Source organism: Aerococcus mictus (assembly GCF_003286595.3).
Taxonomy (GTDB): domain Bacteria; phylum Bacillota; class Bacilli; order Lactobacillales; family Aerococcaceae; genus Aerococcus; species Aerococcus mictus.
This window is the reverse complement of record NZ_CP132985.1, coordinates 459,637-517,307: the sequence shown is the minus strand read 5'-3', so window position 1 is coordinate 517,307 and position 57,671 is coordinate 459,637. Positions and strand designations below refer to the sequence as shown.

Annotated in this window: 53 protein-coding genes and 1 tRNA gene (2 of these 54 only partly in view); 17 read left to right on the top strand and 37 right to left on the bottom strand. The window is 42.5% G+C overall.

Annotation, left to right across the window (positions count from 1 at the left end; translation table 11 throughout):
* The 3 genes from DBT49_RS02485 to DBT49_RS02475 form a co-directional block, all read left to right on the top strand.
* A protein-coding gene (locus tag DBT49_RS02485) for an alpha/beta hydrolase (RefSeq protein WP_070558573.1) crosses the window boundary here: on the top strand, nt 1-347 show its 3' end. Its footprint begins 481 nt before the window's first position; 347 of the gene's 828 nt are visible here — the last part of the coding sequence; the start codon falls outside the window, past its left edge; it ends in the stop codon at nt 345-347.
* A 105-nt stretch (nt 348-452) separates the two neighbouring features.
* Nucleotides 453-776, top strand: a complete 324-nt coding sequence (locus DBT49_RS02480) for an iron-sulfur cluster biosynthesis family protein (RefSeq protein WP_070558575.1) — start codon at nt 453-455, stop codon at nt 774-776.
* Between the two features lie 128 nt (nt 777-904).
* A complete protein-coding gene (locus tag DBT49_RS02475) occupies nt 905-2,224 on the top strand; it encodes a hydroxymethylglutaryl-CoA reductase, degradative (protein WP_371653017.1) in 1,320 nt (439 codons plus the stop codon).
* 370 nt (nt 2,225-2,594) lie between these two features.
* Here the strand turns inward: DBT49_RS02475 and DBT49_RS02470 are convergent, their stop codons facing one another.
* The 5 genes from DBT49_RS02470 to opp3b form a co-directional block, all read right to left on the bottom strand.
* Nucleotides 2,595-3,758 carry a hydroxymethylglutaryl-CoA synthase gene (locus DBT49_RS02470; protein ID WP_111872385.1) on the bottom strand — a complete coding sequence of 388 codons (1,164 nt, stop codon included), beginning with the start codon at nt 3,756-3,758 and terminating at the stop codon, nt 2,595-2,597.
* A gap of 750 nt (nt 3,759-4,508) precedes the next feature.
* Complete coding sequence (locus tag DBT49_RS02465; RefSeq protein ID WP_013670088.1) at nt 4,509-5,438, bottom strand: ABC transporter ATP-binding protein; 930 nt, start codon at nt 5,436-5,438, stop codon at nt 4,509-4,511.
* Nucleotides 5,431-6,552 (bottom strand): ABC transporter ATP-binding protein, encoded by a 1,122-nt coding sequence (locus DBT49_RS02460; RefSeq protein ID WP_060777826.1) that lies wholly within the window; start codon nt 6,550-6,552, stop codon nt 5,431-5,433. Before DBT49_RS02460 ends, DBT49_RS02465 begins: the two co-directional genes overlap by 8 nt.
* A gap of 11 nt (nt 6,553-6,563) precedes the next feature.
* On the bottom strand, nt 6,564-7,601 hold the full coding sequence (opp3C, locus tag DBT49_RS02455; RefSeq protein ID WP_013669512.1) for an oligopeptide ABC transporter permease: 1,038 nt from the start codon (nt 7,599-7,601) through the stop codon (nt 6,564-6,566).
* Between the two features lie 2 nt (nt 7,602-7,603).
* Nucleotides 7,604-8,548, bottom strand: coding sequence for an oligopeptide ABC transporter permease (opp3b, locus tag DBT49_RS02450; RefSeq protein WP_013669345.1), 945 nt, complete (start codon nt 8,546-8,548; stop codon nt 7,604-7,606).
* 73 nt (nt 8,549-8,621) lie between these two features.
* On the opposite strand from opp3b, the gene DBT49_RS02445 reads away from it, so the two are divergent.
* A complete protein-coding gene (locus DBT49_RS02445; RefSeq protein ID WP_101560476.1) occupies nt 8,622-9,002 on the top strand; it encodes a DUF3899 domain-containing protein in 381 nt (126 codons plus the stop codon).
* Between the two features lie 217 nt (nt 9,003-9,219).
* Here the strand turns inward: DBT49_RS02445 and DBT49_RS02440 are convergent, their stop codons facing one another.
* The 4 genes from DBT49_RS02440 to DBT49_RS02425 form a co-directional block, all read right to left on the bottom strand.
* On the bottom strand, nt 9,220-10,848 hold the full coding sequence (locus DBT49_RS02440) for a peptide ABC transporter substrate-binding protein (protein WP_070558583.1): 1,629 nt from the start codon (nt 10,846-10,848) through the stop codon (nt 9,220-9,222).
* Nucleotides 10,849-11,057: 209 nt separating this feature from the next.
* Nucleotides 11,058-12,686, bottom strand: coding sequence for a peptide ABC transporter substrate-binding protein (locus tag DBT49_RS02435; protein ID WP_064292975.1), 1,629 nt, complete (start codon nt 12,684-12,686; stop codon nt 11,058-11,060).
* Between the two features lie 254 nt (nt 12,687-12,940).
* On the bottom strand, nt 12,941-14,572 hold the full coding sequence (locus tag DBT49_RS02430; RefSeq protein WP_070558585.1) for a peptide ABC transporter substrate-binding protein: 1,632 nt from the start codon (nt 14,570-14,572) through the stop codon (nt 12,941-12,943).
* Between the two features lie 272 nt (nt 14,573-14,844).
* Nucleotides 14,845-16,215: a Sapep family Mn(2+)-dependent dipeptidase gene (locus DBT49_RS02425; RefSeq protein ID WP_111872384.1), complete on the bottom strand. Its 1,371-nt coding sequence runs from the start codon at nt 16,213-16,215 to the stop codon at nt 14,845-14,847.
* A 209-nt stretch (nt 16,216-16,424) separates the two neighbouring features.
* Here DBT49_RS02425 and DBT49_RS02420 point away from each other — a divergent pair, with 209 nt between their 5' ends.
* Entirely contained in the window at nt 16,425-17,537 is a 1,113-nt protein-coding gene (locus DBT49_RS02420; protein ID WP_070558589.1) for a M24 family metallopeptidase, read from the top strand.
* Between the two features lie 193 nt (nt 17,538-17,730).
* On the opposite strand, the gene DBT49_RS02415 is transcribed toward DBT49_RS02420, so the two are convergent.
* Complete coding sequence (locus DBT49_RS02415; RefSeq protein WP_064292979.1) at nt 17,731-18,078, bottom strand: hypothetical protein; 348 nt, start codon at nt 18,076-18,078, stop codon at nt 17,731-17,733.
* A gap of 207 nt (nt 18,079-18,285) precedes the next feature.
* Here DBT49_RS02415 and metK point away from each other — a divergent pair, with 207 nt between their 5' ends.
* Nucleotides 18,286-19,497 carry a methionine adenosyltransferase gene (gene metK, locus DBT49_RS02410; RefSeq protein WP_070558590.1) on the top strand — a complete coding sequence of 404 codons (1,212 nt, stop codon included), beginning with the start codon at nt 18,286-18,288 and terminating at the stop codon, nt 19,495-19,497.
* Between the two features lie 94 nt (nt 19,498-19,591).
* On the opposite strand, the gene DBT49_RS02405 is transcribed toward metK, so the two are convergent.
* Nucleotides 19,592-20,059, bottom strand: coding sequence for a low molecular weight protein-tyrosine-phosphatase (locus DBT49_RS02405; RefSeq protein WP_070558592.1), 468 nt, complete (start codon nt 20,057-20,059; stop codon nt 19,592-19,594).
* A gap of 95 nt (nt 20,060-20,154) precedes the next feature.
* Between DBT49_RS02405 and alr the strand changes: the two genes are divergently transcribed.
* The 3 genes from alr (at nt 20,155) to DBT49_RS02390 (ending at nt 23,250) form a co-directional block, all read left to right on the top strand.
* Nucleotides 20,155-21,312, top strand: a complete 1,158-nt coding sequence (gene alr, locus DBT49_RS02400) for an alanine racemase (protein ID WP_111872383.1) — start codon at nt 20,155-20,157, stop codon at nt 21,310-21,312.
* Between the two features lie 95 nt (nt 21,313-21,407).
* Complete coding sequence (dapA, locus tag DBT49_RS02395; protein WP_070558596.1) at nt 21,408-22,295, top strand: 4-hydroxy-tetrahydrodipicolinate synthase; 888 nt, start codon at nt 21,408-21,410, stop codon at nt 22,293-22,295.
* Nucleotides 22,296-22,419: 124 nt separating this feature from the next.
* Complete coding sequence (locus DBT49_RS02390; RefSeq protein WP_070558598.1) at nt 22,420-23,250, top strand: helix-turn-helix domain-containing protein; 831 nt, start codon at nt 22,420-22,422, stop codon at nt 23,248-23,250.
* A gap of 136 nt (nt 23,251-23,386) precedes the next feature.
* Here DBT49_RS02390 and DBT49_RS02385 read toward each other — a convergent pair whose 3' ends face one another.
* Nucleotides 23,387-24,445, bottom strand: a complete 1,059-nt coding sequence (locus tag DBT49_RS02385) for a tetratricopeptide repeat protein (protein WP_070558600.1) — start codon at nt 24,443-24,445, stop codon at nt 23,387-23,389.
* Between the two features lie 105 nt (nt 24,446-24,550).
* On the bottom strand, nt 24,551-25,099 hold the full coding sequence (locus DBT49_RS02380) for a hypothetical protein (RefSeq protein ID WP_064292986.1): 549 nt from the start codon (nt 25,097-25,099) through the stop codon (nt 24,551-24,553).
* Nucleotides 25,100-25,331: 232 nt separating this feature from the next.
* On the opposite strand from DBT49_RS02380, the gene DBT49_RS02375 reads away from it, so the two are divergent.
* The gene (locus DBT49_RS02375; RefSeq protein WP_070558601.1) at nt 25,332-26,510 is read left to right on the top strand and encodes a haloacid dehalogenase-like hydrolase; all 1,179 of its coding nucleotides are present in this window, start codon (nt 25,332-25,334) and stop codon (nt 26,508-26,510) included.
* A gap of 168 nt (nt 26,511-26,678) precedes the next feature.
* On the opposite strand, the gene DBT49_RS02370 is transcribed toward DBT49_RS02375, so the two are convergent.
* Nucleotides 26,679-27,620 (bottom strand): M15 family metallopeptidase, encoded by a 942-nt coding sequence (locus DBT49_RS02370; RefSeq protein WP_070558603.1) that lies wholly within the window; start codon nt 27,618-27,620, stop codon nt 26,679-26,681.
* 120 nt (nt 27,621-27,740) lie between these two features.
* On the opposite strand from DBT49_RS02370, the gene proB reads away from it, so the two are divergent.
* Nucleotides 27,741-28,553, top strand: a complete 813-nt coding sequence (proB, locus tag DBT49_RS02365) for a glutamate 5-kinase (protein WP_083300409.1) — start codon at nt 27,741-27,743, stop codon at nt 28,551-28,553.
* A 24-nt stretch (nt 28,554-28,577) separates the two neighbouring features.
* Nucleotides 28,578-29,834, top strand: coding sequence for a glutamate-5-semialdehyde dehydrogenase (locus tag DBT49_RS02360; RefSeq protein WP_070558604.1), 1,257 nt, complete (start codon nt 28,578-28,580; stop codon nt 29,832-29,834).
* Nucleotides 29,835-30,326: 492 nt separating this feature from the next.
* Here the strand turns inward: DBT49_RS02360 and DBT49_RS02355 are convergent, their stop codons facing one another.
* The 12 genes from DBT49_RS02355 to map all read right to left on the bottom strand — a co-directional run bounded on the left by DBT49_RS02355 (nt 30,327) and on the right by map (nt 39,931).
* Nucleotides 30,327-30,794, bottom strand: coding sequence for a hypothetical protein (locus tag DBT49_RS02355; RefSeq protein ID WP_064292252.1), 468 nt, complete (start codon nt 30,792-30,794; stop codon nt 30,327-30,329).
* A gap of 1 nt (nt 30,795) precedes the next feature.
* Nucleotides 30,796-30,957 (bottom strand): hypothetical protein, encoded by a 162-nt coding sequence (locus DBT49_RS02350; RefSeq protein WP_168163172.1) that lies wholly within the window; start codon nt 30,955-30,957, stop codon nt 30,796-30,798.
* A gap of 29 nt (nt 30,958-30,986) precedes the next feature.
* A complete protein-coding gene (locus tag DBT49_RS02345; protein WP_013669688.1) occupies nt 30,987-31,742 on the bottom strand; it encodes a CpsD/CapB family tyrosine-protein kinase in 756 nt (251 codons plus the stop codon).
* A gap of 18 nt (nt 31,743-31,760) precedes the next feature.
* Nucleotides 31,761-32,489: a YveK family protein gene (locus DBT49_RS02340; RefSeq protein WP_083300410.1), complete on the bottom strand. Its 729-nt coding sequence runs from the start codon at nt 32,487-32,489 to the stop codon at nt 31,761-31,763.
* Nucleotides 32,490-32,570: 81 nt separating this feature from the next.
* Entirely contained in the window at nt 32,571-33,320 is a 750-nt protein-coding gene (locus DBT49_RS02335) for a CpsB/CapC family capsule biosynthesis tyrosine phosphatase (protein ID WP_070558607.1), read from the bottom strand.
* Nucleotides 33,321-33,334: 14 nt separating this feature from the next.
* Entirely contained in the window at nt 33,335-33,796 is a 462-nt protein-coding gene (locus DBT49_RS02330; protein WP_070558608.1) for an NUDIX hydrolase, read from the bottom strand.
* Between the two features lie 173 nt (nt 33,797-33,969).
* Complete coding sequence (locus DBT49_RS02325) at nt 33,970-34,854, bottom strand: DegV family protein (RefSeq protein WP_070558609.1); 885 nt, start codon at nt 34,852-34,854, stop codon at nt 33,970-33,972.
* Nucleotides 34,855-34,887: 33 nt separating this feature from the next.
* Nucleotides 34,888-35,769 (bottom strand): DegV family protein, encoded by an 882-nt coding sequence (locus DBT49_RS02320; RefSeq protein ID WP_070558610.1) that lies wholly within the window; start codon nt 35,767-35,769, stop codon nt 34,888-34,890.
* 184 nt (nt 35,770-35,953) lie between these two features.
* Nucleotides 35,954-36,922: a GMP reductase gene (locus tag DBT49_RS02315; protein ID WP_070558611.1), complete on the bottom strand. Its 969-nt coding sequence runs from the start codon at nt 36,920-36,922 to the stop codon at nt 35,954-35,956.
* A 169-nt stretch (nt 36,923-37,091) separates the two neighbouring features.
* A complete protein-coding gene (coaD, locus tag DBT49_RS02310; protein WP_070558612.1) occupies nt 37,092-37,595 on the bottom strand; it encodes a pantetheine-phosphate adenylyltransferase in 504 nt (167 codons plus the stop codon).
* A gap of 43 nt (nt 37,596-37,638) precedes the next feature.
* Complete coding sequence (locus DBT49_RS02305) at nt 37,639-39,096, bottom strand: LCP family glycopolymer transferase (protein WP_070558613.1); 1,458 nt, start codon at nt 39,094-39,096, stop codon at nt 37,639-37,641.
* Between the two features lie 19 nt (nt 39,097-39,115).
* Nucleotides 39,116-39,931, bottom strand: coding sequence for a type I methionyl aminopeptidase (gene map, locus DBT49_RS02300; RefSeq protein WP_070558614.1), 816 nt, complete (start codon nt 39,929-39,931; stop codon nt 39,116-39,118).
* 266 nt (nt 39,932-40,197) lie between these two features.
* Here map and DBT49_RS02295 point away from each other — a divergent pair, with 266 nt between their 5' ends.
* From DBT49_RS02295 to DBT49_RS02275, 5 genes are all read left to right on the top strand, one after another.
* Nucleotides 40,198-40,905 carry a GntR family transcriptional regulator gene (locus DBT49_RS02295; protein ID WP_111872382.1) on the top strand — a complete coding sequence of 236 codons (708 nt, stop codon included), beginning with the start codon at nt 40,198-40,200 and terminating at the stop codon, nt 40,903-40,905.
* A gap of 141 nt (nt 40,906-41,046) precedes the next feature.
* Entirely contained in the window at nt 41,047-41,496 is a 450-nt protein-coding gene (locus DBT49_RS02290; protein ID WP_070558616.1) for a flavodoxin, read from the top strand.
* A gap of 60 nt (nt 41,497-41,556) precedes the next feature.
* Nucleotides 41,557-41,844: a hypothetical protein gene (locus tag DBT49_RS02285; RefSeq protein WP_064292240.1), complete on the top strand. Its 288-nt coding sequence runs from the start codon at nt 41,557-41,559 to the stop codon at nt 41,842-41,844.
* A 120-nt stretch (nt 41,845-41,964) separates the two neighbouring features.
* Nucleotides 41,965-43,629 carry an ABC transporter substrate-binding protein gene (locus DBT49_RS02280; protein WP_070558617.1) on the top strand — a complete coding sequence of 555 codons (1,665 nt, stop codon included), beginning with the start codon at nt 41,965-41,967 and terminating at the stop codon, nt 43,627-43,629.
* A gap of 171 nt (nt 43,630-43,800) precedes the next feature.
* A complete protein-coding gene (locus DBT49_RS02275; protein ID WP_070558618.1) occupies nt 43,801-45,153 on the top strand; it encodes a polysaccharide deacetylase family protein in 1,353 nt (450 codons plus the stop codon).
* 94 nt (nt 45,154-45,247) lie between these two features.
* Here DBT49_RS02275 and DBT49_RS02270 read toward each other — a convergent pair whose 3' ends face one another.
* From DBT49_RS02270 to DBT49_RS02220, 11 genes are all read right to left on the bottom strand, one after another.
* Nucleotides 45,248-46,333, bottom strand: coding sequence for a bifunctional glycosyltransferase family 2/GtrA family protein (locus DBT49_RS02270; RefSeq protein WP_070558619.1), 1,086 nt, complete (start codon nt 46,331-46,333; stop codon nt 45,248-45,250).
* Between the two features lie 62 nt (nt 46,334-46,395).
* Nucleotides 46,396-46,468 (bottom strand) — tRNA-Arg (locus tag DBT49_RS02265).
* A 37-nt stretch (nt 46,469-46,505) separates the two neighbouring features.
* The gene (locus DBT49_RS02260) at nt 46,506-47,465 is read right to left on the bottom strand and encodes a glycosyltransferase family 2 protein (RefSeq protein WP_070558620.1); all 960 of its coding nucleotides are present in this window, start codon (nt 47,463-47,465) and stop codon (nt 46,506-46,508) included.
* A gap of 7 nt (nt 47,466-47,472) precedes the next feature.
* Nucleotides 47,473-48,288 carry a glycosyltransferase gene (locus DBT49_RS02255; RefSeq protein WP_083300412.1) on the bottom strand — a complete coding sequence of 272 codons (816 nt, stop codon included), beginning with the start codon at nt 48,286-48,288 and terminating at the stop codon, nt 47,473-47,475.
* Between the two features lie 15 nt (nt 48,289-48,303).
* Nucleotides 48,304-49,260: a glycosyltransferase family 2 protein gene (locus DBT49_RS02250; protein ID WP_070558621.1), complete on the bottom strand. Its 957-nt coding sequence runs from the start codon at nt 49,258-49,260 to the stop codon at nt 48,304-48,306.
* Nucleotides 49,261-49,377: 117 nt separating this feature from the next.
* Nucleotides 49,378-51,141 (bottom strand): hypothetical protein, encoded by a 1,764-nt coding sequence (locus DBT49_RS02245; protein WP_111846119.1) that lies wholly within the window; start codon nt 51,139-51,141, stop codon nt 49,378-49,380.
* Nucleotides 51,142-51,214: 73 nt separating this feature from the next.
* The gene (locus DBT49_RS02240) at nt 51,215-52,279 is read right to left on the bottom strand and encodes an N-acetylneuraminate synthase family protein (protein WP_070558623.1); all 1,065 of its coding nucleotides are present in this window, start codon (nt 52,277-52,279) and stop codon (nt 51,215-51,217) included.
* 10 nt (nt 52,280-52,289) lie between these two features.
* Nucleotides 52,290-53,924, bottom strand: coding sequence for a cytidylyltransferase domain-containing protein (locus tag DBT49_RS02235; protein WP_070558624.1), 1,635 nt, complete (start codon nt 53,922-53,924; stop codon nt 52,290-52,292).
* A gap of 99 nt (nt 53,925-54,023) precedes the next feature.
* Nucleotides 54,024-55,781, bottom strand: coding sequence for an ArnT family glycosyltransferase (locus DBT49_RS02230; RefSeq protein ID WP_070558625.1), 1,758 nt, complete (start codon nt 55,779-55,781; stop codon nt 54,024-54,026).
* A 97-nt stretch (nt 55,782-55,878) separates the two neighbouring features.
* Nucleotides 55,879-57,207, bottom strand: a complete 1,329-nt coding sequence (locus DBT49_RS02225) for a polysaccharide deacetylase family protein (RefSeq protein WP_070558626.1) — start codon at nt 57,205-57,207, stop codon at nt 55,879-55,881.
* 89 nt (nt 57,208-57,296) lie between these two features.
* Nucleotides 57,297-57,671: the 3' portion of an O-antigen ligase family protein gene (locus DBT49_RS02220; protein ID WP_070558627.1), read on the bottom strand. 1,176 nt of this gene lie beyond the right edge of the window; the window shows 375 of its 1,551 coding nt (coding positions 1,177-1,551); its start codon lies off the right edge, out of view; the stop codon is at nt 57,297-57,299.

The window sequence follows — 57,671 nt, the reverse complement described above, 5'->3', positions numbered from 1 at the left end:
TTAAGTATGCCGATCAGATTGGCCGCTTGGGGATTTTTTCCCTAGCCCAATGGATAGCCCAAGAACCCTTTGACCGCTATCTCAAGTCGCAAAGCTTAGACCCCGAGCAAAAAATCTACCTCCAAGTCGGCACCAAAGAAGGCGACGATACTGACCGTCTCTTTCTCCCAGGCAATATGGCCCAAGCCTATATCGATGCTTCCCTCCACTACCAGGCCTTGCTGATAGCAGGAGGTATCCCGGTAGAAAATATTGACTTCAACATCTATGTGGATGAAGAGCATAATGAATTTTACTGGGCCAAACATCTCCCCGACTGCCTCCGCTTTCTCAGTAGCGGCTGGTGAAGGTATGAAAACGTTTTAAAAATTATTTTTAGGCTTTTCCAACTAAACTGCTCACAAATTCTGATATAATCATCCTTATAAGAGTTGTTGTGAGGAGGATATGCCATGAAGTTATTTTTCACCCAGAAAGCCATACAACAGTTACAAAGCTTAGATCGTTTCCATAATATTTGCCTAACCACTTCCGATGAAACCGGTCATACCAGCCACAGAGCCTATCGTAGTCTAGTCTTACAGACCAATGCACCGAGTTTTGAAAGCTTTGATGAGGTCCTTGAAACCCATATTGGTCAAATCCATGTCACAACACAAGCTCTCAGCATGTTAGGCAATGATAACCGGATCGATTTTGATGAATTCCGGCAAGTTTTTGTCCTCTTAACTGACGATCAAATGGTCGATGATAATATCTATTGTATCGATCATTAATAGTGACCGGCTATTGATTAATAAAGCAATGACCCATAAACTAGAAGTTGGAAGCAATCGCCAACTTCTTTTTTTATGGAAAAGTACGAAAATTCCCCCTCACTGATAAACAAAGCAATTAGGAGGTTATCATGACTCAAGTGAATTTACAGGGCTTCTACCGTCTCCCCTTAGAGGAACGTCTGGCCCGCTTAAATGAGCTCCACTATATTAGTGATGCAGAAAAAGATTATCTCAAAAATAACCAGGGCCTAGCCTTAGACCTGGCTGATAACATGGTTGAGAATCTCATCGGAACCTACTCCCTCCCCCTAGGACTGGCAATGAACTTTGTCATCAATCAAAAAGACTACTTGATCCCCATGGCGATCGAAGAACCGAGTGTCATTGCAGCAGCTAGTTACGCCGCTAAAATGGCTAAGGCAGGTGGTGGCTTCCATAGTGAGGTCCTAGACCGACAAATGACTGGGCAAATGGTCTTCTTAGGCTTAGACCAAGCCAGTCAAGCTGACATCTGGACAACTTACATCAAAGACCACCAAGAAGAACTCATCCAGGTCGCCAACCAGGCCCATCCCAGCCTCAGCCGACGGGGCGGTGGGGTACGCCAATTAGAAACGGCCTACTATCCCAGTGAAAGCGAGCCTTTTTTTGTGGTCTATATGACGGTAGACACCCAAGAAGCCATGGGCGCCAATATGATGAATACCATGCTGGAAGCCTTAGCCAGTCACATTGAAGCACTTAGTCAAAAGGATGAGTCACTACCCCGTCTAGAAAAATTAATGGCCATTTTAAGCAACTTAGCTACCCAATGTCTGGCTAAAGCGACTTGTCAAATCCCTATTGAAGCTCTGGCTAAGCCTGGTCAAGATCCCAAAGTAGTGGCTAAGCGGATTAGTCAAGCCAGCCAACTGGCCCAAGTCGATCCTTATCGGGCCACAACCCACAATAAAGGGATTATGAATGGGGTTGATGCTCTGGTCCTCGCTAGCGGTAACGACTGGCGGGCGGTGGAGGCAGCCTGTCACGCCTATGCTAGCCAATCCGGACAATACCGGGGCCTGGCCAAATGGGACTACCTTGAAGACCAAGGCCTATTAGCTGGAGAGATCACCCTCCCCCTTCCCTTAGGAAGTGTCGGTGGATCAATCAAAATTCACCCTGCCGCTAAACTCGTCCACCACTTACTCGACCAGCCCAGTGCTAACGACTTAATGAAGATTGTCGCTGCCCTCGGCCTAGCTCAAAACCTAGCCGCATTGAGGGCTTTGGTCATTGAGGGTATCCAAGCGGGGCACATGTCACTTCAAGCCCGGTCCTTGGCCATCGCTGTGGGCGCCCAGGGCGATGAAGTGGACCAAGTCAGTCAAGCCTTACAAAAGGCAAAGCACATGGACCGGCAAAACGCCAAGGCGATCTTAGATGGCCTCCGTCAATCACTTTAATCAAGAGTAATTTTTCCATTAGAAAAGGGCCTGGGACAAAACACCCAGGCCCTTTTTCAAATACGAACTCTATAATCAAAACGTGTTCCAGTCACAGGACGAACGTCCGCTTCAAAAACTGCCGACACACAGTTTCCTGTGCTTATGACAGTTTTCTCCAGCGGTTTCGTCCTTTGACGTGACTGTCACACTCTCTTCAAACGTGTTCCAGTCACAGAACGAACATCCGCTTCAGAAAAAAGCGTCAAATTCTCTTTGAGAATTTTGACGCCTTTTTCTTCCAGTTGCTACAGTTGTTCGAATCGTCAGCGAGTGACAGATATAGTATGCCTAGCGATCTTGCCTCCTGATGCGCTTGTCGCATTCTCCCTTATTTACCGTAAATGCGTTTATGGTCTTTGAGGCCGAGTAGACGGTAGTCGTCCTGGTCCTCGTGGGCTGGAATGCTTTGCTGACTACCGTCACTAAGGAGGTCTTCTTGAAAGAGGGCTTCATATTCAGGAATGGAAAGCTTTTGCCGCTCAGCAAATTGTTGGCGGTGTTTATCTCCTTCCAAGTAGTCTTGGTAATTAGCTTCTAGGTTCATGGAGAAGAATTCGGCCATCGCTCCCGAACCGTAACTATACAGGCCAATGAGGTCGCCTGCTTGTAAAGAAGTATCGTTTTCCAATAAACTAATCAAACTGAGGTACAGGGATCCTGTGTAAATATTCCCTACCCGACGATTATAGGCCCGACTGGCTTCAAAGGATTCCTCCCACTCCCCTAGTGGTTCATCCTTAGCCTTTTGGGTGAGGTGTTTTAAACCTTTTAAGCCTAATTTGGTGTAAGGAAGGTGGAAGCAGAAAGCAGCAAAGTCATCCAGCTGGTGGCCGGAAAGTGCCTGGTGGTCAGCCCAAACTTGGTCTAGGGCATTAAGGTATTGGTCATTGGAATAATGTCCATCCACATGGGCCAAGCGCGAGTAATTAGGCCGCCAGAAATCCATGACATCAATGGTATAATAGGTAGCATCGTCATTGACACTAAGGATCCGGGGATTGGCAGTAATTAATAAGGCCACTGCCCCAGAGCCTTGGGTGGCTTCCCCTGCAGTGTTTAAGCCGTAGCGGGCAATATCACTAGTGAGAACCAGGGCCTTGGCTTGAGGGCGTTTAGTGATATGGTTGACGGCAGTTTGTAGGGCAAAGGTCCCCCCATAACATGCTTCTTTCACTTCGATACAACGGGCTTTGGGATTGATGCCTAATAAGTGGTGGATATAGATGGCCCCAGCCTTGGATTGGTCAATCCCTGATTCAGTGGCTAGAATCACTAAATCGATAGCCTCCTTGTCTTGGTCGGTCAGAATGCCTGCCGCAGCATTAGCAGCCATAGAAACTGTATCTTGAGACAAAGGGGCAAAGGCTTGCTGGTCTTGGCCTAAACCCAGCAGATACTTATTGGGGTCCGTTTGGCGTGCCTCAGCCAAGTCCCGCATTTCAATATATTGCTTTGGAATATAGAAATTATACTTATCAATACCAATTTTCATACTAGCAGTCCCTCGATTTAATTTATTGTTTTTAGTGTTATTCTTTCAGAAACTTTATTCTATCATAGTTTTAAAGGATATTTATTTTTGAGCGCTTTTTTAAGAAAAAACGAAACTTTTCCCTTTTGAGACAATAGACCGACTCTGATTATTCATTAAAGTCAGATCTACTTTATGGTATAATTAAGAAAAGTTTGACCTGGGTCATAAAGGAGGAGAAATAATGGCAGTTACTAAAGCACAAAAAGCCCGCAACCGTAAAATTCTCTGGTACATTATCTTAATTGCTGGACTTCTATTCCAAAGCTACCTACAACGTCACCAAGAAGACTAAAATAGTCATCGCTAAAACTTCGCCATAAACATGACGGAGTTTTTTTGTTCAGAAGCCTTAGAAAAAATCTCCACAAAAAAGCTGCAGAAGCCTTTGCCTCTGCAGCTTTTTAAATGAATATTTAATCAAAACCTGCTCCAGTCACAGGACGAACGTCCACTTCACACAGGGTGTGAGACTTGATGCCTAGGCTTGGATGATTGGAGCAAGTCAGAATAAAAGCGAAGCATTCGCTTGTTTCTGACTTGTGAAATCACTCCAAGTCTGCCAAGTCGAACCCGACTAAAAACTGGTAACGCCCAGCCTTGCTGAGCTTATCCCAGTTTTTTCCAGTTGCTATAGCTGTTCGAAGCGGAGCGAGTTACAAATATAGTATGCGTAGCGGTTTCGTCCTTTGTTGTGACTGTCACACTCTATTATTTGTAGTTAGCTTTATATTGTTCAGCTTCTTCAGGGCTACAGTAAACGTAGTGACCTGGGACGATTTCATGCATGCTTTCATTGCCAGTGAAGTCGGCATGGTCGTATGGGATCCGTTTCCGGTTACGTTCATGGATAGGGTCCGGTTGCGGCACCGCTGATAATAAACTCTTGGTATAAGGGTGTAAGGCATGGTAGTAGAGTTCATCAGAATCTGCTAACTCAACTAACTTTCCTCGGTACATAACCCCTATCCGGTTAGAGATATATTTCACCATAGACAAATCGTGGGCAATAAAGAGATAGGTTAAGTTAAACTCTTTTTGCAGGCGTTGCATCAAGTTAACCACTTGGGCCTGGATGGAAACGTCCAAGGCTGAAATGGGTTCGTCAGCAATAATCATCTTCGGGTTAACCGCTAAGGCGCGGGCAATCCCAATCCGTTGCCGTTGCCCCCCAGAAAACTCGTGAGGATAACGGGAAGCATGATCAGCTTTCAAACCAACCACTTCAAGTAATTGCTTGACTCTTTCCTTGGCTTCCGCTTCACTATTACAGATCTTATGAATTTCCAGACCTTCAGCAATGATGTCTTCAACCTTCATCCGCGGATTCAAGGAAGCATAGGGATCTTGGAAGATCATTTGAATGTCTTTTCTAAAGGCTAATTCATCTTGGCGCTTCTTAATGGCCGCAATATCCTTGCCTTCAAAGAGAATCTCCCCGTCAGTTGGTTGGTATAAGCGCATGATGGCCCGTCCAGTTGTCGTCTTACCGGAACCCGATTCGCCAACCAGACCAAATGTTTCCCCTTCATAAATGTCGAAGGAAATATCATCGACACCACGCACTTCATTCTTTTGTCCAACATTAAAATATTGTTTTAAGTGATGAACTTCTAAGAGAGGTTTTTCTTGCTTAGTCATGGGCGACCTCCTTTTGTGCGGCTTGTTTATGGGCTTGGTCAAGTACGCCTGTGCTGGTACCATTTTCTTCAACTAGTCCCTCTGCCACTAATTGTTGATAGGTTTCAAAGCGAGAACTGATTTCTTCAGGAACCGTCACTGCTGGGCAATCGGGATGAAGTAACCAAGTAGCCGCAAAGTGGGTATTAGAAACTTGGAACATTGGCGGTTGTTCTTCATAGTCGATAGCCATAGCGTAGTCACTCCGCAAGGCAAAGGCGTCTCCCTTAGGTGGGTCTAATAAGTCCGGCGGGGTCCCAGGGATTGAAAGTAGCTTACCCTCCGTATCTAGGGTTGGCATGGAGGTAATTAAACCCCAAGTATAAGGATGTTGAGGATTATAGAAAATCTCATCAACCGTTCCATATTCCACAATCTTACCAGCATACATCACCGCTACCCGGTCAGCCACATTCGCCACCACACCCAAGTCGTGGGTAATAAAGATAATTGAGGTGCTTGAAGTGGTTTGGAGCTCCTTCATCAATTCTAAGATTTGGGCTTGAATAGTCACATCTAGAGCGGTGGTTGGTTCATCAGCGATTAGAATTTCAGGACGACAAGCTAGGGCAATAGCAATAACAATTCTTTGCCGTTGACCCCCAGAGAATTGGTGGGGATAATCGCGCATCCGGTCCTTGGCATTAGGAATTCCCACTTGCTCTAAGAGTTCCAAGGCCCGCTTGTTAGCTTCTTCCTTAGACGCATTTTGGTGGAGGCGGATCGGTTCGGCCACTTGGTCACCAATCCGCATAACTGGGTTTAGGGAAGTCATCGGATCTTGGAAGATCATGGCAATGTCTTCTCCCCGAATGGCTTGCATTTCTTTGTCGGTCTTTTCGAGTAAGTTTTCATTTCTGAAATTGACCTCACCGCCATTAACTACGGCATTGTTGGCTAAAAGACGCATCACCGTTCGAACGGTCACGGATTTTCCAGAGCCTGATTCACCAACAATGGCTAGGGTTTCGCCTTTTTTCAATTCAAAACTTACCCCGCGAATGGCTTGGACTTGACCAGCAAAGGTATCGAAACCAATTTCTAGATCTTTTACTTCTAGTACATTTTCACTCATTTGCTCGCCTCCTAATCCGTTGTTTTTGGATCAAGTGCATCTCTTAATCCGTTTGCTAGCATATTAAATGAAATCATAACGATACAGAGGACACCCGCTGGATACCACATCAAGTGAGGTAGGAAGCGGAAGGTCTTATAACCATCGTTAATCAGTGTCCCTAAGGATGCTTGAGGAGCTGGAATTCCTAAACCAATAAAGCTCAAGAAAGCTTCAAAGAAGATGGCTGAAGGAATGGAGAAGATGGTTTGAATAATAACCACCCCAGCAATATTAGGCAGAATATGCTTGAGGGCAATCTTGAAAGGAGATTCTCCTAGACTCCGTGCCGCTAAAACATATTCACTGGTTTTAATTTTCAGGGTTTCTGCCCGAACTAAACGCGCCATGGTAATCCACTCGGTCAAGGCTAGGGAAATAATAATGGATGAGATCCCTGGACGTAAGACGAGTAATAAGAGGATAACTACCACTAAGTTAGGCACCCCAGACATTACTTCAAGAATACGTTGCATCAAGTTGTCGACCTTGCCGCCCATCCAACCGGAAACAATCCCGTAAGGCACCCCAATTAAGAGGTTCAAGAGTGCGGCAACCACCCCGATAAAGAGGGAAACGCGAGTACCATAGAGAATCCGCGATAACAAGTCACGTCCTAAAGCGTCCGTTCCTAGGTAGAAGTATTGACCTTCAGGAACCCCAGCCTTGGCATAAGCGTCAACCGCTGCGCCAGCCACTTTTGTTTTACCATCGAACCAGGACAAGGCTTCCAATCCAGGAATCTTAGGAGGTAGGTTGGCAAATTGAGCATTTTGGGCGGCATAGTCATAAGGAGCTAAAACCGGAGCTAATAAAGCAATGATAGCCACAATAATTAGGATAACCAAAGAAACAACAGCTGCTTTATTCTTCTTTAAGCGCCGCCAAGCGTCTTGAATAAAACTCAAGGATGGTGCTGAGATGGTTTCAGCGGATAAGTAATCCTCATGGTTAACCGGGCGGAAGCTTTCTTTACTCATTTTAGGGTAAGCTTTGGTATTTTCAGCCATTCTTAACGCCCTCCTTCAGTACTTACACGAATACGTGGGTCAATAATTCCGTATAAGATGTCGACAATTAATAAGATAACTACCAAGGCGGTAGAGTAGAACATGGTCACACCCATAATGGTTGGGTAGTCATTGGTGGTAATGGATTTAACAAATTGTTCCCCAATTCCTGGGATAGCAAAGATATTCTCCACGACCATAGAACCCGTCATCAAGGCCACAGACAGAGGGCCAAGGATGGTTACTAGGGGAATCAAGGCATTCCGTACCCCATGTTTAAAGGCCACCTTGGTTTGACTAAGCCCCTTAGCCCGAGCTAATTCGATATAGTCAGAATTCAAGACATCCACCATCTCGGTACGCACAAAACGCGCTGAATTGGCCAAAGGCGAAATCGAGAGAGCAATGGTCGGTAAGACCGAGGACCACAGCCCACTATCCCAAAGAGCAATTGGGAACCAGCCCAGTTTAACAGCGAAAATCAGCTGTAAGAGGACGGCGAAAACAAAGTTAGGTATCGATTGCCCTAGGATCGAGAGAAAGGTTAGTCCGGAATCAATCCAAGTATTCCGGTACATGGCTGAAATAACCCCAAAAATAGTCCCAATCACGGTCCCTACCAGTAAGGCTTGGGCCCCTAATTGGATGGAAGGCCAGATCCGGGCGCCTAATAATTCAGACACTGGGGTGTTATTGAATTGGAATGATACCCCAAAGTCGCCCTTCAGCATTCCTAAAATATAGCGAATATATTGCACAAATACTGGGTCGTTTAAGCCATAACGTTCATTCATAATATAAATCTGCTCAGGAGAAAGCTTATCTTCATTAGTATAAGGCGTTCCCGGTAAGAGCTTCATTAAGAAAAATGTGATCGTTGCAATTAGAAATAAGGTCAAAACCATAAAGAATATTCTTCTTAATAGAAACTTGCCATATGATTTCATAAATTGCGCCACCTCCTAATTTATGGTAAATTTAATAACATTGAAAATCACAATATAAGGAATGATATCAACTATGAAAAAAAATAAAGGCCTTCTTTTGGTCAGTATATTAACTGTCCTGCCACTCCTTCAATTACTGATTGAGTCCAGCTATCCCTGGGCCAGACGCTTAAGTGACAGTTACTTTATACTTTCCGCTTGTTTTTTGATTCCCTCCCTTGCTGGTTGGATATTAAAAGCCGGTACCTTTGATACGTTTCAATCCATGTGGAAGAAATATGGGCCGAGGCTGTGGAAGGCAGCTCCCGATCCATCTCCAGTCAGCACAGAAGATTCTGACAAAGAAGACTATCTGTCGACTCACATCGGACCTTGGTACCGCAAAGGTCTAGCCATAGGAAGTTTTTTCCTAGTTTTATCACTTGTATTCCTATTACTATACTACTTATTTTAGAGAATTGCATCTACTTTTTATGGCTTAAAAGTAGCGTTTTATCTGTTTGAGTGTATAGAAATCTTATCATAGTATTCCTTACGTGATATATTCTAACAAAGACAAAAGAGGCTTGCTAGAGCCTCTTTTTAATTTTGCCTCATTCACCCTTCAATTTTATAGATCAAGCTTGATTCGTTGAAGGATATCTATGCTTCATTATTTAAATTCAGATTTCTTATTCAAAGTAAGCGGTTCTGAAGTCATATTCGAGGTTGACTGGGCGGAAAGTAATGCCCTTAAGATTTGGATTACGTAATTGGGTTTCTACTTCTTGATAGAGAACTAAGACTGCTTTGTCATCAGAGAGAATCTTTTGAGCTTCTTTAAAGTCTTCCCAACGTGTCTTAGGGTCATTAGCATCTTGGTTGCCTGCTCTTTCTACGACCTTATCATATTCAGGATTCTTATAGTGCCCTTGATTGTAGAAATTATCAGATTTGAAAAGGTCATAGAAGTTGCTTGCATCCGCATAGTCAGCTCCCCAACCGGTGATAACAAGATCAAAATTCCCTTCTGCCACTTGACTCATTCGGTTCTTCTTAGGAACGTTAGTAATTTCTACCTTAACTCCTGGCATATTTTCTTCAATTTGCCCTTGGATATATTGGGATTCCTTCTTAGATTTCTCATCATCATCAGCCAGTAAGCGGATAGTCACTTGGTCTTGACCGAGTTCAGACTTGGCCTTTTCCCAATATTCTTTGGCCTTGTCTTTATCGGCAAATTTCTCATTACCGTATTCACTGACGAAGTCTTCCCCGGTTTCAGGGTTAGCGACAAAGTTTTCTGGCACAAAGGTTGAAAGCCCTTTAGAACCGTCCCCAATAATCTTTTGGGTCAATTCATCATTATCGATCGCATAGTCAACAGCTTGACGGAAGTTACGGTTAGCTAAGACCTTGTTCTCATAGTTAAGTTGTAAGTAACGGGTCCGAGCTTTCTCTTGTTGAACAGCATTAGGATGGTCAGCAAATTGTTTAACGGTTTCACCGGTCAAGAGGGAATTGTCGACTTTCTTAGAATCAAAGAGATTGACGTTCGTTGAGACTTCTTTCATCACTTGGACGTCAATATTATCTACTTTGACTTGGTCCTTGTTATAGTAGTCTGGATTCTTTTCCAGTTTCCATTCTAAGCCCGATCCGTCCCATTCCACCATCTTGTAAGGGCCGCTAGCAATCGAGTTTTCGGCTGAGCTACCATAACGGTCACCCTTTTCTTCCACAAATTTTTGGTTAGTTGGGAAGAAAGGCACAAAGGATAAGAGATGTTCCAAATATGGTGTCGGTTTGGACAAGTTAATTTCAATGGTATGGTCATCCAAGGCTTTAACGCCAATTTCTTCAGGGGCCTTCTTGCCATCAGCAATTTCTGGACCATTGACAAAGTTCTCTAAGAGATAGGAGTAAGCCGCCCCTGTTTTAGGGTCAGCCAGGCGACGAATGGCATAGACAAAGTCATGGGCAGTCACAGGGTCCCCGTTCGACCACTTGGCATCGTCACGCATCTTAACGGTATAAGTCAAACCGTCTTCTGATTTTTCTGGCATTTCCTTGGCTAAGGCTGGTTGGACTTCATTCTTTTCATTTTCCCAATAGAGCCCTTCCTGGACTAAGCCAATATAATTTGCCGCGTTAATATCCATTACAGTCCCAGAATCGAGTGTCGATAGTTCGGTGTTAACAGCATAGTTAATGGTCGAATTTTTTCCACTCTTGTTTCCTGCACTTTCTTGTCCACTGCATGCTGCCAAGAAAAGACTAGCAGCCGTGGCAAGGAGCAAAGCACTACGTTTTACTTTCATATTTATCTCCCCTTAAAAATTTATTTATCTAATAAAATACCCTATTAGAGATAAATTGTCAAACTATTTTGAATATTTTTTAAATGAATAAATACAGCTGTTTTTGAAAACTTCCTTTTATAAGAAGTAATCCCCCTTTATAAGCAGAAAAACAAAAAAGACGCCCAACTCGAAAGTAGCGGCGCCTTTTAAAGTCAGCCATTTAGCTGTTATTCATTGGCAGAATTATCAATAGTCGCTGTACGGATGTCAAATTCATTTCCGACAGGACGGTAAGTGATGCCTTGAACACGTGGGTTCCGGAGTTCAGCATCTTGTTTTTGTGATAAAACAATCGTAGCTTCATCAGCGGCTAAGAGACGTTGTGCTTCAATGAAGTCATTGTAACGCGCTTGAGGGTCATTAGCATCTTCATTGGCCGCTTTTTCTAATAATTGGTCATAGGCTGGATTAGAATAGTTGCCATGGTTATTGGAGTGACCAGTCGTGAATAGGTCAAGGAAGTTCGAGGCATCAGCATAGTCAGCCAACCAGCCAGAAATAGCCATATCAAAGTCACCAGCATTTTGTTGGGCAATCCGGTTCTTACCTGGCACAGTGATTAAGTCAACTTTTAAGCCAGGGAGGTTATTTTGGATTTGACCTTGGAGGTATTCCCCCACTTGCTTAGAGCCTTCGTCATCAGAAGAGAGTAAACGAATGCTGTAAGAGTCTTGTGGCAGTTCTTTTTGAACTTTTTCCCAGAGTTCTTTGGCCTTTTCAGGGTCATATTTTGGTTCAATGCCAGCGTCCTTGGTGAAATCTTCTCCCGTTTCAGGGTTGTGGACCAAGTCATTAGGCACTAAGGTACTTAGTGGGACTGAGCCGTCTGCTTTAATTTGTTCAGCGTATTCCTTATTATCGATCGCATAGTTTAAAGCTTCACGGAAGTCTTTATTAGCTAATAATGGATTTTCTTGGTTCAACTCGATGTAGTAAGTTGAAGCAGTTGGACGGTATTCAAGGTGTGGGTGGTCACTATATTGACGGACTAATTCACCACGTAAGAGCGCATTATCCACTTCCCCATTTTCAAAGAGGTTCACGGTAGTGGAGTCTTCTTTAATGACTTGGACTTCAGCACCGTCCACTTTCACTTGGTCAGCATTGTAGTAGTCGTCATTCTTGACTAATTTCCAAGTTAAGCCGGTACCATCCCAGTCTTCCACCTTGAAAGGCCCATTGGCTAGGACATTATCGGAGTTGGTTCCGTAGTCATCACCTTTTTCTTCCACATATTTTTGGTTAAGTGGCGAGAAGGTGGTGAAGGCTAATAGATGTTCCATGTATGGGGTTGGGCGAGATAATTTGATTTCAATGGTGTAATCGTCTAAAGCTTTTACACCTAAGTCTTCTACTGGGCGGTCGCCTTTTAACACTTCTTCCGCATTTTCGAAATTCTCCACTAGGTAAGCATAGGTAGCCCCAGTTTCTGGATTGGCTAAGCGTTGGACAGCATAGACAAAGTCGTGAGCGGTGACAGGGTCTCCATTGGACCATTTAGCGTCATCGCGCATCTTAACGGTGTAAGTTAAGCCATCTTCAGACTTTTCTGGCATTTCCTTGGCTAAAGCCGGATGCACTTCGTTATTTTCATCTTCCCAATATAAAGGATCTTGCATGTGACCAATGTAGTTAGCACTTTGCACATCCTCTACCCGGGTAGAGTCTAGGGTAGTCATTTCCTGTAATTCAGTCCGACGAATAACATTCTGGTTTTGGCTTTGGCCCTGCCCACAGCCACTAAGTACTAAGGCTGCAGAAGCTAAGACCGTCACAGCGAGTTTCTTAAACTTCATAATAATATTTTTCCTCCCCTAAAATAAATATAATTCGTATGGGATAATATACCCTAAACTGTCAGAAAAATCAATCATTTTCACTAATTTTTAGCACAAAAAGATACATTGTGAACGTTTTCTGCAAGCTGACATATTTTTCACTAATTTTCATATATAAAATCAGTAAAAACAAAAAACAGGGGCAGCCCCCCCCTGTTTCTAATGCGTCAGGGAAACTACTCCTGCTTAGTGATGTACTTATTTAGTTGAGATTATTTTTCAGCGGCTGAATTATCAATTGTCGCGGTACGGTAGTCAAACTCATTACCAACGGAACGGTAGGTCGCCCCTTTGACACGTGGGTTACGTAATTCAGCGGTTACCCCTTGGTTAAGGACAATGATTCCTTCATCTTCGGCCAGAATCTTTTGCGCTTCTAAGAAGTCATTGTAACGGGCTTGCGGATCATTGGCATCTTGGTCAGAGGCTCTGTTTAATAATTCATCATATTTAGGATTCGAATACTTGCCGTCATTATTTGGATTGTCAGTCTTCCAGCAATCTAAGAAGTTAGAAGCATCGGCATAGTCTCCCAACCAACCAGCGAGAACCAGGTCGAAGTCCCCTGATCTTTGTGCAGCAATCCGGTTCTTACCAGGGACAGTAATTAAGTCTACTTTGAGGCCAGGTAATTTATTTTCTAATTGTCCTTGGAAGTATTCACCCACACGCTTGGAGCCTTCATCGTCAGAAGATAAGATACGTAGGCGGTAGGAATCTTGTGGAACAGCAGCTTTAGCCTTTTCCCAGAGTTCTTGGGCCTTGTTAACATCAACTTTTGGCTCGATATTGGCATCATCCACTAAGTCAGCCCCAGTTTCTGGGTTCTTGACTAGGCCCTTAGGCACAAAGGTTGAAATTGGGGTTGAACCGGTCGCTAGGATTTGTTCGGTATATTCTTTATTATCCAAGGCGTAGTCAAGCGCAAGACGGAAGTCCTTATTAGCCAGCAATGGATTCTTGTGATTAACACCAATGTAAGAAATTGAGGCCTTAGGTTTGAAGTTCAGGTTAGGATTATCCTTGTATTGACGGACTAACTCTCCACTCAGAATGGTATTGTCGACTTCACCATTCTCAAATAGGTTCACCCGGGTAGAGATTTCCTTGATGACTTGAACATCGGCGCCATCGATTTTAACCTTGTCCGCATTATAGTAGTCTGGGTTTTTGACTAATTTCCAGTTAAGTCCAGTACCATCCCAGTCTTCCACCTTGAAAGGACCACTAGCGAGGACGTTTTCAGAATTACTCCCGTAAGCGTCACCCTTTTCTTCCACAAATTTCTTGTTTAATGGTGAGAAATTAGTGAAGGCAAGTAAGTGGTCCATATATGGGACTGGCTTAGCTAACTTAATTTCTACAGTATGGTCATCCAAGGCCTTAACCCCTAAGTCTTCTACGGGGCGGTCGCCCTTGAGAACGCCCTCAGCATTTTCGAAGTTCTCTACTAAGTAAGCATAAGAAGCACCAGTTTTTGGGTTGGCTAGGCGTTGAACGGCATAAACAAAGTCATTGGCAGTGACTGGATCCCCGTTAGACCATTTGGCGTCATCGCGCATTTTAATGGTGTAAGTTAAACCATCTTCAGACTTCTCAGGCATTTCTTTAGCTAAGGCTGGTGTGACCTTATTATTTTCGTCTTCCCAGTACAAGGGGTCTTGCATGTGACCAATATAGGCAGAGCTCCCTGTATCTTCAACCGTGGTCGAGTCTAGGGTGGAGATTTCCTGAGCCTCGGTGAGGTGAACGATCTTCTCATTAGCCTTACTATTTTGACTACAGCCCGCTAAAGCAAGAGCTGAAAGGGACAATAAACTTATAACTAATTTTCTTACCTTCATTTTCTTTACCTCCTCAAAGTAAGTTATCCAAAAATATACGCCTCGAGGAGGAAAAAAGCAATAACTTATAAAAGATTATTTAAAGTTTTTATAAATAAAAAGTTAAGGAAAGTGCCTGACAAGTATGACAAATAGCGAAATTCCAAGAAAAAAAAGCGACAAAATTCATTCTAGAATTCGTCGCCTTTTTTATATAAACATCACTATTGACTAGGGAAGCCTCTCATATTCAAAAAGTTATAAACCTAGTCACTAAGCCCTCAATTCTCTGCTTACAAGTCGTCCATCTGTCCTAATTCAATAATGACTTGGGTGTAGAGTCGGAGCAAATCTTCTAGATTACTTAAGTCTATCCACTCATTGGCTTGGTGGGCGACTGTGGGGTCATCAGCCATAGCAGCACCAAAGCCTACACAATTAGGAATATATTTACTGTAGGTTACCCCACCACTGACAGTGGGTTCTTGGTCTTCTGAAGGGAAGACTTCTTCAAATTGCTTGAGCAGAGCCTGGATGGCTGGTCGCTTAGCATCCACCAAGGTCCAAGGAACATCAAAAGTGGTCTCAAAGTGAGCCTCTGGGAAGTGTCCCTTAACCCGGTCATAGAGCTGGTCACTGGTCCAGACATCAGGGTAACGGATATCGACTTCCATCTGGTAAGCCCCCTTACCGTCAAGGACTAGGGTTCCTAGGTTAAAGGTTAAGGCCCCCATTTTTTCTGTTGATGAGTTAATGCATAAACCAGAGCCATCACTGGCCCCTACGCGATCAAGAAGCTGGCTAGCGTAGTTGTCGCCATAGGCATTAGCCGCAATATCTAAGGCCCGGACAATGGCATTGGCCCCTAATTCAGGTACCGAAGAATGAGCCGCCTTACCCTTGACCTGGATAACGACCATTTCGCTGTCGCTAACCACCTTGACTGGCCAGTCTTTGGCTTGGCAATAGGCTTCGGCCGCCTCAGGGTTATTGGCCTTGAGGGCGATTTGGCAGGAAGAAGCCACTACATTAGCGCCTTCCCCACCCTTGATGCTATGGACCAAGGAATCTGCCGGCCACTGCCCACTAATAGTCCAGGTGAGCGCTCCTTTTTCCCCAATGGAGAGTGGAAAATTCCCATCAGGGGTAAAGGCAAAGCTAGGCTCAGAGGCCTGTTGACGGAAGTATTTCATATCATCCATATTGCATTCTTCATCGGTCCCGTAAAGCCATACTAATTGATTTTTGAGGGGAATTTGGTAGTCACGGATAATCTTTAAGGCATAGTAAACCAGCATATCAGCCCGTTTCATGTCATCGCTGCCCCGGCCATAAAGGCGGTTATCCACGATTTTACCGGAGAAGGGGTCATCCTCCCAACCAGCAGCCACATCCACCACATCCAAGTGACAGGCAATTTCAACCCGCTGACCTTGACCATTATTTTTAGGCTCAATGCTTAGGACATGACCCTGGTAATTTTTTGTCTCGAAACCATCTGATTGAGCCTTCTCTTCTAACCATTCCACAGCTTGAGCAACAGCGGGGCCATAGGGGGCCCCTTCACTGGCCTGATCCAAGTTTCTGACCGAAGGAATTTGGACCAAGTTTTGAATATCTTTTATCAGTGCGTCAACATATTGTTTATAGTCTATTTTTACCATGAATTCTCACTTCCTAATTAGCGTCAAGTCAGGCCTTGTGAAACGCTTACTTTTATTTCCAGTTTAGCACATCTTACTGACTTTGAATACCTGTAAAGACCAGTCAAATTTATGCTATAATAAGCCAAATAGTCTGACAAATGAGAACCTTTTTAGGCTTCAAAGTCTATGATTAAGGGCTCATTGTCAAGCAAAAAAGGAGGAAGAAAATGACTAATCATAGCTACCAACGTTTAGACATTTTACAAGACAATCTCAAATCTCAAGGCATTAGTCGCTTAGTAATTAGTGACCCCTATGCCATTTCTTATTACTACAATATTGAATTCGATCCCAATGAAAGAATCTGGTTAATGATCGCCCAAGCTGACCAAGAGCCGGTTTTAATTGCCAATGAACTCTTTGTCTTTGAAGAACCCGATAAGGGCCAAGTGGTTTGGATTAAAGACGGTGATAGTATCGTTGAAGCCTTTGAAAAAACTAAGGTGTTTGAGAACCTGGCAAATGGTGCAAGTGTTGGTGTCGATAAACATCTGATTGCAGGCTGGTTACTGCCCTTGATGGAGGCCTATCCAAGCTTTAACTGGTTACTGACCAGTGATATCGTTGACCAACAACGGGCCATCAAATCGGAAGAGGAAATGGCAGCCATGCGGGAAGTCTCTGCCATCACCGACCGGGCCATGAAGCGGGTAATTGAAGAAGTGATTCCTTATGGCTATAGTGAGATTGAGGCTTGCGAACAGTTGAAGAAAATCTTTGTCGAAGAAGGAGCTAACCAAGGCCTAAGCTTTGAACCGATCATTGCCTATGGGCCTAATGGAGCCGACCCCCACCATGTGCCTGACCACTCTAAACCAGAGCTGGGGGACTCTGTGGTGATTGACATCGGCTGCCGCCATAACTATTACTGTTCTGATATGACCCGGACGGTTTATTATGGCCAACCCACTAAAGAAGCGCTAAAAATCCACCAAATTGTTGAAGAGGCCCAAGCTCGGGGATTTAAGGCGGCCCAAGTAGGACAAGCCTTGGCTGAAGTGGACCTAGCGGGACGAAACCACATCGACCAAGCCGGATACGGCCCTTACTTTACCCACCGAATTGGCCACTTTATCGGCCGGGAATGTCATGAGAAGGGGGACGTCTCCCAAGTCAACCAAACCCCTATCCAAGCCGGAAATATCTTCTCAGTAGAACCAGGTATCTACCTAACCGGCAATACCGCAGTTAGAATCGAAGACCTAGTCATCGCTCATGAAGAAGGTCCTGAAGCCATCAACCACTATCCTCGTGAAGCACAAATCCTTGAACCAAAATAAAAGGATGTGAGGAAGGACCAGGGAGGGAGATTCCTTGGAGGAAAAGATGAAAAGATCAGCTTGCTGATCGTTCAACTTTTCTGAAAGAACATCCCCCTCACCCTTCCGAACTCAACTAAAAGGCAAAAGGAGGCTGGAACCTTGATTCCAGTCTCCTTTTTGCTTGGCATTATATTTAAATGTTATTAGCTTACTAGATAAAGGTAACCACCTGGCGGAAAAAGTTGACCAAAATGGGCATTACTAGGACCGCCACAATTATCGCTAAAATAGCCAGGAGTAAAACAATGAAACGGGAAGCTCCCTTGTTAGGTGACGACCATTGCCATTGGCGACGTTTTTGCTTTTCAAAGAAGATTTCATTAGTATCTTGGTCATGAAGTTCTTGGTCATCAAATGATAAGTCACGAAAATCATCACTATTGAATTCGGTGGTTGCTTGGTTGTACAAAGGATCATTAACTTCACTTTTGCCCTTTGCTTGGTTTTGTTTTTCTTTTTCATAAGCTTTTTTTGCTTGTCTGTAATCCCGGCGTTTCATCCACACACCACCCTTAAATAAAAGCTGTGACTTTAAACATTAGTATAGATTAGTTTACCTTTAATTTCTTGGAAATTCAACACAGGCCCTATCAAGGCAGACAGAAAAAATCTCTACTTGACTCTATGCTTGAAATCACTTTCTTAGATACAAATTGACCCTTGTATGCTATGATACTAGAGAAATCAAGAGAACTAGGAGGTTCCTATGTCAAAAGAAAAAAGATTATTTACTAGTGAAAGTGTCACAGAAGGACATCCTGACAAGGTAGCCGACCAAATTAGTGATGCTATTCTGGACGCCGCTATTGCTCAAGACCCCAACAGTCGGGTAGCATGTGAAACCATCGTAAATACTGGCTTAGTTTTTATTTTTGGAGAGATCTCTACTAAAGCCGTCCTTAATTATCAAAAAATTGTTCGTGATACCGTGACCAAAATTGGTTACCGGCGAGGTAAGTTCGGCTTTGACGCTGAGAATTTATCAGTGATGGTAGCCATTGACCAACAATCTCCTGATATCGCCCAAGGGGTTGACATTTCCCTAGAAGCCCGGAAAGAAGACGATAGTTTGGCCGCTGAGGAAGCTATTGAGTCCTTAGGTGCTGGTGACCAAGGGTTGATGTTTGGTTACGCCTGTGATGAAACCGAAGAATATATGCCTCTGGCCATCACCCTAGCCCACCGTTTGACTGAACGTTTGGCCTATGCCCGTCACAGTGGCTTACTGCCTTACTTACGTCCAGACGGCAAAACCCAGGTAACGGTTGAATTGGATGATGCAGGCAGACCCTTCCGCGTGGATACCATCGTGCTTTCTACCCAACATGCCGAAGAAATCACCCAAAAACAAATCCACCAAGATGTTAAGGAATACATCATTAAACCAGTGATCCCAGCTTCCCTATTAGATCAAAATACCAAATACTACATCAATCCGACTGGCCGCTTCGTTATTGGCGGTCCTAAGGGCGATTCCGGCTTAACTGGCCGCAAGATTATTGTGGATACCTACGGTGGTGCAGCCCGACATGGTGGTGGAGCCTTTTCCGGAAAGGATGCCACCAAGGTAGACCGGTCAGCCTCTTATATGGCCCGCTACATTGCTAAAAACATTGTTGCTGCCGGTTTAGCCAAGGCTTGTGAAGTCCAACTCGCCTACGCCATTGGAGTAAGCGAACCGGTATCTATCGCTGTCGATACTTTTGAAACCGGGACTGTTTCTGAAGACCGCTTATTAGAAGCTATTCGCGAAATCTTCCCACTATCACCTTCTGGTATTATCAATAGCTTAGATTTGCGCCGGCCCATCTACCAACCAACCGCTACCTACGGCCACTTTGGTCGTCCTAGCGATAAGGGCTACTTCCCTTGGGAGAAGACTGACCGGGTCCAAGCCCTATTAAAAGCTGTCCAATAAAATACATTGAATACTTATGCCAAAATAAAAAGGCTCCTGCTCGATCACTCGAGGGGGAGCCTTTTTATCGCTCTAAAACATATTCTCAAAATGGTTAATTTAATTGCTGGGGGTAATTCTCCTTGAGATAGTCACAGAGCCCTTGGATACCTTGACTGACTTTCTCGAAAGTTAATTCAAATTCACCGGTATACCAGGGGTCATCAATAATGCCACCTTGGTCGGTGAAATCCATGAGGCGGAAGACTTTTTGGGGGTCAGCGCCTAGACCTTTGATATCGGCAATATTTTGGTCATCCATCCCGATTAATAAATCTGCCTCTTGAATGATATCTTCAGTTAAGGGGGAGGAAATCAAGTCCTCCCATGGAATCCCTTCCCGCTCCAAGATTTGACGGCTGCCTGGGTGGACACCATTACCTATTTCCCAGTCAGAAATAGCTGCTGATTCCACCTGAACCTCTCTTTCCCAATGGTTCTTTTTGACTGCTTCACGCATCAAGGCCTCTGCCATGGGTGAGCGACAAATATTACCCAAACATACAAAACAAATTCTAATCATATAGCCTCCCTCTACGCCTCGACAAATCTAATGCTCCTGACCCGATTTATGCTAAAATATAGCTACGATGAAAAGTCCTTGAAAGGAGAATTTTTATGATTTGTGGCGAACATCGCCCTACTCGGGTTGTTGTTTCAATTCCAAATATTGTTGATAACTACCTACTATTTAAACATGCCTTTAGCCCTAAAGCCAAGACATATGCAGTCATTAAAGCAGATGCCTATGGTCACGGCTCTATTCCTATTGCTAAAGCCCTCACTGAAGCCGGGGCAGAGGGCTTCTGTGTCGCTGTCACTGATGAAGCTCTGGCCCTTAGAGAAGCCGGTATCCAGGCTCCTATCCTCATTTTAGGGATTACCGAGGTTGAAGACGCTTGGCTTCATGCCCAACACGATATCAGTCTGACCATCTCGTCTTTGGATTGGTTAAAAGCAGCTTACGCCCAACGCCCAACAGACCAAGAATTTCCCCCTTTAAAACTGCATTTAAAGGTGGATTCAGGAATGGGTCGGATTGGTTTACGGGATAGTCAGTCGGGCCAGGAAATTATCGACTATATCAGTGACCACCAAGAAGCTTTTGAATTAGACGGAATTTTTACCCACTATGCAACGGCTGATAGCGATCAAGTCAAGGATCAAGACTATGTTGCTAAGCAATCCCAACGTTTTGAAGACTTTATCCAGGCCTTAGATTTTTCTCACCTTAATAAGAAACCTCTCATTCACCGGTCCAATACGGCTCTGGCCCTCTGGTACCCAGAAAAAACCATGGACATCGTTCGCCTAGGGATTGGTTTATATGGGGAAAGCCCCGCCGGCCCCGATTTTGCCCTTCCAGATGATATGCCGCTAAAACCGGCCTTTACCCTGGAAAGTGAATTAGTCTATGTCAAAAAATTACATGCTGGCGAATCGATTAGCTATGGAGCGACCTATACCACTGAATCGGATCAATGGATTGGGACCCTTCCGATTGGCTATGCTGACGGGCTACCAAGGTCTTCCTCTGGCTTTGAAGTCTTGATCGCTGGTTACAAGTGCCCAATTGTGGGGCGGGTATGTATGGACCAATGCATGGTCGCTCTCCCTAAAGAACTCCCCCTCCACGAAAAAGTCACCTTGATTGGTAGCGATGACCAAGGCAACCACATTTCGGCCTGGGACCTGGCCTTATATAACCATACCATTGCCTATGAAATTACTTGTGGCATTAGCGAACGGGTTCCGCGTACCTATATCTACTCATAAAGACAATTGACAAAGGCCTGCTAGCGTGCTAAATTAATTGTTAATAATATTCCACACAATTCAATATTTATAATTATTAAACGGAGGGGTTAGATATGTCAATTTATACTGGTTCAGGCGTTGCTTTGGTGACACCCTATGAGGATACGGCAGAAAAAAAGGTTAATTTTGATGTATTCAAAGAATTAATCGACTTTCAAATTGACGCTGGTACTGACGCCCTCATTATCGACGGCACAACTGGTGAAGCTTCCACTCAAACCGACGAAGAACAAGTTGAAGTCATTAAGTTTGCGGTAGATTATGTTAATGGACGCGTTCCTGTCATTGCCGGTGCGGGCTCCAATGATACCCGCCACGGCGTCCAATTAACCAAAGATTGTGAAGCAGTCGGTGCGGATGCTATTCTTTCCGTCACCCCCTACTACTTAAAAACCAGCCAACAAGGCCTCATTGAACACTACCACGCCATCGCTGGGGCTGTGGATATTCCTGTGATCCTCTATGACGTACCAGGAAGAACGGGAATGACTATTCAACCAGAAAGCCTCAAAGAATTAGCTAAGGTGGATAATATTGTGGCCTTAAAAGATGCTACCGGTAACTTTAACCATTCTGTCGATAACTTACATGCTGTCGGTCAATCCATCGATTTCTATTCAGGCAATGATGATACTATCGTGCCATTAATGAGTTTAGGGGCAAAAGGGGTTATTTCTGTTTTAGCCAATATTGCGCCAAAAGCAGTCAACCAAATGACCCATGCGGCACTAAAGAGTGACTTCAAGACTGCAAGAAAGATTCAAGCCGACTACAAACCACTGATTGACTTACTCTTTGCTGAACCTAACCCTATTCCAATCAAGGCAGCGGTAGCCTTACTTGGTTTTAATGTGGGGCCTACCCGCCTACCTTTAACGGCTCCGGATAGTGAATTAGTCGAAAAAATTAAAGCTGAAATGCATTCCCTAGGCATCATTTAATGCCTTCAAATTATACGAAAGGGCTGAGGCAAAAGTCTCAGCCCTTTTATTATCGATTTACTTGACTCGGTATTTATATTAAAATACTTTATTAATAATAGAACACAAAAAGGAGTCTCTCTTTATGTCACTCTTATCAGTTCCCTACCGGATCAAAGTCACCGCTTTAAAAAAAGACAATTTGCTGACCTATAATCGTTCCCTTTATCACCGTCAGGAGATGCTCTTTAGCCAAAAAGCTTTAGACCTCCAAACGCCCAACCAAAGCCTAACTCTCCAAAGCCAGCAGGTCGTTTCCCTCCCTGCCAATATCCGGGTCAACTTTAAGACTGATAAGATCGACAAGGACCAGGAACATCTGGGCTTTCTTCTGGCTATTGGTGACCCCTACTTGGAAGCGGTCAGCGATAGCTTTATCGCTACTCCTGAAATTAATCAACTCTTTGCTAAAATGCAGATTTTAAGTGTTGACCGTCATGATTGGAAATACCTCAACCAGGTACTTACTGAAATGAATCAAACCCAATCCTATGCCAAGACCCAGCTCCAACAAAAGCGACTTTTTGCCTTAACCTGTCAATTACTGGTGGACTGCTGTCACTTATTTGAGCAAAAACACCTCCACCCCCATATTCGTGACCAACGCTATGAATTAGCCACCGCCATTGCGCAATTTATTGACAGTCACCTGGCTGAAGACTTGCCCTTATCGCTCATTTCCAAGCGCTTTGCTTATAGTAGCTCCACCCTCAATCGTTTATTTGAAGAATTTTACCATTCCACCCTCCACCAATACATCATCAACAAACGATTAGAACGGGCCCAGGACTTAATTAGCCAAGGTGAATCGATCCAAAACACCTGGCAAAAGGTGGGTTTTAATGACTATTCTTCCTTCTACCGCGCATTCAAAAAACACTACCACTACCCACCCCACGATCTTCGTAAACATTAAGAAACTAGGCTTCAATGCCTCTCTCTTAAGTCAAAAGAAAAGTGCTTCAGGCCAGTCGATCTTCCCTATAGGGAAATCAGACTAGTCTGAAGCACTTTTTATTCTCTATCAATTGATGTTCACTGGCTACATGGGACTATTCACAGTCCTGGTTACCTTTCAAACGGTAATCCAGTTCCCGAATCATCTTCACAATATAGTCTTCAGGTGAGTCAACCAAGTCCATGTAGAGGCCATAATAAACATAGGCGGTTTCATAGGAATGTAGGGCCATGGCCCGACTGGCTGCGGCCTTGAGTCCATTCAACATTTCTGCATTCGGATAGTTGTTAATACGGTAATCTTTCTTAAATTTTTGAAGGGCTTCACCTTCAAGGGCCGGCTCCAAGTAGCCCATTTCCTCTTCGATAACCGCCAAACGTTCTTGGGCCCGGGAGTTATCCGACCAAGCTAAACTCAGGTAGTATAACTGAGTCGCAGTTTTTAGGTCATCTTTTTTCTCATAGAAATAAGCCAGATAGGCATAACCCCGGGAGAAGTCTTCCCGTCTTACGGCGTAACGAAAACCATTCAAAATCGTCGCAAAGCTCATCCCGTATTGTTCCATCAATTGGTAAACCCCTGCCAGATTAAAAATAGTTTTAGCATTATAGGGGTTCCAAAGCAGGGCTTGCTTGTAGGCTTCAGCGGCCTCCTGCCATTCATTGGCAGCCATCAGCACTTCAGCGTAGGAATTATAGATTTTGGAATAATCGCGTTTGGTTGGACGCAATTCGAGTGTTTGAGGTTCATACCAAGTGAAAATAAATAAGTCGATCCAGTCATTAATCGAATAATATTTTACATTAGGTTTAGGCTTATACTCAATAAAGTCAGCTTCCATGGCATTGATAAAGAGATTCATTTCAAACTGGGCATCAGTGGCCTTCCCTTCATCAATTAATTCCTTCATATGTTGGATGAAATCATCATCAGAACGATCTGTCAAATCTGTCCATAAACGTAAAATTGGTTCCTCTTCTTCAGGATAAGCATCTAGAAGGACTTTCTCAATTCGCTGACGTAATTCCTCATCCTCTTGTAAATCACGGAAATGATCCTTGACCTTGCTAACAATATAGGTCATATCGTCTTTAAAGTTTCCCGTAAAGTTTTTACTTAAATCATTTAACAGACTTTGCTGTTGTTCGTCCATACTAATCTCCTCAATTTTTCCCATTTTCAGCGTTTATCACTGTTTTATTTCCTTATTGTCGGTTCTGTCATGCTCTAGCTTAGAATTTAATGTGGTCATTATTCCCTATTCATCGTCATGGGGATAACGTCCCTCTAAATGTTCAATCATTTCTTCATAAGGGCGTACTTTAACAAAAGAATCCGGTGTAAAACGGGGTTGATAATCCTTAGGGAAGTCGTCAAACTCAGCCGTGTTAAAAAGATAAGCATTGAGTTGTTCATCGTTTAGGGTGCGAAAGTAAGCCATCGGAATCATTTCATCGGTTAACCGGCCATTGCTCAAACGTTTAATATAATGAGAAATATTATTTAAATCATTATAATAGGCAAAATATAATTCACTCTGTCGCCGGTTAACTGGTGTAGAGGCGAATTCAACTAAGATTTTGAGTAGGGCTTGCTTTTCTAAAGGATTTCTGGCATCAAAACCACCATAGCTGGTTCTTAACATGTAAGGTTTATCAATATAGATCTCAGCTAATTTAAATTCATCATCATAGATTTTGAGCACACGTTCCGTTTCTGGTTCATCATTATGCTTCTTATTGACGACATAATAATTTTCGATAAAACCTAGTTCATTGAGTTTCGTATATAGTTCATCAATTCGCATGATAGAGCCCCCTTCAAAGTCGATTACTTTAATTATAACATAGCTGACTGCAAAGCTATGTCGAAATAATCGATCATGCTTAGTCTTTACCCTTTCTTCAGTCAAGTTTACAGATTTATTATACCATTAATCTTTTTCCCTTAAAGCTAGGTTCCCTTGCCTAACTAGTGTATGATAGGCTTAAGCAAAGGGACCTTGTGTCCTAACTTTTCACCTTGAAAGGAGACTCCTCATGCCTCACCTTGCCTCCCAAAATTGGGAACCTCAGCTCTACCAAAGACTTGACCAGTTGATTAAAAATCATCAACAGCAAAGGGATACTCCCCTAGCTCAAAAAAACTATGTTGTTTTTGACTTTGACCATACCAGCATCTTTAACGATATTGAAGACCACACCATGGTCTACACCGCTGCCCACTTAGCCTATCAATTAACCCCTACTGAAATGGAGAACTGCTTAAAGCAAAATAAAGCGGCTCTCGACCAAGCTATAAGTGACCAAGCACCTCAAATCAGCTTTCAAGAGCTCATCGATGATATTATCGCTGACTACCAAAAGCTCTATCCCCAACGAGACAACTATCAGAGAAGCCAAAAATCTCTAGAAGACCGGCTTGAGGCTGATCCCTTACTCTTCAATTTTTTCTGTAAGATACGAACCTTTTACTTGGCTTATAACCAGCGCTTCCCTAAGCAAGCAGGCGCTTCCTGTCCAAGTTTTCTCTATCAAAACTTCACTGAAGCCGACTTTGTCGACCTCGGTAAAAAAGCCCTGGCTTATGGCTTAAGGGCTCCAATTAAAGACTTCACTTGGACCTACTCCTTGTCAGGAGACCCAAGACAGTGTCTTAGCACCCACTTTAGCCAGGGGCTGCGCATTCCCAATGAATTGATTAAGCTCTACCAGAGCTTGCATACGGCTGGGATCGCCACTTATATTGTGAGCGCTAGTCCCCAAAGTCTGGTGGAAACGGCTGTCAAATATTTCTACCCGATTGACCCGCCCGAGATTATCGGCATGTCCTATAAACAGGATGAGGCCGGCAGCTACCAAGCCCAATTAGAAAGTCATGCACCGATTACTAAGGCAGCAGGTAAGGTCCAAGCCATTCAAGAGCTCATCCAACCCAGACACCAAGATAGAGAACCTTTGGCGGTCTTTGGCGATAGTATGGGGGACTATCAGATGTTTCAAGCCTTCTCTCCCTCCACCACCCGGGTACTCTTCAACCGTTTATTAAATGATAAGACCCAAGATTTTGTCAGCCAGGCCCAAAAAGAATACGCCAAGCCTAAGCAGGTGTATTTTATCCAGGGCCGGGACAATAATACGGGAGCTTTGCGCCCTTCCCAAGAAACCATCCCCTTTGGTCAAGACCAGGCCTATCTCAGCCAAGCTATTAATCAGTGAGAGTGTGACAGTCACACAAAGGACGAAATCGCTGGAGAAAATTGAGATAAGCTCAGTGAAACTGAGCGTTATCAGTTTTTGAAGCGGACGTTCGTCCTGTGACTGGAACACGTTTTGATTAGATTGTTCGTATTTTGAAAAGAGTCTGAGAGTTTTGTCCCAGACTCCTTAATCAGTAGGCAAGGATGGATCCACTTGGTAAGTGAGTTTTTGCCCCTGACGAGCGGCTAATAAGACTAAATATTCTTCTAAAGTGAGCTGGTAACGCTTAATATATTGGGCAGTGGGAACCCCTACATAGCGGTAATGCCATGGCTCAAAATTATAACCCGTGACAGCTTCCTTGTCTTCTAAGTAGCGGAGGATAAAGCCATAGTCTTGAGCATGGTCCCTAAGCCATTGGGCTGAAGCCTCTTTAGCATAGTCCGTTTCCAGCCCCCGCTTAGCTTGAACCCAATCGGTCCCCAAGAGGTCTAGGGCTAAACCAGTGCTGTGTTCTGAGGCATGGGTTGGGGCCACGTAGGCATCAGTTTTAGCCTTAGCTTCCTCTAAACTTGCGCCCCCTGCCTGATACATCTGAATCATGCTTTGCCGGTTCTTTTCCTGGCTATCGACATCCCGATAAGCGGAAACGATAGTCAAGGGATAGCCGGCTTTTTGAGCGGCTTCCATTAAATGATTGAGAGGGTCTTCGATACGCTCATCATAAAGCTGACCATTGGAGGCAGTGGCGGTCTGAATATCCACTGGTTCAGTCAAGGGAAAAAGCGGATTAACCACTTTTAGCCGCCAATCACCTGGCTGGTCTTCGGTCGGAATAGCTTGGATAAGCTCTGTGAGTGAGTATTGGGGATGGTGGGCTTGGACATCTGCTAGGGTCACACCCTGCATACGTTGGTCTTTTAAATCAGCCACTCCTATCTCTTTCTCAGTTAATTTTTGATTCAATTGGGCCAATTCATCGTCTGGACTAACTTTTTCCTCCTGCTGGGCTTCGTTGGTGGCTTTGAAACTGGGATAATAAATATCTACTCCAAGTAGGATGATTGCATAAAGTAAAATAAGTCCCAAAATATAGGCTTTAGGGTGATTTTTTAACCAATCTTTCATTTTTTACCCTCCCTTTTTAATTATGCCTAGTATACCACCATGCCGGCTAAATATTAGCGGCTAATTGTAGGAAATTATGCTACAATTATTGGCAATGAGTTAAGAAAGTAGGTAAAGATCTTGCATCGTGATTCTCTTAAAGACGCCAAGCGAATTGTTATCAAAGTGGGTACCAATTCCCTGATGACGTCGACCAACAATATCCGCTACCAACGCATTGACCGCCTAGCTTATGTGATCTCTTCCCTTGCCCAAAGTGGAAAAGAAGTCATCTTAGTCTCTTCGGGAGCCATGGGTGTGGGCTGTGCCCAACTGAATCTCCCCAAGCGCCCCAAAAATATTCCCGACCAACAAGCCGTTGCCGCGGTCGGTCAAGTGGCTCTAATGAATACCTACGCCCGCTTTTTCTCTTATTATCATAAATCAGTCGCCCAAATCCTCATGACTAGAGACGTGATTGATTTCCATGATTCTCTAGCCAATTTGAAAAATAATTTTGCCAGTTTACTCAAACACCAAATTATCCCTATCGTTAATGAAAATGACGCCATTGCCGTCGATGAAATGGACCATAAAGTACGTTTTGGAGATAATGATAACCTCTCTGCCTTGGTGGCCTCCATTGTTGAAGCTGACCTGCTTATCTTATTAACCGACGTGGACGGCTTTTATGATGCTAATCCGAACAGTGACCCCCAAGCCCAACGCTTCTCCATCATCCATGAAGTCAACGATGACTATCTGGCCATGGCAGGTGATAAGGGCTCGACCTTCTCTACAGGCGGTATGCATAGTAAGCTGAAGGCAGCTGCTAAAACCCTAAAAGAAGGTCGTCGCTTAGTCATTATGTCTTCCGAAGAGCCTAGCCAAATCTTTGACCTCTTAGCAGGGGCTGATATTGGCACTGCCTTTATTCCTAAAAACGAATCATAACATTTATCCAAGGAGTGAAAAATCATGATTAATTCAGCTGATTTAGTGCAAATGGGCCAAGATGCCAAAGTGGCAGCCCGTCAACTCAGCAATTTACCCCGGACTAAAAAAGACCAAGCCCTTATCCAAATGGCCCAAACCCTAAGAAATGCCTCAGAAAATATTCTCTCAACCAACCAGGCAGAGTGCCAAAAAGCCCAAGAACAAGGACTGAAAGCTGCTTTTGTGGAACGGATGACCTTAAATCCAGACCGCATTGAAGCTATGGCCCAAGGTCTAGAAAAAGTCGCCCAATTAGACGACCCCATTAACCATGTCGATGACATGTGGGTCAATGAAAATGGCCTAAGGATCGGTAAACGCCGGGTGCCTCTAGGGGTCATCGGTATTATTTATGAATCCCGTCCCAATGTCAGTTCGGATGCCGCTGGACTTTGCTTTAAAACAGGGAATGCCGTGATTCTGCGTGGGGGTAAGGAAACCATTCAAACCAACCAAGCCATCGTCCATGCCTTACAAGAAGGCCTTGAAGCCGTCGACTTACCTAAAGCTGCCATCCAGTTTATCGACAACCCCAGCCATGACTTAGCAGGGGAAATGATGACCATGAATGATTCCATCGATTGCCTAATCCCCCGCGGAAGTAAGAATCTCATCCAAAGAGTTGTCCAAACGGCCACGATTCCAACCATTGAAACCGGAGTAGGAAACTGTCATCTCTATATCCATGAAGCCTGCGATTTTGATATGGCTTTAAACATCCTAATCAACGGGAAAACCCAAAGAGTTTCTGTCTGCAATGCCCTAGAAACTCTCCTGGTCGACCAAGCTATTGCCAAAGATTTTCTCCCCCTAGCTGGTCAGGCACTGAAGGACCACCAGGTTAAAATCCATGGTGACCAAGTCACCGCTGACTATATCGATGGCGTTATTCCAGCCACTGCAGCCGACTATGACGAGGAATACTTGGACTATGAAATTGCCATTAAGGTAGTTAAGGGTTACCAAGAGGCCGTTGACCATATTGCTGAACACTCTAGTCACCATTCCGAAGCCATTGTAACCAATGATTATGCCATCGCTAACCGCTTTATGGATGACGTGGACTCGGCCTGTGTCTACGTTAATGCGTCGACCCGCTTTACCGATGGTGAGGTCTTTGGCTTTGGCGGCGAAATTGGAATTTCCACCCAAAAACTCCACGCCCGCGGCCCCATGGGCTTGGAAGCACTCACCTCCTATAAATACACCATCTTCGGCCAAGGCCAAATCAGAGAATAACAGAGTGCGAAGAGTGCACTAAAGATCGATAACACTGGAACTAAAGCGCAAAAATTCTTAAAAAGAATTTCTTGCACTTTAGTGAAGTGGAGATCGATCTGCACTCGGAGCAGGTTTGGTAAGGATTTGAGGAAGGATCAGGGAGGGAGATTCCTTGGAGGAAAAGATGATAAGGCCAGCAAAGCTGGTCGTTCAACTTTTCTGAAAGGACATCCCCTCACCCTTCCGAACTCGACTAAAAGGATGTGAGGACGCCGTCAAAGACTTGAATCACTGGAAGAAAATACCATAAGCACAGGGAACTGTGCGTTGGAATTTTCTGAAGTGACTTCAAGGCTGGCGTCTGAACTCGACTAAAGAGTGCGACAGTCACATCAAAGGACGAAAGCTATCCAGCGTTGAAAAAATTATACAAACAAAAACGGAGTTGCCCACAATCTGGCTACTCCGTTTTTTCTATTATTTATAATTTTCTCCAACTTAAATCCTAGCTTAGGCATTGACTACTGTAACATTGCTTACCGATAGTTCAATGTCATCAAGAAGATAGCTCGCCTTGGTTGGTTGCCCTTGCATAGGGATGTCGTCGACTACCATAATGGCATAGTTAGGCGCCCAACTCCCTAGAAAATCACTTGGAATTTCCCAGTCCACTGGCTCGAACTGGAGGTCAAAGTCATCAATTTTAAATTCTAAATGCGCATTCATTTCCGTAATGGTCTTGCCGGTTAAATTAATCATGACAAAGGCCGTACGAGCGGTATGGTTCCGTAAATTAGGTTGGGCCTCAATAGCGAACATATTTATTTGCCCATCCATAAAGTATTCTTGATAGTTATTGATAAATTCTTGGATTGTTTTTAACACTTGGCTGACATCATTCTTGGCATATTGGGTATTCAAGCGTTTTAATTCTTCGTTCTGCGCATAAGTCAAAGCAGCATGTATCGGTTTAGCCACGTTATCTACCTCCATTGATTAAATTTTTCTTACTAGATTCTTCGCCTTTACTATAGTCCATTTTTTCTTGGTCACTTAGGCAGGGAGCCTTAACTTGGGAATGACGCCAGTCCCAAAGCTGCAGTCCAGCTAAGCTCAGTAAAGTTAAAGCTAATTTATTCATCTTATCGATCTCTCCCAATTGAATAAGAGCTAGGACTGTAAATCCTCACTATCAATATCTTCATCACGGTAACCATAGCCATAGTAGGCATTCATTCCTTGGCCATCTGCTCCATTATAGATGGCCCCAATCACATTAGCATCAACGCTTTCCAAGAGGCGCTTGGATTTTTGAATATCTTGATAACTAGCCACACCCTCCCGTAAGACGAAGACACTGGCATCTGTTCGGCTGGCAATAATTTGGGCATCAGTCACTGGTAAGAGTGGGGGAGCATCAATAATAACCAAGTCAAAGACAGCCGTCACGTCCTCCAATAAGTCACTCATCCGTTGAGAACTCAAGAGCTCGGCCGGGTTAGGCGGGATAGGACCAGCTGGTATCACATAGGTGTTCACTTCAGCCACATATTGGGCGACATCCATGTAATCGACATCGCGGTCAGTAAGATAAGTGGTCAACCCCTTGCGGCTATGGATATCGAAGGTTTTATGCACTGTAGGCTTACGTAAATCGCAATCAATCATCAAAACGCGTACCCCATCCAAATGCGCCATGGTCGTCGCCACATTGGCTGCAATGGTGGATTTTCCTTCCCAGGGGCCTGATGAGGTAAACATTAGCGTCTTCAAATGATAAGCATCAATAGCAAATTGGATATTGGTACGAATCGTGCGAAACTGTTCTGAAATCACATGATTAGGATCGGCAGCCGTGATTAAACTCACGCCACGCCGTTGTTCCTTATTTTTCTTGTCAATTTTTCGTTGTTTGAAATTAAACATAAGACTTGATCACCTTTACTAAATTCGCCGTTTGGTCTCATCATTGTCATCCTGGCTTCTGTAACGACGTTTAAAGCGGGTCACCTCAATGGACTCCTCACTCATTTGCGGTAAGACGCCAATTAAGGACCAACCCATTTCTTCAACCACAGCTTGACTCCGTACCGTATCATCGTTAAGCACCCGAATCGCTTGAATGACTAGACTGACTAAGCCCCCGAGTACAGCTCCTAAGAGGAGATTCAACCAGTAATTGGGACTAACCGGTTTCTCATTATAGCTGGCTGGGCTTAATAAGGTCACTTTTTCAACATCGAGGACTTGGGGAAGTTGTTGGATAAATTCTTTACTAATATCGGAGGCCAAGCTTTTCGCTTGACTAGCATTACCGTCTGTCACAATCACATTGAAGACTGCCGATTTTTGATCGGCTTCTAAATGAGTATTCTCACTCAAAGTTTCAACGTCTCTTTGATGGGCTTGGGCCACTGGTTGTAAGATAAGTGGCGTATGAAGCAAGTCGTCGTAGGTTTTTAAACCCGCTTTCTTTTCGTCCGCCTTGTCCTTATCACTGTCCTTAGGGGTGACCACGATTTGAGTTTGTGAGGCGTATTCTGCCTCTGCCCATAAGAAATTATAAGCACTGGCCACCACAATCCCAAGCAGGACCCCTAAGAAGATAAACAGCCACTGCCGCTTAAGCCCCCGGAAAAAAGAAGCCAATGATCGTCCTTTGTACTGCTTCATGGTTAAGTGTCACATCCTCATTTCTTTAAAATAATCATAGCAGCCTTTCTAATTGATTAAGGAAAGGCCTGTTTTAACTTTCTAGAAGAACCAGAAACGTTTTTTCTTTTTAATTTGAAAATGGTCGATTAAAGGATCCCCATTAATCAAAGCCCTTGCATTCTGCTGGATATCAAAGCTAACGCTCTGTCCATAACGGTTTTCCAAAGCAGTATAAGCTTGGCGTAATTGGTAGTCATCACTACTAGTGGAAAAACTCCCCAGCAAGTGGGCCAAACCGGCTTCCAATAAGTAATGGCACTGTTTCTTTACTTGCTTGCCCTGGCGGCCTAGTAGATTTCCCGCCGTCAAGGCCGTGTAGCAACCCTGGTCAACCCACTGATAAACTTGGTCAATATCGCGCATGAGGGCCTGGTTTTCCTCAATTTGGACTAAGACTGGGCGGATATCATGCTTCAACCATTCGAAAAGTAAGGGTTCAAAGTAGCGCTGGGGATCCTCTTGATTTAATTTAACTAGAACATAACGCTGGTTGAGATCAGCATAGAGAATATCTTGGGATAAGTCATCCCAGGAAATCGCCTGGGCTAAGTCAATAATCTGACCTGGGTAGACCATTAAGGCAATCCCTCGCCGGTCTAAGTCCTCTTGAAAAGCTTCGGCGGCCTGTACTAAGTCCCCCCCAGTAGCTGCTGGATCAGTCGGATAAGAAGCAGTGGCTAGGACATGGGTCACACCACTTTGCCAAATGGTATTAGCCATGGCTAATTGCTCTTTATTAGAGTCTGTATGATCCACTTTGGCAATGTGACAGGCCATATCCACTAACATCTAGCATTCTCCTTCTATTGACGGTTATCCTCATAAGCCAGTAGCTGGCTGTTTTCATCGTATACTACCTTAATATCAAACAGCTCATCGCTAGTCATTAAGGGCTCTAAGAATAAGCGGTCGCCTTCCCACAGCGGGAGGTCTAAAACTTCATCTTTAGGGATCCAAGCCATAACCCCTTCATCATTCTCCCTGACCTCATCACTAGCTAGGGTTCCCGTATAAACAAAAATATACATCGGCTCATCTTCGGCATAGATAAAGGTGACGACACCGCGAAATTCTGCTGCTTCAAGTTCCCAGCCGGTCTCTTCTTTTACTTCCCGCTTAGCACATTCTATGGGAGTTTCTCCTAGTTCGAACTTTCCCCCAATGCCAACCCATTTACCCTGGTTGATATCATGTGCCTTCTTGATACGGTGTAACATTAAAAAGCGCTCATCACGCTCCAAATAGACTAAACTGGTTAATTGCATCCTTCCACCCCTTCTGTCTTACTTATTATAGCGTGTTAAGCCCTATTTTAACAGTTATCCACTAAGATATCTTCAAAGAGATCTTAAAATCCTTTGCCAAATTACCTTCTCAATAACCAGTCTAATAAAAAAAGTCTCCCAACTTGATGATTAAGAGACTTGATAATTGATGCTTATTTAGTGAGTAAATAATTCTTTAAACTAGGCAATACGGCTGTGGCTAGGGTACCTGTGCCTCCGTGAGTCCCCACTACTGGGGTTAACCAATCAAATTCGATTTCAATATCTGGTAATTTCTCGCGGATTAAATCTGCCAGCTCTTTGGCCCCTGATTCATCATCAGCATGGGCAATGGTGCCTTTGTAGCCCTGAGAGTATTTCTTAGCTTCCTCGATAAAGGCATCAGCTAGCTTCATTAAGGCCTTACGTTTGGTTCTCACCTTGGCTAAGACGGAAATATTTCCTTCTTGGTCAAATTCAATCAAAGGAACGATTTTTAATAAGGACCCGAGTAAGCCCTGAGCCCGTGAAGCCCGGCCACCCTTAACTAAGTTATTAATATCGCCTACTAAAGCCCAGATGGTCGTGTGTGCATTTAACCATTTAATCTTAGCCACCACTTCTTCAGGCTCAGCCCCAGCTTCCACTAAATCTAAAGCCTGACTCACCAGGTAACGGAGAGGCGTTGCTGCCCGACCAGTATCAATCACATAAGTTTTAATTTGGTCTTCAAATTCACTAGCTACCGATTGTCCGGTCTGGCTAGTACCACTTAACACAGCACTCAAGGGAATAAAGAAGACGGTATCATAACCTTTATCCACTAATTCTTCATAAATGGCATAGAAGTCTTGGGGGCGGGGTTGAGAAGTCTTAGGTAGCTCTTTGGCATTTTTCAAGCGATGATAAAATTCCGGTAAGATGCTACGGTCTTCAGTCTCAATAAAAGTCTCCCCTGAGGAAAAATGGAGCTGTAAAGAAACATAATAAATATCAGGATGATTAAGCAAGCGATCATTGAGTGTCGCCGTAGAATCGGTTAAAATTGCTGCTTTCATTTAAACAACCTCCTTATTTAAGCTTTGCTTATATTATAACTTAAAATTTTCAACTTTGGGGAGTACACAAAAAGCGACACTATTACAGCCCAAGTGGGTGCCAATTACAGGGGGAATCAAGGCGTGACGGATAGGATATTGACTTTCATCCTTAGTAATCATTTGCTCAAACTCCTCGGCTAAAAGGCTATCTGGAGTGGTGATAAGAGCTAATTCCACCCCTTCTGAATAAGCCGTCATCTCTTTTTCCATTAATTCTTCCATCCGTTTGAGGGCCTTCTTTTGAGTGCGAACTTTTTCGACCATTTCCAAGGCACCATTGCGTTCGATTCGGACAATGGGAAATATCTTCAATAAATTGCCTAAGAGGGCCATTCCCTTACTTGCTCGGCCCCCTTTGACAAGATTATCGAGATTGCCAACGATGACATAGATCACCATCGCCTCATCCAAGTGGTTCAAAAGGACAACAATCTCAGCTAGGGATAAATTCCCAGCCTCGATCAAGTTTAAAGCGACTTCAACCAAGTAGGCTAGGGGAATGGAGGTTTGCCGAGTGTCCATCAAATAAACGGATAGACGGTCTTGGTAATCTTGGGCCACGCTTTGACAATTTTGAAAGGTGCCACTCAAGGCCGAAGGAAAAGTCATGATTAAAACCTCATCATAACCCTTGGCTACTAAGTCATCCATCACTTGGACCACTTCCCCCATGCTGGGCTGGGAGGTTCTTGGTAAAGTTTTCATGCTTGCCAGACTGTGATAGTAGGCAGTCACTTGGTCTCTATCGCTGGTGTCGGTCATCGTCGACCCATCAGCTAAATTAATTTGTAAATAGACTTGGTAAACATCTGGATGTTTGGCTAAAGATTCCGGTAAGGCCGCTGTACTATCAGTAATAATTGCAGTTTTCATAAGGTTTTCCTCCTTAATAAGATAAAGCTTCTCATGTGCCTCTCATTGCTAGTGCAGCAGAAGAATAGGGTCCGCGTACTTTTGACAAAATAGCGATCACTCCTGGTAATAAGCTCATCATTAGGCTGATTAAGCAATAAAAAAGGGCTGAAGTTTTTCTCCAGCCCTCAATTTCAATACCGTATTAATCTCCATTATAGATGCTTGGAATGACCACATAGTCAACTGTGCGTAATGCACCTAAATCCCTACCACCTGCGTAAGAAATACTACTTTGTAAGTCTTCTTGCATTTCTTTCAAGGTTTTGAAGATGCTGCCGCGGCTTTCAATTAAAATTTTCTTGCCTTCAACATTCTTATATTCGCCCTTTTGAAATTCAGAAGCAGAGCCAAAATATTCCTTATATTTTTGTCCATTTTGAATGACTTCTTCACCTGGTGATTCTTCATGGGCTGCGAGTAAGGAACCAATCATCACCATGGAAGCGCCAAAGCGGAAGCTCTTAGCAATGTCACCATGGGTACGGATACCCCCGTCAGCAATAATTGGCTTACGGGCTGCTTTAGCGCATAGGCGAATGGCCGCTAATTGCCAGCCTGCGGTCCCAAACCCCGTTTTAATCTTAGTAATACATACCCGACCTGGCCCTACACCAACCTTGGTAGCGTCAGCACCGGCATTTTCTAAGTCACGGACGGCTTCTGGAGTGGCAATATTCCCTGCAATGACAAAGGTATCAGGTAGTTGTTTCTTGATATATTTAATCATATCAATAACCGTATGGGAGTGACCATGGGCAATATCAATGGTGATGTAGTCTACTTTTTCACCAGACTCTTTCACTTCATCGATAAAGTCATATTCTTCAGGCTTCACCCCAACACTAACAGAAGTATAAAGTCCTTTTTGATTCATACGACGGATAAAATCTAAACGTTTTTCCGGTTCAAAACGGTGCATAATGTAGAAATAACCATTAGCAGCTAATTTTTCGGCTAAGGATTCATTAAGGACCGTTTGCATGTTAGCAGGGACAACCGGAATCTTGAACTTATGAGGTCCAAATTGAATACCCGTATCACATTCCGACCGGCTCTGTACAATACACTTAGCAGGGATTAACTGGACTTGCTCATAATCAAAAGTTTGCATTTATTCTCTCCTAATTTCACTAAATCATTCAAACTATTAAAATAAACCTTTAACATTGTAACACCACGCCATTAAAAATCAAGGCTAATCGGCTATTTTAGGGAAAAATATTCGTTTTATAGAGAAATTTAAGGGAATAGCTCTTGATTATAATCGCTAATTCCGAACATTAATCTTTTCCGTGTTCTTTATTGAACTTAGCAATAATGGCCTGATTGACACATTCAGGCACTAAGGCAGAGACATCACCACCGAAATAGGCGGTTTCTTTGATAAGACTGGAAGAGACGAAGCGGTATTTTTCATCCGACAGCATGAGTAAGGTTTCGACATCATCCGCTTGCAGTTTATTCATCAAGGCAATGTTAGTCTCATACTCAAAGTCTTTGACATTGCGGACGCCACGAATGAGGGCACAGCAATTCAGAGATTTGGCTAAGTCAATGGTCAAACCACCCGTGAGACGCATAACTTCCACATTATCCAACCCAGCTAAGGCTTCTTTAGCCAAAGCTAATTTTTCTTCATCGCTAAAGAGGGCTTGTTTAGTGGTGTTCACTGCTACAGCAACATAGAGGGTATCAAAAATACGGCTAGCGCGCTCAATCATATCGACATGACCTTTAGTCATTGGATCAAAGCTACCAGCGTATAGTGCATTTCTAATGCCCATGATCGACTTCCTTTCTTTTATCGGTTTTCAATTTTTCATGCAATTAATAGCTTCCCGGAGCTGCGGGAGCGGGCACTGTGTTTTCTGGTGCCACTGCTCCCCCTCCTGCTGCCGGTTGTTGGGCTCGGTTGACTCCTAGACCTGGAGCTTGGGGAGCCGGAGCTTGAGGGAGAGGTGCGGGAGCTTGAGGCTGGGGGGCGGGAGTCGGACTAACCGGTGCTTGTGGCTGATAGGCAGGTTGCTGACTTTCAGCTTGAGGCAAGCCATTTTCGCTTGGTCTCACCGTGTCCCCTGAAGCATCGTCAACTTGCGGTTGATTTTGAGCCTCATAATTTAGCCCTTCTTCTCCAAATTCTTTTTCAATCAAACGGTCGAGTTTATCTTTCTCATAAACGCCCGGTTTAATGGCCATTTCTTCGTCTTCAAGAATGCCATTACCATTTAAATCCGAAACAGGGAAATAGACTGGTGGAATATTAAAGCTTACCGGGTAAACAATGGCCGACTGGGTGGGTTCCAGTTCCAGTAAGGCCCGAATCCGATTAGACATGCGGATGCGGTCTTCTTCCTCAATCGCTAAATACCAACCAAAAGTTAAATTCAAATCTAACCAGTCATCAAAGACTAAGTGGATAGGATTCTTAAGGGCTTGTAAATAATTTTGTTGGAGGGCCAGCATGTCATTGGGCCGTAAATCAGTCCGCAAATTATCACCGAGAGTATTTAAAATTTCTTCATAGTTAAAGACCGTATCCATGGATAAGAGTCGGTCAATAACAGCTTGAACCAATTGTTGTTGGCGTTTTTGACGGCCAATATCCCCCTCAGGATCCATTTTACGCATCCGTACATACATCATGGCTTCCTTACCAGATAAGGTCCGTGTTTCACCTTCAGTAAAGCTGACTCCATCTTGTTCAAAAGTCATGGGTGACGTAATTTCAATACCGCCCATGCCATCAATAATATCAATGAACCCTTGCATATTGACTTCAACATAATGGTCAATAGGGACATCAAGGAAACGTTGGATGGAATTAATGGAGTCCTCCATACCCCCATTCATATAAGCATGGTTCAATTTATTGAAGTCATTAGTCTTCCCTTGGGGAGCCAGGGTGTCGCGGGGGAGGCTTAGGATGGTTGATTTGCCCTCTTTGGGGTTGATGGTAATCACCATCATGACATCTGAACGACCATCTTTAACATTTTCATACATTAAAGCGCCATTATCGATCCCCTCGAGTAAAATATTTACCGGGTCGCCATCCTTGAGCGATATCCGACTATCACGCATATTTTCCCGGTCAACATTCTGATAGATGGCCCCGGAAAAATTAAAGAAGTTAAAGGCTAAGCGAATAATAAAGACGACTACAATAATTCCTAAAACCAGGCCCAGTCCCTTAAAAATTTTCTTTGTCTTACCGTTATTCTTATTATCATCCGGTTGATGGTGGCGGTAGCTCCGTCGATTTTCTTGAATTGACGATTGCTTCATATTTTCACTTCCTTAGCTTTTAATTTCCTCGATTAAAATCAATTTGCAAGGAGTCGATGCCTAAGTCTTCGTCACCAGCTTCTGCTTTTTGCATGGTCAAAATCTTGGGTTTATCTGCAGTGACTACTAGAGTATGCTCATATTGGGCACACCAGGAACCATCCACTGTGCGCGCTGTCCAACCGTTACTATCCACCTTGGCTTGGTAGCCACCCATGGTAATCATGGGTTCGATACAGATCGTCATACCTTCACGAAGGCGTTGACCACGTCCAGGGCGTCCATAATGTGGAATTTGCGGATCTTCGTGCATGGTGGGTTGGATGCCATGACCGACAAAGTCACGAACAACACCAAAGCCTTCTGCTTCTGCATAACTTTGAATAGCATGACCGATATCCCCAATCCGGTTACCAGCCACTGCCTGCTCAATTCCCAAGTAAAGGCTCTTCTTGGTGACATCTAAGAGGTGTTGGACGTCAGAGTCGACCTCTCCAATCTTAAAGGTATGGCAAGTATCGGTAAAAAATCCATCCAGCGAGAGGACAGTATCTACGGAACAAATATCGCCAGCTTTTAAAATGGTCTTTTTATCAGGGAAGGCGTGGCAAATTTCATCATTGGTTGAGGTACATGATGCATAAGGGTAGCCCTCAAAACCAATTTCTTCAGGAATAGCTCCTGCTTGACGAGTACGTTTTTCAATGAAATCATTAATATCCATGGTAGAAATACCAGGTTCGATAATATCGCGTAATTCTTCCATAATGCTTGCCACTAAACGGCCAGCTTCTGCCATAGCTTGAATTTCGCGTTCAGACTTGATGGTAATCATTGATTTCTTCCTTTCATAAATTATCATAGCTAAGTATACAATAAAAGCCTTAAAATAGATGCTTATTTCTCGGCCTTAAGGGATTTATTAATAATTTATGAAATAAATTAGTTTTTTTCAAGTTTTTCTGGTCTTTTTTAAACAAATCATATACAATATCTTAAGCAAGATATGATTAGCTATGTCAATATAGTAATATTTTCTACTGATACTTTATATCCTGCAATCAAACTTTTTTTTGAATACCATAGATGGGGAGATGAATTATGGGAAAACAACAAAAGCTTGAGCAAATCGCCTACCTATATATGAAAGACCAAATTATCCAAGGCAATTGGCCAAATGATCATCATATTGTGGAAGCAGCTATTTCAGAAAAATTAGATATGAGCCGTAGCCCAATCCGTGCTGCCCTACCCATATTAGCAGATGAAGAGATTGTAGAAATGCGGCCCTACCGAGGATTTTTTGTCAAAACCAGTTTAGAGGATGTCGACTTGGTCGCTTTCCGTTTGCGTTATTTTGCAATTTGCTATTTCCGCTTAATGGACCGTGCCTTAAAGCACAAAGCCAGCGCCAAAGACTTGCCAGCTGATCTTGACCAAAACTTAAATAATTTAATTGCTGCCTTCGAAAGTGATAATTATTTAGACTGTGTCCAATGGGAATGCGCGATTATTAAGAGCTTGCTCAATTTATCCCAACATGACTTCTTAGTGGAGGAAGCCATTAAATGTTATGCTTCTGTTTTGGAAAGAGTCCATAACCACTTACAAGCTGGTGATAACAAAACGCATTGCGCTTACCAAGCTAGAAATATTATTTACATTCAAGATATTATTTTCCTAGCCAAACGTAATGAATTTGACGAAACACGCACCTTAATTGAGTTATTAACCCTACACCAATATCAATATTTCAATGACCAAGAAAAAGCGGTCTTTGACCAAGCTTCGCCTTACGCCATGAAATAATGTCAACCAACCAATAACCTCTTTTAACAAGGAGTTATTGGTTTTTCTTTCATTTAATAAGCTTAAACTAGCGCTGTTTAGTCGTTTTTGCTATACTTGATGGGATTATTAGTCAAATGAATAAATTAAAGGAGAATAAGAATGAAAGCCTTAATTGCTTATGCCAGCATGACTGGTAACACAGAAGAAGCCTGTGACGTTATGGCTGAAGCTTTGGAAGATTTAGGGGTGGAAGTTGATATGGATTCCTCCTTAAACCTATTTGGCGAAGACTTTCTCGATGTGGATATCTGTGTTGTAGGCACCTATACTTACGGCTCAGAATTACCGGATGATGTCGTCGACCTTTATGAAGATTTAGAAGATTTAGATTTAACTGACAAGGTTTTTATCAGCCTAGGCTCTGGAGACCACGATTACCCGGATTATTGCCAATCCGTCGATGACTTCTATGACCAATTCCTACAAACGGGGGCGCAGGCAGCTTGTCCAGCCATTAAAATTGAAATTGATTGCAATGCTGAAGACATTGAAACCATTGAAGCCGGCGCCCAGGCAGCGGTCAACTTAGTTAAGCAAAAACCACATTAAATCAATGTCCCCTAGCCAATAAGACAGCAAACTAGTTATTGAAGAACGGAAAGGAGCACTATGAATAAAGTACCCAAAAAGAATCGTTCAAAATTTATTGATGATATCGAAAACCTTAACATTGATGAAACCTTGGAGAACTTAGATAAGGGGTCTCCTCACTTGAATTGGGGCTACCTATTAATTGGCCTAATCGTTCTCTTTCTCTTAGTTTGGGGCGTCTTAGAAATCTTCTCACCTAATGAGACAGAAGCCCACTTTCAAAGCCAAACTGAGCAAATTAAGGAACTCGAAAATAAAGTCAACCACTTAGAATATCGCGTCAAACAACTCGAAGATAAGGAATAAGGCTGGGAGTAAAAACCCAGTCTTTTTTATGGCTTTTTAAGCTTTCCTTAAACCGGGAGAAATTGCGAGTGCATCTTAGTCATGCTAGAATATGAACATCATGGAATAAAGAGGTATATTATGCAAAAGAAAATCATTCCCTTACTCCTTCTAGGAGGCTCACTGGTTCTTGTGGGCGGTTGTGATCAAATTCGCTTCACTGATCCTAAAAAACCAGAGACAAAGTCCGAGGAAAAAGTGGAACCACAAGCCCAACATCCCCGTGAAGCCTTGGGACTTACGACTACTCATAAATTAAAATCCCTAAACCCCAATAAGCTGCAAACGGCTTATGAACTCAGTGCCATGAATATGGTGGGCGAAGGTCTCTTCCGCTTAGAAAAAGATGGTTCTATCAGTCCAGGGGTAAGTAACGGAGAGATTGAGCGTCATGACAAGGATGTTATCATCCACTTGAAACCAGAAGCCCAATGGAGTAATAATGATCCCGTAACTGCCAGCGATTTCGTCTATGCCTGGCAAGAATTAGTTAATCCTGAGCACCATAATTTTTATGCCTATAAATTGTTAGCCCTAATCGATAATGCCTCCGCCGTATCAAGTGGCGAAGTAGGTGTCGATCAACTCCATGTCCAAGCCCTAGATGACCACCGGCTAAAAATCACCTTAAAAGATCCTGCCATGGATGATAACAGTCTCAAACAAGCCCTAGCCTTTCCAGCGCTCTTCCCCCTGCCAAAAAACTTTATCGGTCAAATTACCTATGACCTCTATGGGCAAAAATCAATCAATACTTTGAGTAATGGCCCCTACAATTTAAGCGCTTGGGAGAGCGGTTGGGATACTTGGACCTATGACCGCAACGAAGAATACCATAATTGGACGGACTATCCCACTGAAAAACTCAGTGTCCAATATGTCAAAAATACTGAAACAGCTAAAAAATCCTACCAACAACGCTTAACGGATATTTTGATTAGTCGCACACCGGAAGAGGATTGGACCGCATTAAAGCGTCCTTTTAGCCAAAATCTCCTCTACCATATCAATCAATCTGGGAAGAAGAATATTCTTAATGACCAGCGCCTAAGAGATCTCCTGGCTCAAAATATCGACCAGCAGGCCCTAACTGAAACTCTGCCTCGTTTACAAAGCAGCTACTCCTTAGATCCCCAAAGCGAGGGCCAAGTCCATGAAAAAACTGCTCTTGATAATGAAAAAAGTATGCAGACGCTCTTAGAGGATTATCAATTCGAAGCCATTGAACTGGACTTGGTTACCGACGATAACGCCCTCTCGCAAAAAATTGCCAAGGAATTACAAAAACAATGGGAAAGCAAAATCCCTCACCTGGTTATTAATATCTTCCCCTTGTCGGAAAAAGTCTTGATGGAGCGGGTCCAAAAAGGAGATTTTGACCTTTATCTCAGTCAACAACAAGCCTACGATAATTATTCCAATAGTGAGCTCTACCTCCCTTATACAGCTCCAAACTACCAAAAAGCCTGGGGGGAGGACCTGGAAGCTTTCCAAGAGTTAATGAAGCAGAACGCTAGTGGCAAATTATCTGATGAAGACAGAAGTCAAGCTGACCAATTGATCCAAAAACATCAGATCGCTAGCCCTATTCTTAAAGGCGATTACAGCTATCTCTCAAGAGAAGAAGTCATCAACCAAGCGCCTTACTCAGACAAAGGTTTTCTCTTTGACTTTAAAAATATGGCCTACGAAAAGAGTTCCCAAACCATTCCAATCAAAGCGGATAAGAAAAAAGCTAACAAATAATGTTCTGACTGAATTAAAGGCGAAATTAGACATGAAATCTAATTTCGCCTTTTTGTTTCATTCACTTAAGTTTCTTTAATATTTTTTTGTCTTATTTTTCATAATTTTTTCATATTTTTTAACGGGATATGTTTATAATATAAAGCATTAATTAAAAAGGAATCGTGTACCATGAAAGCTAAATCGAAAGTTCTTATCCTTGCTTTACTTAGTATTATTTTATTAACCCTAGGCTTATTTTCTTATCGCCACCACCTAATCAATAAAAAGCACCAAGCCCAAAGTACTATCACCATGGATGCTCTCTTTATTGATGACGATCATGCCTATTTAAACCCTGAGATTGACGAGGATATGATCCAGGCGGCCAAAGATAACGCCAATAAATTAGCGCCCGAGAAGAAAGAAAAAGCTCTTAAAGAAATTGCCCTCGTCGAACAGAAACAAGCGGCTATCCAAGCTGTTGACCAAATCTACCAACATGACGATTCAGAGGCTTTTGTGGTTGGTGATAAAGTGAATCCTCGTGATATTCTAAATAATAGCGTTAGCTTGGCTGATCTCAAAAAGCTAGCTCCCCACTTTGATTTCTCAGTGGGTGATGCTCTATCCGATGAATTAAAAATTCACTATAAAAACGCCTTAGAAATTGTCCAATTAGATGATAAACTCCAATCAATTCTGAACGACCTGCCCACCAGTTTTCAAGCTGATCAAATCAACGCTAACTTAAAGAAATTTAACGAAATTAGTCAAATTCTCGAAGATACTGCGATAAATATCGAAGGCCAACCCCGTCTCAAGAATAGCCTTCAAGCAATCACTAATAAAACAAAAATCTACGCCAAGAGCCTGATTCAAGCCAATCCGCCTCTCAAAGACGATGTTTTAAATCAACTATTAAACCAACCCTTGCTGGGCCAATACCTGACCGGTAGTTCGATAGACCACCGTAAGTTGATCGCCCTGACCTTTGACGATGGCCCTTCCGAAAACACTGGAGCTATCCTAGATATTCTCGACCAATATGGGATCAAAGCCATGTTCTTCCAACAAGGCAACCATGTTAAAGAGTACCCTCAAGTGAGTCAACGAATTTTAGCTGAAGGTCACAAACTTGGCAACCATACCTATGACCACCCTTACTTCTCTAATTTAAGAGATAAAGAAGTTGTTGACGAAATTAGTCAAGGCGAAGCTGCCATAAAAGAAGCCACCGGCATCAGTCCTAAATATATCCGTAACCCCCACGGCGCTCAAAGAAAGCGCATTGCTCGCTTAAGGCCAGACTTAACCGGTATCTATTGGGATATTGATTCTGAAGACTGGAAGTCCATGGATACTAAGCAAATCACCCAACGAGTCTTAAGTCAAGCCCATAACCATGCCGTTATCCTCCATCATGACACCATCAAAGCAACTGCCGAAGCCATGAAAAAATATATCCCCGAACTCAAAAAACAGGGTTATACCTTTGTCTTTGCTGATCAAATTCCAGAAGTCAAGAATTGGATTAACAACTAAAATAACCGCGACCAGAATAGGACCTGGTCGCGGTTATTTTTTAATAAACTTGTATACCAGCGCTTTCCCCTTCTTGCGCTTGTCGCACACTAACTTATTTACTTTTAAAGATAAAGTGTTTTTGAATGAAGTAGCTCAACAAGAAAAGCATGGAATCGACAAATACCTTAATAAAGGTCGTGGCTTGAGATTGCATGATGGTGCTTATTAGAGACACTAAACCTCCGGATAAGAACATCTGCACGATGACCAAGCTGACATATTTGATAAAGCTTTGTTTGGATTCTTGCTTGAAAACGAGAAAACGATTCAAGGTATAGTTAAAGACCGATGAAATGGTCCGGGCAATAATTGTTGCTAAATAAATAGTCAGGGTACTTGCGGCGTGGGGTAAGAGTACAGAAAAGAGATGGAATAAAAGGATATCTACCACAAAGGAAGAGACCGAAGACAGGATGTATTTCCAAAAATAGGTCTGATTAGCCATGTATTCTAAAAAGACGCTATAAATAGCAATAGAATCCTTGATCGGGTTAAAATGACTGCCCTTATTATCATCATGGTAGATGGTCTCAATAGCCACTTCCTTAATTGGAATTTTTTGCTTAGCGGCATCAATGATCATCTTTAATTCATATTCAAAGCGGTCGCCTGAAATCTCCAAAAGTCTGGCTAAATAAGTTTTAGGAATCACCCTTAACCCCGTTTGGGTGTCGGTTAAGGAAATACCGGTAACCATTTTTAAAATATAGCGAGTTAAGCGATTACCAAATTGACTCTTCCAAGGCACTTCATTTTGAAAATCTCTAACGCCTAAAACTAAGGCACTGGGGGCTTTCTGAAAAGCTCCAATACATTTCATCATATCGGCATAGGTATGCTGTCCATCTGAATCAATAGTAATGACTCCTTGGCAGTCAGGCAGATGGTGAAGGATATAGTCAAAAGCTGTTCTCAGCGCACGCCCTTTGCCATAGTTTTCCTCATGTTTTAAGACAATAGCACCAAAATCTTCATGCGCTTGCTTAAAATAAGAATCATAGTCAGCAGAAGAGCCATCATTAACGATAATAATTGTAAAATCATCTGAATCTTGTCTGCGAATGGACTCTAAGAGTGCTATTAACTTCTCATTCGGTTCTAAAGCAGGAATAATAATTGTAATATCACTGGTTGACACGTTCTAATCTCCTTATTAACTACCTATAGCAGATAACAACGACCTTTTTGCCTATAATAAAACACCCCCGAGAAGAATCGAACTTCCGACACATCGTTTAGGAAACGATTGCTCTATCCACTGAGCTACGAGGGCAAATTGAATCAATCATATCGAGTGGCTACTTAGAAAATTACTTTCCTAAGTACCACTGATACATTCTAGCATAAAGTTTGGGATTTAGGCGGAATAATTGCCAAGCTAAGCGCTTTTTCCAGTCAATTTCCTCATTTCCTTCAAAATAAGGACGGTAGTGATTGACAATTTCTAATAGGTCCCGATAAGAACTTCCTGCTTGCTTGAAGGGACTGACTTGGGCCATTTTATAGGCTGTAGATAGGAGGCCATCAAATAGGCGCGCTCCTGCCTTAGCAGTAAGGTCTGGAAAGTTGACCTGAACATCATCTAACATGCGCGCCCTTTCCGTCACATTGTCCATTTGCTTAGGATTAAATGACTGAGCCACAATACTTTCCTCGTTCTCATAATAATTAATCCCTACATAAGAAGTCATCATGATCCTGGTCGCCCTTTTCATAGTCGCATAGGATACTGCTGTATCTTCATACAATTTACCTTCAGGAAAACGGACATCACGGAAAAGCTGTCTGGCGTATACCTTATTCCAAGCATAAAAATCGATCCCGGAATAATCTAGCATGGCTTCGATCCCTGCTTGGCTAGAGGTCAAAAGCATCTCTTTTGAATCTTTTACCGTTTGGGATTTTACTCCAATGCGTTTGACATTAAAAATAAATAAATCGGGACCTTCTTCCTGATAACTAGCCATAAAGTGTTCAAATAGGTCAAGTTCATAGCAGTCATCACTATCCAAAAATGCCAGATAGTCTCCGCTAGCTACTGCGATACCGGTATTTCTTGCTCCCGATAAGCCTTTATTAGCTTGGTGGATCACCTGGATACGGGGGTCTTTTTTAGCTAACTGGTCAGCAATATCCCCACTCTTGTCAGGAGAGCCATCATCCACCAGAATAATTTCCAAATGCGGATAGCTTTGATCTAAGACACTGTTTACCGCTCTCTCTAGTGTTTTTTCGACTTTATAAACCGGAATAATGACCGAGATTAACATCAGAAACCTACTTTCTAAGTATTTTCTTGTAGAGGTTTTGGCGTAGGGAATTAGGGACTAGATTAAATACCGCCTGCCCGCCCATGCGAATTAGCCAATCAAGTGGACTGGCCAGGCCAACCTGGTAGATTTTTTGGTAGGCCTTACTGCCATCGATAAAATAGTCCCAGCCGCCCCGTCTTTTAAACATATTCTGGTCTGCACGCGCATAAACTAGGGTATCGGCTAAATTGGCAGCCTTAACGTCATTTTTTAACATTCTTACCCATAAATAATAATCTTCATAGCCTTTTAACGGCTGATAATTGCCGGCTTTTAGGACAGCTGATTTTTTATAGATCACTGTCATATGGTTGAAGGGATTACGCCGCTTAGCATATCCTAGGATATCTTGGTAGCTGTGGGGCACGACTTTTCTGGCAGTCGGTTCCTTTGGCGACTGGTCAAATTCAAAGACATCGCTTCCCAATAGCTCGACCTCAGGATGTTCTTTAAGATAATTGATTTGTTTTTCGAAACGATCCGTCCGGCAAATATCATCAGTATCCATGCGGGCAATCCATTCATTACGGGCCAATTGAACGCCATCTTGTAAGGCCAAACCCAGGCCGCGGTTTTCGGGATAAGCTTGAATGGTGGTTTGCTTGGGATATTGCTTTTGAAAGTCGTTGAGGATAGCGTCAAGTTCCTCAGTTAAGGGGCCGTCTTTAATAATTAATATTTCTTCAGCTGGCAGGCTTTGCTTGACCAAGCTATCCAAGCATTGCCGTAAATAAGTCGGGTTTTCCTTATGATATAAAGACATCAGCACTGTAAAATTCACTGCTTTCTTCCTCCCTTAACTTAAATACATCCGATATAAATGGCGATACAGACTTGGTGATACTTGATAGAGCGACCAGGCCAGTCGTTTTTGCCAGGAAATTTCCTCATTATCCTTAAAATAGGGCTGGTATTGCTTCAGGATCTCAAGTAAGCGACCCTGGTATTTTTTCTTCATTTCCTTATCTTCGCACTGGGAAAGTTGGTAAGCCACGATTATAAAACTATCAAATAAACGTCGAGCTGCCCCCTGAGCTAATTCAGGGAAATGAATGAGTACATCATCAAGGATCTTTACCCTTTCAGTGACATTATCAAACTGTCCCGGAGAAAAGGCTTGGGCAGTGATCCCTAGAGGATTGTCGTAATATCTTAAGCCAACCTTATCTGTAGTAATCACACAGTTGGCCTGCTTTGCCCCCAGATAACTCACATACATATCTTCATAGAGGGTATCCAGAGGGTATCTCATCTCATCAAAGAGGGAATGGTGCCAGATCTTATTCCAAGCATAGAAATCTAAACCATTATATTGGTGGAGGACCCTTACCGCTTCCTGGCTCTTAAATATTTGCTGACGGATGGCATTCTTAGGGGTAACTTGGTCACCAGAAACCCGTTCAAAATTAAATATGAATAAGTCCATTTGGTATTCTTGATAGGCCCGATAAAATAAGGAAAAAATATCATTAACATATTCATCATCAGAATCAAGAAAGGCCAAATAATCCCCTTGGGCTTGATCAATGCCTGTATTTCGGGCTGCAGATAAGCCCCCGTTGGCTTGGTGAATAACCCTTATCCGTTGGTCTTGTAACTGGATAGCGTCACAAAGTGGACCTGTTCCATCAGTAGAACCATCATCCACAATGATCACTTCAAAATCCTTCATGCTTTGTCTTAAGACACTATCGACCGCACGTTGCAAGGTACTTTCGACATTATAAGCTGGAATAATTACACTTAATAACATAATTTTTCTATTACTCCATTTCCTGACGCTTTAGTAACAGATGAATTATATCATATCTGATCAAGGGAAAAGCTGATTTTATAGGAATTTGACTGATTCTTACAATAACTTTAAAAGTTAATTACCATTAAGAAAACGATCAACTGTATACAAACCAACAGGCCATTCTTTATTAGTTAGTTCTTTCTCCCACTTTTTGGTTTGCGGGAGTTCATCAAGAACCAATACTTTATCATAATCTTTCAGCATGGCTGGGTCCCCGTTATAAATTTTGGTGTTTGGCGTATATAAATAATAACGACCGGCAAAATCTGTTTTCCAGCCTCCGGAGGTAAAAACAAGGATTCGTGAATCGTTTAAGGTCATCTGCTCTAAGCCAAGTTTTTCATACTGGTATGGGATCGAGCGTTCTTTAAAGGCAATGGTCTCGTGTTCAGCAATTAACCAATCAGAGCCCAGTCCCGCCAGGTAAATCACCATTATGAATAAAGTCACTATATTGATGAAATGCGAGTCACTCGCTCCCCTTTGAAAAACCTTATCAAAATAGTAAACCCCAACTAAAAAAACTGTTCCGAGTAAGACATAGGCGATGGTCATGGCATAACGGTCAAATTGAGCGAGGCGCAGGGCTTCATCTTTGGGCATGGAGGTCACGTACATAAAAAAGACTCCCAGGAAATAAATGATATAAGTAAGCCCCATGGCTAAACACAGGTTTTTCATGGTAAGGAGGTGTTTTTTAGTCAAGAGACAAGATAAGCTAAGAATCACTAAGAGAGTAAAGGCTAATATAATCCCAGCAGTTGCAGGAATTAATGGATCTAATAGCTTGATTAAATAGCTTTTTCCAATGTGCTTGACTAATTCAAGGCTCTCTTGGTTAAAATGGCTACTATGCTTAAAGCCCGATAGGTCATAATTCAATTTTACATAGAAGGACCAAGTTAGCTTCGATAAAAAGGCGCCAGGAAGTAGAATAGCAAAGGCCTTGAGCTTGTCCTTTCTGGCTAAAGTTTGATTACTAATGATTAAGTAAGTCACATATAAAACAATAAGCAAGCTGAAGAATAAACCGCTATCCTTAGTCAGGTTGATCATACTTATAAACAATAACGTCCCGGTGATTAAATAGCCTAAGTGTTTTCGATAGCGAAAAGCATAAATACCAGCCGCTAGGGTTAAATAGGCCAAGAGATTGTCGACTAATAAATTATTCATCTTGACTGAATTGTCTAAGATAAAAAACATTCCCCACAATAAAGCAATTAAGGCCGCATTTAATCGATTGGCAGGTTTGGTCAGAATGCCAAAAAAAGAATAAAGACAAGCCATATTAAAGAGAAAGAAACCCATGATCATCTTGGCTTGGCTATAGCCACAGAAATAAATAAAATAACTAATATAAAGGGAAGTAGCTGGTGGATAGGACCGATAATAAATCAGCTGGTCAATATCTGTCGGTAAATGGAGCTCCGTAAACAAGTATTTGACCACCAAGCCCCAATGCGAATAATTATCAAAATGAATCAGGGGCATTCCCTTCATAACAAGAAACCAACCTAAAATCGTCGCTAAGACAATAATTTCAGGAAAGGCAATCCCTTGTCTGACCTGTGAAAAAAATAGCCTTATAAAATTTCCCTTTCCACGAGAATTTTTCCAATAATCAATGCTTATCAAAATGAGCAAGAAAAAGCCTAATAAATAAGTCACCCACAAAGCAGGCAGCAATAAGTTCGCCAAGGCCGCTAAATATAAGAAAAGACTTTGGGAGATCATGACCAAAATCCAGGAAAAATATTTATTAAGCTTTAAAAATCGGATGGAGCCAGCAACATAACCAAAAGTTGATAGTGTAAATAAAATGAATTGAACCATACTTTTCCTCTATTAACAAAAAACCTAAAGTCATGCCTTAGCATAAACCCTAGGTTATCAATCACCATGTATACTATTTTTCTAACATATCTTCCATTAAAGTCGTATCTTCAGCAAGATCTTGGTTAACCTTTCTTCCAATAATTTCCTTCACCTTTCCAGGGGCAATTCCTGTACCAGGGCGTTTAAAGGTTAGCATGTCTTCAGTTAAGGCTGTACCTGCCTTGACATCTTGGGTAAGAACGATAGAACGTCGTGCGTTTTTCCGAGCCGCTGCTTGAGCCTCTAAGTCAGCAACCGCTTGCCCTCTTACCTTCATTTGGAATTCGAGGCCTTCTTTCAAGATTTTCATGTCTTCAGGGTCCATGGCATGGTAATGGTCATTACCTGGCAAGGTTTTGTCTAAAGTATAGTGTTTCTCGATAACTTTAGCCCCTAAGGCCACAGCCGTTTTGACGACATCCATTTGTGGATCAGGACGGGTATGGTCAGAGTAGCCGATCACATAGTCAGGAAATTCCTTAATCAGACTGGAAATAACGTTTAGGTTAGCGTCTTCAAAGGGGGTTGGGTACTCTAAGACACAGTGCATAATGACAATATCCTTATTGCCAGTGGATTCAATGGTTTCAACGGCTTGATGAATTTCATCCATGCTTGAGGCACCGGTTGATAAGAGGATAGTTTTTCCTTTTTCTGCTTGGTATTTAATAAAAGGCAGGTTGGATAAATCTGATGAAGAAATTTTATAAATATCCATCAGGTCATATAGGTAATCCGCTGACTCAAAGTCAAAAGCCGTTGAGAAGAATTCAATCCCTACTTGTTTACAGTAGTCAGCTAACTCCTTATATTCATCATAGCCAAAAGAATCAAATTTTTTGAAAAGCTCATATTGTGAGGTTGTCGCTTCTTCACTGGTATCCCAATAGGAAGGTGAGAATTTTGAGGCAATGGTTTCGGCCTTATAGGTTTGAAACTTGACCGCATCCATCCCTGACTCTTTTGCCTTATCAATCATTAACTTAGCTGCTTCCATTGGAGTCGTGCCGTTTTCTTTGGCAATATCATAGTAATTGACTCCGATTTCTCCGATTACATAGTAACCCTGTTCTTTTAATACTTCATGAATCCCCATTTTAATCTCCTTACTCTAAAATAATTTTTAATACACGATCTAAACCATGACGTAAGTCATTGGCTAACATTTGTTGGTGCATTTGTTGACGAATTTGTGGTGTTTCAATCAACCAATTCAAAGTCCGCCCAATGGATTGGCTATCGATGGCCTGACCTAAACCTAAGTTCATAAAGCCATTGGATAAATATCCAAATTCATGGGTCAATTCCCGCTCATTTTGAGCCAAGAGAATCGTTGGTACTCCCATAGCCGCTAACTCTAACATGGTCCGACCTTGGGAAGAAACTGCGATGTCCGATTTATTCATATAATCAGACATAACTTTGACATTTTGAATCACTTCAATAGTGTATGGCATACTTTCCGCCTGGGCCTTCACTTGTTCAAAATAAGGATAGCCAGGTCCGACCACTATAGTAAATTGAATGTCTTTGGCATTTTCGACAAAGGGAATAGCCTCCAATACTTTTTGGGTCAGGTTATTAGGATCCACCCCACCAAAAATGACAAAAATATTCTTCACTTCTTCATGAAAATCACTAGGAGAATTAATTAAGAATTCATCCCGAATGATGTAATAGGGGCTTCCCCAATAATATTGGCTTCCTTTCTTCTGAGGAGCGTATAGATCGTTAATGACCGCATCAGCGAGGTCAGCTCCTGGGCCAATATCTTCAAAATTGATGATACGCAGGTCGCGTTGTTTGAGCATTTGCATATAATCAATAGACGTATCTAAAATATCATTAATTAAAATATCAGCATCATATTCGTCGATCAGATCAAGAATTTCCTCTTCAGAATTGATTACCGTGTAAGGAAAATGACTGGCCTTTAATTTTTCCTGGGCCAGATTCGATTGCTGACTAGTCACAAAGTGGACCTTATGATGGATCAAGCCGTAAGCTAGGGCTAAGCCACGGTAGACATGTCCTAAACCAATTTCGGCATAGCCTTCTACACGAATAAGAATATTTTTCTTATTCATTTCATTTTCAACCACCCACCAGTCCTGAGCTGTGTCGATGTCGGTTGACTCCGCTTCTGGCACCTGAAAAACAGCTAAATTTTCCCCTATCCGCGAATTTTCTTCTATGGCATGGTCACGGGTAATAAGGAAAGCGCCAGTTTCAGAATAGTTAGCTGGTAAATATTGGCGATTGAGTCGCTCCTTGTAATTAGGAATAATCTTGCCAGAATCATCCTCTGTCCAAGATAAATGCGGGTGGTTCACCACACTGATCAAGGTATCAATAGCCGGATCATTGATCAATTTTTCAATGGCTTGGTCAAGGGTTTTGATTTGTAAGAGCGGTGAGGTCGCTTGCAGGGTAATAATCAGGTCATAATGGACCCCCTTCTTAGCCTCCATCTTCTGATAAGCATCATAAATTACTGGATCTAAGGTGACTGCATCACTTGATAAATTTTCTCCTCGCCATACCACTTCAGCTTGGTAAGTTTCTGCGACGCGGGCGATTTCTTCATCATCCGTTGAGACACAGACATCCATCTGATATTGGCTATTTTGAGCATTCATAATGGCATAAGCGATTAACGGATGCCCATTAAGTATTCTCACGTTCTTGCGTGGAATTCCTTTAGAGCCTCCACGTGCTGGTATAACAGCTAATATATTCATCACTTGACTCCTTTATATAATCGATCTTTATAGGATTAATTATAGCATATCAATAAGTCAGCAATCACTCGTCATCATGGTCTTAATAATATTTTAGACCTATTTTTGAATAAGTTTTTCATTGACAACATCCTTGACATCGTAGAAACCCGGAGCTAATTGTTGGCCAGTTAATTCCTTGACCCAAGTCTGGGTCTGTTCCTTATTATCTAAAACCAGGATTTGCTCATATTTTTTAACCACGTCTGGATTGCCCTTATAGAGATGAGTATTGGGGGTGTAGAGGTACAAATTGCCAGCATTATCGGTATTCCACTTACCACTGGCCAATACTAAGATCTTTTTATTGTTTAAATTATGGTTATCAATGCCCATTTTTTGATATTCATAGGGAATAGAGTCAGTCACGAAACTTCGCTTTTCAATAGCGGCATCGACTAAGTCATAGGCCAGACTGATCAAGTAAATGCCAATAAGTCCAGTATAGATAAACTTCTTGCCATAAAGTGAATAATCGCTCTTGTCCTCGACTCGACTCTCAAAATATTTAATCGCCACTAGACTAATACTTCCTAGTCCCACAAAAACCCCAGTCAGGGTATAACGGTCAAATTGAGCCAATTTGACTGCTTCATCCATTGGCATAGCGGTCAAGTACATGGCCATGGTAGACAAATAGTAAATAAACAACACAGCAAAAAGAATTCCAGAAAAAATCATTAGCCGCTTCTGCAAATTCTTCTCTCTAGCGGTCACTAAAAGCATCACTAAAACTAAGACTACTATCAAAACCAGTCCCCAAGTTGACGGCGTCCAGGGGTCCAAACTTTGAAGGATAAATTTAGCCACAATTTTGGCCTTAAGATGTAGTTGGCTCCAATCAAAGTGGACACTATGGCGAAATTGCGAGGTATCATACATTAACCTTACATAGAGTTTCCACATAGCAAAGGGAAGTAGACTCAGTAAAACAGGTAAATATTTTTTTAGAGAAAAGGGCGCTTTAGCCTTGTCGTACTTAGTCAAATAATAGCAGTAAACAGCAATAACTAAGACAGCAAAGAAAATCCCGCTGCCCTTAACCAGGCCTAAGAAGCCGGCAAGGAGAATAACAATTAGCGAACTAGTTTTTCTATTCTCCCGATAGTGATATAAACCAGCGAAGCCAGCCAAAGTCAGATAAGCCAGCAAGTTATCCACTAACAAATTATACATTTTAACGTGGTCATCCATTAAATAAAAGACTGCGATTAAAAATAGGACCAGAAAACCAATGATTTTATTTTTCTTGATATTAAAGGGAGTGAAAAAGGCGTATAGCGCAGCTAAATTGACCATGAAATTGCCAATAATCATATGACCTTCGCTATAACCCAGAAAATTAACCACATAATTGATGTATAAGGAAACTGCTGGTGGATAAGACCTATAGTAGATAATCTTGTCTAGATCAGTGGCTAGGCGCTGTTCATTGAAGAAGAATTTAACAATTAATCCCCAATGGGAAAAATTATCCCAAAAAATAAGGGGCATATCCTTCATAAAAAACACCCAAATCAAAAAGGTTAATAAAAAAATAAGGCTAATCCAGGAAAATTTTCTTTGGAAAAGATCAAGGAAACTTCCCTGGCTAGAGCGACTTTGCTGAAATAGATAAACAGCTAATAGGATAAAACCTAAGTAATAAATAAGATACATAGCTGGCTGCAGTAAGTTCAACAGGGCCAGGACAAAAATAGTCAAACTTTGACCAGCAATCACTAAGATCCAAGACAGATAAGGCGAAACTGCTAATCGCTTCTCTAAGCATGAGACATAGCCGTAGGTCGACAAGATAAATAAAAATAGATTGAACATAAAAGCCCCTCTCTAATCCAAACAATACAGTAGATATAAAAATGTCTGCTTATTTTCCAATTAAAATAAGCAGACATTCCAATTAAGTCATCTTTCTTTAGTTATGATTCCAAGTTTTGATGTCAGGGATTTGCTCAGGAAATACAAACACATAGCCCCGCTTCTTCAGTTCCGGAATCACTTTCTTCAAGGCATCGGTTGTCGCCGTATACCTAGAATGCTGTAAAATAACAGAATGGTGTTGCATATTTTTCATGATCATATCATAGATATCATCGGGGTCAGTTAATTGCCAGTCTCTGGAGGTGGTATTCCAATAACAAGGTTTTAAGGGGGCAACTAATTGAGTCGTCCGCGCTCTATCTTGGCCATAAGGCGTTCTAAATAATGTCGGCGTTACTCCCGTTGCTTGTTTAATGATATCTTGGGTACGATTAATTTGGTCTAAAATTTGCTTATCTGTTAATTTAGCAAAATCAGGGTGATCATAGGAGTGGTTTGCCACATGGTGGCCGCGTTTAACGATCTCGCGGGCTAATTCCGGTTTCTTTTCGGTATTATTTCCTTGTAAGAAGAAGGTCGCCTTGATGCCGTATTGTTCACAGATATCCATGGCATTTTCGACATTATCATCCGGACCATCATCGAAGGTAATAGCTACTAAAGGCCGATAATCCACTGGTGACCCGGTCAAGACACTAGCTAATTCATCCTGCTTAAGTAATTTTTCTAAAGACTTGCTATAGCCATCCTGGTTAGCCGTCTGTTCTTTTACTGATAAAGCGTAGTCCATTAAGCGCTTTTTAAAGAGGTCAGCTTGACCTTCCTTATTGGTATGGTCGATATAATTGGATATTTCCTTAGCAACCTGGTTAAAAGCATCAATGTCTTTATCTAAGCTTTCAATCATAAACTTCTCTGGCAAATGATCAATTTTATTTTCAATCGTCTCATTCGATTGGGCTACCTGCTGTAAAAGTCCATAGTTAGCTTTTAAATCTTCCACTAACTTGTCTGAATAGTCGAAATTAAAGCGTTCTTTTTCCTTATCAACCTCTTCAGCAGAAACTCCATCTTCAATGACCCAATCTTTATTGACCTGGTTGCCTTCAATAATCGGCTTATCATCAAGAACGGAGTCATTCAGGAATTGGATGGCCTTTCGCTTTTCAATCGCCCGGTCAATGAGCTCTTGTAATTCCTTAGCGTGGTCACCATAGATGTGGCGACTATCATATTTAACCTTCTCTAAATCCTCCAAAGAATAATTTGGATTGATGTAGTCATGCTTATTATTAAAATAAATTTCATTAACTTCTTTTTCAACTTTGGCCACCGTAATATGGTGGTTATAGTATAAAATTCCAGCCAAGCCTAAGAGCAAAACCGTTAAAATACTGGTTAAAAATAAAGCTTTCTTGTTCATTATATTACCCTTCTTCACCTAGAGTTTGATCCTGATATGTGCTTAGTCTAAAGAAATTATTACTATTATAATTTTTTTAGTCTTTAGCTTCAATAAGGCGAAATAATATTTATAAATTTACTTTTTAGATCTTTATTGATTGCCTGGCTTTTTTGCGCTTGTAATTGAGAACGGTGGACATTAAGGAAACCGGCATAGGTCCAAAAAATTAAGCCAATGGTATCGCGGTTGGCTAACAAGATATGATTTTCCACCATATCTTCAGCCAACAAGGCGATAATGGTAACTAAGATTAAGGCATATAATTGATTGTTGGCATCACTGAAATCAACCTTTGCTGTCATAAGATAGCCTACATGATAAATTAAATAGAATAGCGCAAAGGCTGCAATAATAATTAAGCCGACAAAACCAGCCTTAGTAAAGACTGCAATATAGGTATTATGCATGTTTCCTCTAGCACG

Excerpts from the sequence above, each read along its gene's own strand:
- DBT49_RS02335 (WP_070558607.1), bottom strand. The coding sequence starts at position 33,320 with ATGTTAGTGGATATGGCCTGTCACATTGCCAAAGTGGATCATACAGAC.
- DBT49_RS02250 (WP_070558621.1), bottom strand. The coding sequence starts at position 49,260 with ATGTTATTAAGTGTAATTATTCCAGCTTATAATGTCGAAAGTACCTTG.
- DBT49_RS02235 (WP_070558624.1), bottom strand. The coding sequence starts at position 53,924 with ATGAATATATTAGCTGTTATACCAGCACGTGGAGGCTCTAAAGGAATT.
- DBT49_RS02415 (WP_064292979.1), bottom strand. The coding sequence starts at position 18,078 with ATGAAACGCCGGGATTACAGACAAGCAAAAAAAGCTTATGAAAAAGAA.
- DBT49_RS02430 (WP_070558585.1), bottom strand. The coding sequence starts at position 14,572 with ATGAAGGTAAGAAAATTAGTTATAAGTTTATTGTCCCTTTCAGCTCTT.
- DBT49_RS02405 (WP_070558592.1), bottom strand. The coding sequence starts at position 20,059 with ATGATTAGAATTTGTTTTGTATGTTTGGGTAATATTTGTCGCTCACCC.
- DBT49_RS02460 (WP_060777826.1), bottom strand. The coding sequence starts at position 6,552 with ATGAGTGAAAATGTACTAGAAGTAAAAGATCTAGAAATTGGTTTCGAT.
- map (WP_070558614.1), bottom strand. The coding sequence starts at position 39,931 with ATGATTACCATCAAGTCTGAACGCGAAATTCAAGCTATGGCAGAAGCT.
- DBT49_RS02340 (WP_083300410.1), bottom strand. The coding sequence starts at position 32,489 with ATGAAGCAGTACAAAGGACGATCATTGGCTTCTTTTTTCCGGGGGCTT.
- metK (WP_070558590.1), top strand. The coding sequence starts at position 18,286 with ATGTCAAAAGAAAAAAGATTATTTACTAGTGAAAGTGTCACAGAAGGA.
- DBT49_RS02325 (WP_070558609.1), bottom strand. The coding sequence starts at position 34,854 with ATGAAAGCAGCAATTTTAACCGATTCTACGGCGACACTCAATGATCGC.
- DBT49_RS02360 (WP_070558604.1), top strand. The coding sequence starts at position 28,578 with ATGATTAATTCAGCTGATTTAGTGCAAATGGGCCAAGATGCCAAAGTG.
- opp3b (WP_013669345.1), bottom strand. The coding sequence starts at position 8,548 with ATGAAATCATATGGCAAGTTTCTATTAAGAAGAATATTCTTTATGGTT.
- DBT49_RS02465 (WP_013670088.1), bottom strand. The coding sequence starts at position 5,438 with ATGACTAAGCAAGAAAAACCTCTCTTAGAAGTTCATCACTTAAAACAA.
- DBT49_RS02320 (WP_070558610.1), bottom strand. The coding sequence starts at position 35,769 with ATGAAAACTGCAATTATTACTGATAGTACAGCGGCCTTACCGGAATCT.
- opp3C (WP_013669512.1), bottom strand. The coding sequence starts at position 7,601 with ATGGCTGAAAATACCAAAGCTTACCCTAAAATGAGTAAAGAAAGCTTC.
- DBT49_RS02345 (WP_013669688.1), bottom strand. The coding sequence starts at position 31,742 with ATGTTTAATTTCAAACAACGAAAAATTGACAAGAAAAATAAGGAACAA.
- DBT49_RS02330 (WP_070558608.1), bottom strand. The coding sequence starts at position 33,796 with ATGCAATTAACCAGTTTAGTCTATTTGGAGCGTGATGAGCGCTTTTTA.
- DBT49_RS02315 (WP_070558611.1), bottom strand. The coding sequence starts at position 36,922 with ATGCAAACTTTTGATTATGAGCAAGTCCAGTTAATCCCTGCTAAGTGT.
- alr (WP_111872383.1), top strand. The coding sequence starts at position 20,155 with ATGATTTGTGGCGAACATCGCCCTACTCGGGTTGTTGTTTCAATTCCA.
- DBT49_RS02375 (WP_070558601.1), top strand. The coding sequence starts at position 25,332 with ATGCCTCACCTTGCCTCCCAAAATTGGGAACCTCAGCTCTACCAAAGA.
- DBT49_RS02380 (WP_064292986.1), bottom strand. The coding sequence starts at position 25,099 with ATGCGAATTGATGAACTATATACGAAACTCAATGAACTAGGTTTTATC.
- DBT49_RS02425 (WP_111872384.1), bottom strand. The coding sequence starts at position 16,215 with ATGGTAAAAATAGACTATAAACAATATGTTGACGCACTGATAAAAGAT.
- DBT49_RS02385 (WP_070558600.1), bottom strand. The coding sequence starts at position 24,445 with ATGGACGAACAACAGCAAAGTCTGTTAAATGATTTAAGTAAAAACTTT.
- DBT49_RS02440 (WP_070558583.1), bottom strand. The coding sequence starts at position 10,848 with ATGAAAGTAAAACGTAGTGCTTTGCTCCTTGCCACGGCTGCTAGTCTT.
- DBT49_RS02445 (WP_101560476.1), top strand. The coding sequence starts at position 8,622 with ATGAAAAAAAATAAAGGCCTTCTTTTGGTCAGTATATTAACTGTCCTG.
- DBT49_RS02350 (WP_168163172.1), bottom strand. The coding sequence starts at position 30,957 with ATGAATAAATTAGCTTTAACTTTACTGAGCTTAGCTGGACTGCAGCTT.
- DBT49_RS02275 (WP_070558618.1), top strand. The coding sequence starts at position 43,801 with ATGAAAGCTAAATCGAAAGTTCTTATCCTTGCTTTACTTAGTATTATT.
- DBT49_RS02295 (WP_111872382.1), top strand. The coding sequence starts at position 40,198 with ATGGGAAAACAACAAAAGCTTGAGCAAATCGCCTACCTATATATGAAA.
- DBT49_RS02240 (WP_070558623.1), bottom strand. The coding sequence starts at position 52,279 with ATGGGGATTCATGAAGTATTAAAAGAACAGGGTTACTATGTAATCGGA.
- DBT49_RS02480 (WP_070558575.1), top strand. The coding sequence starts at position 453 with ATGAAGTTATTTTTCACCCAGAAAGCCATACAACAGTTACAAAGCTTA.
- DBT49_RS02435 (WP_064292975.1), bottom strand. The coding sequence starts at position 12,686 with ATGAAGTTTAAGAAACTCGCTGTGACGGTCTTAGCTTCTGCAGCCTTA.
- DBT49_RS02420 (WP_070558589.1), top strand. The coding sequence starts at position 16,425 with ATGACTAATCATAGCTACCAACGTTTAGACATTTTACAAGACAATCTC.
- DBT49_RS02370 (WP_070558603.1), bottom strand. The coding sequence starts at position 27,620 with ATGAAAGATTGGTTAAAAAATCACCCTAAAGCCTATATTTTGGGACTT.
- DBT49_RS02260 (WP_070558620.1), bottom strand. The coding sequence starts at position 47,465 with ATGTTAATCTCGGTCATTATTCCGGTTTATAAAGTCGAAAAAACACTA.
- DBT49_RS02305 (WP_070558613.1), bottom strand. The coding sequence starts at position 39,096 with ATGAAGCAATCGTCAATTCAAGAAAATCGACGGAGCTACCGCCACCAT.
- DBT49_RS02470 (WP_111872385.1), bottom strand. The coding sequence starts at position 3,758 with ATGAAAATTGGTATTGATAAGTATAATTTCTATATTCCAAAGCAATAT.
- DBT49_RS02280 (WP_070558617.1), top strand. The coding sequence starts at position 41,965 with ATGCAAAAGAAAATCATTCCCTTACTCCTTCTAGGAGGCTCACTGGTT.
- DBT49_RS02390 (WP_070558598.1), top strand. The coding sequence starts at position 22,420 with ATGTCACTCTTATCAGTTCCCTACCGGATCAAAGTCACCGCTTTAAAA.
- DBT49_RS02230 (WP_070558625.1), bottom strand. The coding sequence starts at position 55,781 with ATGTTCAATCTATTTTTATTTATCTTGTCGACCTACGGCTATGTCTCA.
- DBT49_RS02290 (WP_070558616.1), top strand. The coding sequence starts at position 41,047 with ATGAAAGCCTTAATTGCTTATGCCAGCATGACTGGTAACACAGAAGAA.
- DBT49_RS02245 (WP_111846119.1), bottom strand. The coding sequence starts at position 51,141 with ATGGTTCAATTCATTTTATTTACACTATCAACTTTTGGTTATGTTGCT.
- DBT49_RS02285 (WP_064292240.1), top strand. The coding sequence starts at position 41,557 with ATGAATAAAGTACCCAAAAAGAATCGTTCAAAATTTATTGATGATATC.
- dapA (WP_070558596.1), top strand. The coding sequence starts at position 21,408 with ATGTCAATTTATACTGGTTCAGGCGTTGCTTTGGTGACACCCTATGAG.
- DBT49_RS02225 (WP_070558626.1), bottom strand. The coding sequence starts at position 57,207 with ATGAACAAGAAAGCTTTATTTTTAACCAGTATTTTAACGGTTTTGCTC.
- coaD (WP_070558612.1), bottom strand. The coding sequence starts at position 37,595 with ATGGGCATTAGAAATGCACTATACGCTGGTAGCTTTGATCCAATGACT.